The sequence below is a fragment of the Zoogloea sp. genome (genome assembly GCF_041904905.1).
Lineage (GTDB): Bacteria > Pseudomonadota > Gammaproteobacteria > Burkholderiales > Rhodocyclaceae > Zoogloea.
In genome coordinates this window covers 1-57,671 of record NZ_JAYRMI010000009.1, presented here as the reverse complement: position 1 = coordinate 57,671, position 57,671 = coordinate 1, and the positions used below count along the sequence as shown (strand labels likewise).

42 protein-coding genes and 1 pseudogene (1 of these 43 running past the window's edge) are annotated in these 57,671 nt (G+C 61.9%); 32 read left to right on the top strand and 11 right to left on the bottom strand.

Annotation, left to right across the window (positions count from 1 at the left end; genetic code table 11):
• The 4 genes in view from ACE3N6_RS04450 to ACE3N6_RS04435 are tightly spaced (at most 19 nt apart) and all read right to left on the bottom strand, a layout consistent with a single transcriptional unit that may run on beyond the window.
• Positions 1 to 982, bottom strand: partial view of an efflux RND transporter permease subunit gene (locus tag ACE3N6_RS04450; protein ID WP_374243974.1) — the start only. The gene continues 2,069 nt to the left of window position 1, outside the view; the window shows 982 of its 3,051 coding nt (coding positions 1–982); it begins with the start codon at positions 980 to 982; its stop codon lies off the left edge, out of view.
• A complete protein-coding gene (locus tag ACE3N6_RS04445; RefSeq protein WP_374243973.1) occupies positions 979 to 2,103 on the bottom strand; it encodes an efflux RND transporter periplasmic adaptor subunit in 1,125 nt (374 codons plus the stop codon). Before ACE3N6_RS04445 ends, ACE3N6_RS04450 begins: the two co-directional genes overlap by 4 nt.
• Before the next feature lie 19 nt (positions 2,104 to 2,122).
• Positions 2,123 to 3,385: a diaminopimelate decarboxylase gene (gene lysA / locus ACE3N6_RS04440; RefSeq protein ID WP_374243972.1), complete on the bottom strand. Its 1,263-nt coding sequence runs from the start codon at positions 3,383 to 3,385 to the stop codon at positions 2,123 to 2,125.
• Entirely contained in the window at positions 3,382 to 3,579 is a 198-nt protein-coding gene (locus tag ACE3N6_RS04435) for a lipoprotein (RefSeq protein ID WP_374243971.1), read from the bottom strand. The genes lysA and ACE3N6_RS04435 overlap by 4 nt, the downstream gene beginning before the upstream one ends.
• A gap of 48 nt (positions 3,580 to 3,627) precedes the next feature.
• On the opposite strand from ACE3N6_RS04435, the gene cyaY reads away from it, so the two are divergent.
• Positions 3,628 to 3,948 (top strand): iron donor protein CyaY, encoded by a 321-nt coding sequence (gene cyaY / locus ACE3N6_RS04430; RefSeq protein WP_374243970.1) that lies wholly within the window; start codon positions 3,628 to 3,630, stop codon positions 3,946 to 3,948.
• Here the strand turns inward: cyaY and ACE3N6_RS04425 are convergent.
• A complete protein-coding gene (locus ACE3N6_RS04425; protein ID WP_374243969.1) occupies positions 3,932 to 6,280 on the bottom strand; it encodes a penicillin-binding protein 1A in 2,349 nt (782 codons plus the stop codon). The genes cyaY and ACE3N6_RS04425 overlap by 17 nt on opposite strands.
• 174 nt (positions 6,281 to 6,454) lie before the next feature.
• Here ACE3N6_RS04425 and ACE3N6_RS04420 point away from each other — a divergent pair, with 174 nt between their 5' ends.
• The 11 genes from ACE3N6_RS04420 (at position 6,455) to ACE3N6_RS04370 (ending at position 22,741) form a co-directional block, all read left to right on the top strand.
• The gene (locus ACE3N6_RS04420) at positions 6,455 to 7,531 is read left to right on the top strand and encodes a pilus assembly protein PilM (protein WP_374243968.1); all 1,077 of its coding nucleotides are present in this window, start codon (positions 6,455 to 6,457) and stop codon (positions 7,529 to 7,531) included.
• Positions 7,528 to 8,133 carry a PilN domain-containing protein gene (locus ACE3N6_RS04415; RefSeq protein ID WP_374243967.1) on the top strand — a complete coding sequence of 202 codons (606 nt, stop codon included), beginning with the start codon at positions 7,528 to 7,530 and terminating at the stop codon, positions 8,131 to 8,133. The genes ACE3N6_RS04420 and ACE3N6_RS04415 overlap by 4 nt, the downstream gene beginning before the upstream one ends.
• Positions 8,133 to 8,807 (top strand): type 4a pilus biogenesis protein PilO, encoded by a 675-nt coding sequence (locus ACE3N6_RS04410; RefSeq protein WP_374243965.1) that lies wholly within the window; start codon positions 8,133 to 8,135, stop codon positions 8,805 to 8,807. Before ACE3N6_RS04415 ends, ACE3N6_RS04410 begins: the two co-directional genes overlap by 1 nt.
• On the top strand, positions 8,804 to 9,337 hold the full coding sequence (locus tag ACE3N6_RS04405; RefSeq protein ID WP_374243964.1) for a pilus assembly protein PilP: 534 nt from the start codon (positions 8,804 to 8,806) through the stop codon (positions 9,335 to 9,337). Before ACE3N6_RS04410 ends, ACE3N6_RS04405 begins: the two co-directional genes overlap by 4 nt.
• A complete protein-coding gene (gene pilQ / locus ACE3N6_RS04400; protein WP_374243963.1) occupies positions 9,334 to 11,514 on the top strand; it encodes a type IV pilus secretin PilQ in 2,181 nt (726 codons plus the stop codon). Before ACE3N6_RS04405 ends, pilQ begins: the two co-directional genes overlap by 4 nt.
• A gap of 71 nt (positions 11,515 to 11,585) precedes the next feature.
• Positions 11,586 to 13,547, top strand: coding sequence for an Ig-like domain-containing protein (locus ACE3N6_RS04395; protein ID WP_374243962.1), 1,962 nt, complete (start codon positions 11,586 to 11,588; stop codon positions 13,545 to 13,547).
• A 71-nt stretch (positions 13,548 to 13,618) separates the two neighbouring features.
• The gene (locus ACE3N6_RS04390) at positions 13,619 to 14,152 is read left to right on the top strand and encodes a shikimate kinase (RefSeq protein WP_374243961.1); all 534 of its coding nucleotides are present in this window, start codon (positions 13,619 to 13,621) and stop codon (positions 14,150 to 14,152) included.
• Positions 14,140 to 15,219, top strand: a complete 1,080-nt coding sequence (gene aroB / locus ACE3N6_RS04385) for a 3-dehydroquinate synthase (RefSeq protein ID WP_374243960.1) — start codon at positions 14,140 to 14,142, stop codon at positions 15,217 to 15,219. The genes ACE3N6_RS04390 and aroB overlap by 13 nt, the downstream gene beginning before the upstream one ends.
• Positions 15,220 to 15,238: 19 nt before the next feature.
• A complete protein-coding gene (locus tag ACE3N6_RS04380; RefSeq protein ID WP_374243959.1) occupies positions 15,239 to 16,360 on the top strand; it encodes a deoxyguanosinetriphosphate triphosphohydrolase in 1,122 nt (373 codons plus the stop codon).
• Between the two features lie 236 nt (positions 16,361 to 16,596).
• Positions 16,597 to 21,273: a glutamate synthase-related protein gene (locus ACE3N6_RS04375; protein ID WP_374243958.1), complete on the top strand. Its 4,677-nt coding sequence runs from the start codon at positions 16,597 to 16,599 to the stop codon at positions 21,271 to 21,273.
• Between the two features lies 1 nt (position 21,274).
• A complete protein-coding gene (locus tag ACE3N6_RS04370; RefSeq protein ID WP_374243957.1) occupies positions 21,275 to 22,741 on the top strand; it encodes a glutamate synthase subunit beta in 1,467 nt (488 codons plus the stop codon).
• Between the two features lie 90 nt (positions 22,742 to 22,831).
• On the opposite strand, the gene ACE3N6_RS04365 is transcribed toward ACE3N6_RS04370, so the two are convergent.
• Positions 22,832 to 24,031 carry an acetate/propionate family kinase gene (locus ACE3N6_RS04365; RefSeq protein ID WP_374243956.1) on the bottom strand — a complete coding sequence of 400 codons (1,200 nt, stop codon included), beginning with the start codon at positions 24,029 to 24,031 and terminating at the stop codon, positions 22,832 to 22,834.
• Entirely contained in the window at positions 24,028 to 25,440 is a 1,413-nt protein-coding gene (locus ACE3N6_RS04360; RefSeq protein ID WP_374243955.1) for a bifunctional enoyl-CoA hydratase/phosphate acetyltransferase, read from the bottom strand. The genes ACE3N6_RS04365 and ACE3N6_RS04360 overlap by 4 nt, the downstream gene beginning before the upstream one ends.
• Before the next feature lie 205 nt (positions 25,441 to 25,645).
• On the opposite strand from ACE3N6_RS04360, the gene glmU reads away from it, so the two are divergent.
• From glmU to ACE3N6_RS04325, 7 genes are all read left to right on the top strand, one after another.
• Positions 25,646 to 27,007 (top strand): bifunctional UDP-N-acetylglucosamine diphosphorylase/glucosamine-1-phosphate N-acetyltransferase GlmU, encoded by a 1,362-nt coding sequence (gene glmU / locus ACE3N6_RS04355; RefSeq protein ID WP_374243954.1) that lies wholly within the window; start codon positions 25,646 to 25,648, stop codon positions 27,005 to 27,007.
• A 57-nt stretch (positions 27,008 to 27,064) separates the two neighbouring features.
• On the top strand, positions 27,065 to 28,903 hold the full coding sequence (glmS, locus tag ACE3N6_RS04350; protein ID WP_374243953.1) for a glutamine--fructose-6-phosphate transaminase (isomerizing): 1,839 nt from the start codon (positions 27,065 to 27,067) through the stop codon (positions 28,901 to 28,903).
• 138 nt (positions 28,904 to 29,041) lie between these two features.
• Entirely contained in the window at positions 29,042 to 29,878 is an 837-nt protein-coding gene (locus tag ACE3N6_RS04345; protein ID WP_374243952.1) for a TnsA endonuclease N-terminal domain-containing protein, read from the top strand.
• A 1-nt stretch (position 29,879) separates the two neighbouring features.
• Positions 29,880 to 32,024, top strand: coding sequence for a Mu transposase C-terminal domain-containing protein (locus ACE3N6_RS04340; RefSeq protein WP_374243951.1), 2,145 nt, complete (start codon positions 29,880 to 29,882; stop codon positions 32,022 to 32,024).
• Entirely contained in the window at positions 32,014 to 33,645 is a 1,632-nt protein-coding gene (locus ACE3N6_RS04335) for an ATP-binding protein (RefSeq protein ID WP_374243950.1), read from the top strand. The genes ACE3N6_RS04340 and ACE3N6_RS04335 overlap by 11 nt, the downstream gene beginning before the upstream one ends.
• Positions 33,646 to 33,657: 12 nt before the next feature.
• Entirely contained in the window at positions 33,658 to 35,478 is a 1,821-nt protein-coding gene (locus tag ACE3N6_RS04330) for a TnsD family Tn7-like transposition protein (RefSeq protein WP_374243949.1), read from the top strand.
• Positions 35,475 to 37,175, top strand: a complete 1,701-nt coding sequence (locus ACE3N6_RS04325; RefSeq protein ID WP_374243948.1) for a hypothetical protein — start codon at positions 35,475 to 35,477, stop codon at positions 37,173 to 37,175. Before ACE3N6_RS04330 ends, ACE3N6_RS04325 begins: the two co-directional genes overlap by 4 nt.
• A 158-nt stretch (positions 37,176 to 37,333) precedes the next feature.
• Here the strand turns inward: ACE3N6_RS04325 and ACE3N6_RS04320 are convergent, their stop codons facing one another.
• A complete protein-coding gene (locus ACE3N6_RS04320; protein ID WP_374243947.1) occupies positions 37,334 to 38,779 on the bottom strand; it encodes a heavy metal sensor histidine kinase in 1,446 nt (481 codons plus the stop codon).
• Positions 38,770 to 39,453 carry a heavy metal response regulator transcription factor gene (locus tag ACE3N6_RS04315; protein WP_374243946.1) on the bottom strand — a complete coding sequence of 228 codons (684 nt, stop codon included), beginning with the start codon at positions 39,451 to 39,453 and terminating at the stop codon, positions 38,770 to 38,772. Before ACE3N6_RS04315 ends, ACE3N6_RS04320 begins: the two co-directional genes overlap by 10 nt.
• Positions 39,454 to 39,943: 490 nt before the next feature.
• Here ACE3N6_RS04315 and ACE3N6_RS04310 point away from each other — a divergent pair, with 490 nt between their 5' ends.
• The 11 genes and pseudogenes from ACE3N6_RS04310 to ACE3N6_RS04260 form a co-directional block, all read left to right on the top strand.
• Complete coding sequence (locus ACE3N6_RS04310) at positions 39,944 to 41,386, top strand: TolC family protein (RefSeq protein ID WP_374243945.1); 1,443 nt, start codon at positions 39,944 to 39,946, stop codon at positions 41,384 to 41,386.
• 16 nt (positions 41,387 to 41,402) lie between these two features.
• Positions 41,403 to 42,824 (top strand): multicopper oxidase family protein, encoded by a 1,422-nt coding sequence (locus tag ACE3N6_RS04305; RefSeq protein WP_374243944.1) that lies wholly within the window; start codon positions 41,403 to 41,405, stop codon positions 42,822 to 42,824.
• A gap of 37 nt (positions 42,825 to 42,861) precedes the next feature.
• Positions 42,862 to 43,518 (top strand): cytochrome c, encoded by a 657-nt coding sequence (locus tag ACE3N6_RS04300; RefSeq protein ID WP_374243943.1) that lies wholly within the window; start codon positions 42,862 to 42,864, stop codon positions 43,516 to 43,518.
• Between the two features lie 108 nt (positions 43,519 to 43,626).
• A complete protein-coding gene (locus ACE3N6_RS04295) occupies positions 43,627 to 44,058 on the top strand; it encodes a DUF411 domain-containing protein (protein ID WP_374243942.1) in 432 nt (143 codons plus the stop codon).
• Between the two features lie 15 nt (positions 44,059 to 44,073).
• Positions 44,074 to 44,427 carry a copper-binding protein gene (locus ACE3N6_RS04290; RefSeq protein WP_374243941.1) on the top strand — a complete coding sequence of 118 codons (354 nt, stop codon included), beginning with the start codon at positions 44,074 to 44,076 and terminating at the stop codon, positions 44,425 to 44,427.
• A 262-nt stretch (positions 44,428 to 44,689) separates the two neighbouring features.
• Positions 44,690 to 45,967, top strand: a complete 1,278-nt coding sequence (locus ACE3N6_RS04285) for a TolC family protein (protein WP_334170135.1) — start codon at positions 44,690 to 44,692, stop codon at positions 45,965 to 45,967.
• Positions 45,964 to 47,583, top strand: coding sequence for an efflux RND transporter periplasmic adaptor subunit (locus ACE3N6_RS04280; RefSeq protein WP_374243940.1), 1,620 nt, complete (start codon positions 45,964 to 45,966; stop codon positions 47,581 to 47,583). Before ACE3N6_RS04285 ends, ACE3N6_RS04280 begins: the two co-directional genes overlap by 4 nt.
• Before the next feature lie 13 nt (positions 47,584 to 47,596).
• Positions 47,597 to 50,731: an efflux RND transporter permease subunit gene (locus tag ACE3N6_RS04275; RefSeq protein ID WP_374243939.1), complete on the top strand. Its 3,135-nt coding sequence runs from the start codon at positions 47,597 to 47,599 to the stop codon at positions 50,729 to 50,731.
• 2 nt (positions 50,732 to 50,733) lie between these two features.
• Positions 50,734 to 51,114, top strand: coding sequence for a cytochrome c (locus tag ACE3N6_RS04270; protein ID WP_374243938.1), 381 nt, complete (start codon positions 50,734 to 50,736; stop codon positions 51,112 to 51,114).
• A 157-nt stretch (positions 51,115 to 51,271) separates the two neighbouring features.
• Positions 51,272 to 52,381, top strand: a complete 1,110-nt coding sequence (locus ACE3N6_RS04265) for a glycosyltransferase family 4 protein (RefSeq protein WP_374243937.1) — start codon at positions 51,272 to 51,274, stop codon at positions 52,379 to 52,381.
• 287 nt (positions 52,382 to 52,668) lie between these two features.
• Positions 52,669 to 52,740: pseudogene (locus tag ACE3N6_RS04260) on the top strand (hypothetical protein); the annotation flags it as partial.
• Between the two features lie 989 nt (positions 52,741 to 53,729).
• Here ACE3N6_RS04260 and ACE3N6_RS04255 read toward each other — a convergent pair.
• Both ACE3N6_RS04255 and ACE3N6_RS04250 read right to left on the bottom strand, forming a co-directional pair.
• Positions 53,730 to 56,072, bottom strand: a complete 2,343-nt coding sequence (locus tag ACE3N6_RS04255; protein ID WP_374243936.1) for a class I SAM-dependent DNA methyltransferase — start codon at positions 56,070 to 56,072, stop codon at positions 53,730 to 53,732.
• Between the two features lie 3 nt (positions 56,073 to 56,075).
• Entirely contained in the window at positions 56,076 to 56,513 is a 438-nt protein-coding gene (locus tag ACE3N6_RS04250; RefSeq protein ID WP_374243935.1) for a hypothetical protein, read from the bottom strand.
• 325 nt (positions 56,514 to 56,838) lie between these two features.
• On the opposite strand from ACE3N6_RS04250, the gene ACE3N6_RS04245 reads away from it, so the two are divergent.
• Positions 56,839 to 57,189, top strand: coding sequence for a hypothetical protein (locus tag ACE3N6_RS04245; protein WP_299888778.1), 351 nt, complete (start codon positions 56,839 to 56,841; stop codon positions 57,187 to 57,189).
• Between the two features lie 55 nt (positions 57,190 to 57,244).
• Positions 57,245 to 57,535: a hypothetical protein gene (locus tag ACE3N6_RS04240; RefSeq protein ID WP_299888781.1), complete on the top strand. Its 291-nt coding sequence runs from the start codon at positions 57,245 to 57,247 to the stop codon at positions 57,533 to 57,535.
• Positions 57,536 to 57,671: the final 136 nt, after the last annotated feature.

Sequence of the window (57,671 nt, the reverse complement as noted above, 5' to 3'; positions counted from 1 at the left end):
CGAGGATGAACACCGCGTCGTTGGAGACGACCGAGAGCGTCATGCCCGGCGGCAGGGCGGGGCGCAGGTCGCGGTCGAGGCGCTCCTGGATGCGCTCGGTGATCGCCACGGTGTTGGCGTTGGCGATCTTCACCATGCCCAGGCCCACCGTGGTCTTGCCGTTGAAGCGGGCCAGCTGGCGGTTGTCGGTGAGGCCGTCCTCGATCTGGGCGATGTCGCCCAGGCGCACCGGCGCCTTCTCGCGCCAGGCCACCACGAGTTCCTTGAGCTGCTCCACCTGGTGGAATTCCAGATCGAGCTTGACCAGGCTCTCGGTGGTCTTGCCCACCACGAAGCCGCCGGCCAGCTGCACGTGCTCCTTGGCGAAGGCGTCGGTGATGTCCTGGGCGGTGACCTTGTGGGCGGCCATCCGGTCGGGCAGCAGATTGACCCGGATGGTGCGGTCGCGCCGCCCGCCGATACGTACTTCGCCCACGCCGTCGATGGTCTCGAGGCGCTTCTTGAGGGTGTTGATGGCGTACTGGTTGAGCTGCTGCTGGGTGCGGTCGCCCTGGAGCGCCAGCCACATCACCGGCTGGGCGTTGGTCTCCACCTTGGCCACCACCGGCGGGTCTACATCCTTGGGCAGCCGGCGTAGCACCTGATTGACCTTGGACTGGACCTCGTTGAAGGCCACGTCCACCTTCTTCTCCAGCGAGAAGGTGATGTTGACGGTGGATACGCCCGGCGACGAGGTGGACTGCACGTGCTCGATGCCCGGCACGCTGTTCACGGCAGACTCGATGACGTTGGTGATGCTCGAATCGACGATGTCGGGGTTGGCGCCCTTCAGGGTGGTGGTGATCGAGATGACCGGGAATTCGATGTAGGGGTAGCGGTCCATCCCCACCCGCTGGTAGCCGATGATGCCGACGAGCACCAGCACGGCGCTCATCATCCACGCCAGCACGTGGCGTTTGACGGACAGCTCGGGCAGGGTCATGGCTTGGCGGCGGGTGCGGCTGCGGGCTGGGCGGCGGGGGGCGTCTTGACGCTGACGGCGGCGCCGTCGGTGAGGAAGCCGGCGCCGTCCTCGACGATGGTCTCACCGCTGGCCAGGCCCTTGACGATCTCGACCCGGCCGCCCTGCTTCACGCCGGTCTCCACCACCCGCTGGCGGGCCTTGCCGTCGGCGATCACGTACACCACCTTGCCGGCCGGGCGCAGCACGACGCTCTGCTCGGGCACCACCACCGCGGCGGGTTTCTGGCCGGTGACGATGGCGGCATTGACGGTGCCGCCCGAGAGCATGGAGCCGTCGTTGTCGAGGCGCACCTGCACGTCGATGGCGCGGGACAGATCGTTGATGGTGGGCTTCACGTCCTCGACGACGCCGGTGACCACCTTGCCCGGCCGATGGGGCAGGGCGAGGCGCACCGTCTGGCCGGGGCGGATGCGCCCGGCGGCGGATTCGGGAAAGGGCAGGTGGGCGCGCAGCACCCGGTTGGAGACCAGCTTGAAGAGCGGATCGCCCACCTTCACGTAGTCGCCCGGCGACACGATCTGGGTTTCGACGATGCCATCCACCGGCGCCACCACCTTGGTGCGGGCCAGGTTGCTGCGGCTGGTGCCGCTGCGGGCGCGGGCGGTGGCCAGCTGGGCGCGCAGGGCGTCGCGCTGGGCGAGGGCGTCGTCGGCGCCGTTGCGGGAGATGAAGCCCTTGGCGACGAGGTTCTGCTGGCGTTCGGCGAAGCGTTCGGCCTGGGCGACGAGGGATTCGAGGCGGGTGATCTCGGCCGCGTCGGTCTGGCCCTGGATCTGGAAGTCGGTGGGGTCCAGCTCGGCGAGGCGCTGGCCCTTTGTGACGCGGTCGCCGCCGTGGGCGATCACCGCGGTGACGCGCCCGGCCACTTCGGCGCCGATCTTGGGGTCGATCAGCGCCTCCAGGGTGCCCAGGGTCTCTTCGGTCACGTCGAGCGGCACGCTGGCGGCCTTGAAGGCGGTGACCGGGGTGGCCGGCGGGGCGGGCTTGGCGGCGGTTCCTTCCGGCTTGCCGCCGCAGCCGGCGAGTCCGATGGCAAGGAGCAGGGCGAGGCGGGAGGCGGTGCGCTGGGTGGGTGACATCGGACGGGCGGCGGTGGGGTCAGGGCAGCGGGCGTTCGCCCTTCAGCAGGTGCTCGAGGGTCTCGCGCTCGCGGATGACGTGGACCTCGCTGCCATCCACCAGCACCTCGGCGGCGCGCGGGCGGGTGTTGTAGTTGGAGCTCATGGTCATGCCGTAGGCGCCGGCGGAGAGGATCGCCAGCAGGTCGCCGGTTTCGACCGCCAGGTCGCGGTCGTGGCCCAGGAAGTCGCCGCTCTCGCAGATCGGGCCGACCACTTCGTAGCGGGTGGCGGGCAGGTTGCGCGGGGCGACGGCGACGATCTCGTGGTAGGCGTCGTACAGCGCCGGGCGGGCGAGGTCGTTCATCGCGGCGTCGATGATGGCGAAGTTCTTCTCGACGCCGGGCTTGAGGTACTCGATGCGGGTGAGCAGCAGGCCGGCGTTGCCCACCAGGGAGCGGCCGGGCTCGAAGCACAGGGCCTCGTCGCGGCCCTCGAAGCGGGCCAGCAGCGGGGCGAGGTATTCGGTGGGGGTGGGCGGCTCTTCGTCGCGGTAGCGGATGCCGAGGCCGCCGCCCAGGTCGATGTGGTCGAGCTTGATGCCCTCGCTGGCGAGCTGGTCGACGAGGCCCAGGATCTTGTCGGCGGCTTCGGCCATCGGCGCCGGGTCGAGGAGCTGGGAGCCGATGTGGCAGTCGATGCCGGAGATCTCGATGTTCGGAAGCTTGCTGGCCTTGCGGTACAGGTCGAGTGCTTCGGTGAAGGCCACGCCGAACTTGTTGCTGCGCAGGCCGGTCGAGATGTAGGGGTGGGTGTTGGGGTTCACGTCCGGATTGACGCGGAAGGCGATCGGCGCGCGCTTGCCCATGCTGGCGGCCACTTCGGCGAGGCGGTCGAGTTCGGAGGCGGATTCGACGTTGAAGCAGCCGATGCCCGATTCGAGCGCGTAGCGCATCTCGTCGCGGGTCTTGCCGACGCCCGAGAAGATCACCTTGCCGGCGTCGCCGCCAGCGGCCAGCACGCGGGCGAGTTCGCCCCCCGAGACGATGTCGAAGCCGGCGCCCAGCCTGGCGAACACCGACAGGATGCCGAGGCTGGAGTTGGCCTTGACCGCGTAGCAGACGAGCGACTTGCGCAGGCCGAGGGCGCGCTGGTAGGCCTCGTAGGCCTGGGTCAGGGCGGCGCGGGAATAGACGTAGGTGGGGGTGCCGAACCGGGCGGCGATGTCTGCGAGGGCGACCCCTTCGAGGGTCAGGCCGGTGGGGCCGGCTGTGAGCGTCGGCACGGGCAGGGCGAGCGTCATTGGGCTAAATCCTGGGAGGCGGGTTTGTTATGATCGGCGCCCGGCGCCGGCGTGGCGGCCGGGGCGGGAGCGGGCTTGGGTGCAGGTTTGGCGGCCGGCTTGGGGGGCTGCGGGAGGTATAGCGGCCCCTTGATGCCGCATCCGCCCAGCACGAGCAGGCCGCAGGCCGCGGCGGCAATGGCGATGATTCGCATGGATTCCGCGCAAAAAACGGAAATGTTAACAGATCGAGGGAGACGGCGATGGACGAAGCAGATTTCAACGCACTGGCCGATGCGGAGCTGGGCCGGCTGGAGGCGCTGCTGGATGGGTGCGACCTGGATTTCGACTATGAACTCAAGCCCGGCGGGATCGTCGAGCTGGAGTTCGAGAACGGCAGCAAGATCATCGTCAATCGCCACACGGCGGCGCGGGAGATCTGGCTGGCGGCCAAATCCGGCGGGTTCCACTTCCGCCCCGATGGCGGGCGCTGGCTGGGGACGCGGGACGGCGCCGATTTCTATGCGGTGCTGTCCCGCTGCATGTCCGAGCAGGCCGGCGAGCCGGTCAGCCTGAAGGGCTAGCCGCCGGCGCGGCCTCCGGCGCCTTGGGCGGCGGGGGCGGCGCTTCGTCGGCGGGGGTCGGGCTGGCCGGCTCCTGGGGCACCTCCGGCGGCGCGGCCGGCAGGTTCTCTTTGTAGATCATCTCTTCGGTGGTGCTGCCGGCTGGCTGCACGCGGATCAGGCCGGCCGGCGGGGTCGGGAAGCTCTCCGGCACGCCGTCGAGGGCCTTTCTCATGTAGTTGATCCACATGGGCAGGGCGGCGGCGCCGCCGGTTTCGCCGCTGCCGAGCTTCTTCGGCTGGTCGAAGCCGATCCACGCCACGGCCACCACCGTGGGCTGGTAGCCGCAGAACCAGGCGTCCACGTATTCGTTGGTGGTGCCGGTCTTGCCCGCCAGGTCGCCGCGCTTGAGCACCAGGGCCTTGGTGGCGGTGCCGCGGCGCACCACGTCCTTCATGATCGAATCCATCAGGTAGGCGTTGCGCTCGTCGATGGCGCGTTCGGCGGTCTCGCCGGCCACCGGCGGGTCGACCCGCGCCAGCACGTTGCCGGCTTCGTCGCGGATCTCCTTCACCAGGTAGGGCTCGATCCGGTAGCCGCCGTTGGCGAACACCGAGTAGCCGCGCAGCATCTGCCACGGGGTGACCGAGCCGGCGCCCAGGGCCATGGTGAGGTAGGGCGGGTGGCGTTCGGCGTCGAAGCCGAACTTGGTGATGTAGTCCTGGGCGTAGCGGGGGCCGACCGACTTGAGCAGGCGGATCGACACCATGTTCTTGGAGCGGGCCAGCGCGGTGCGGATGGTGATCGGGCCGTCGTAGCGGCCGTCGTAGTTCTTCGGTTCCCACGCCTGGCTGCCGGTCTCGCCCGCCGGGAAGGACAGCGGGGAGTCGTCCACCACGCTGTTGGGGCCGTAGCCCTTCTCGAAGGCCGCCGAGTAGATGAAGGGCTTGAAGCTGGAGCCGGGCTGGCGCCAGGCCTGGGTGACGTGGTTGAACTTGTTGCGGTTGAAGTCGAAACCGCCGGCCAGCGCGCGGATGGCGCCGGTGCGGGGATCGGCCGCGGCGAGGGCGCCCTCGACTTCGGGCAGCTGGGTGATCTCCCAGTGGTTGTCGATTCGCGTGATGCGGATCACGGCGCCGGGGCGGATACGCTTGTTGGGCGGCGCCTTGTCCCCGAGCATGGCGGATGCGAAGCGCAGGCCCTCGCCGCCGATCTTGATGGATTCGCCATACCGGTAGGCCGTGACGGAGCCGCCGCCGGCCTTGGTGACGATCGCCGCGAGCATGTCGTCGTAGTCGGGCGTCTCGGCGAGCAGTTCGTCCAGGGTCTCGGTCTGCTCGGGGTTCATCCGGGCCGGATCGACGTAGGCTTCGGCGCCCCGGTAGCCGTGACGGCGGTCGTAATCCATGATGCCCCGCCGCAGTGCGTGGTAGGCGGCGTCCTGTTCGGCCTTGTTGATGGTGGTGATGACCTTGATGCCGCGGGTGTAGGCCTCCTCGCGGTACTGCTCGAAAGCGATCTGGCGGGCCATCTCGGCCACGTAGTCGGCGCTGCCGCCGAAGTCGGAGGTGCTGGCGACGGCGCCGTTGCCGTTGCCCGTGGCGACCTTCAGCGGGGTGTCGATGGCCTGCTGCTGTTCGGTCGGGGTGATGAAGCCCAGCTCGGTCATCCGGCGCAGCACGTACTGCTGGCGCAGCGCGGCGCGCTTGGGGTTGACGATCGGGTTGTAGGCCGACGGTGCCTTGGGCAGGCCGGCGAGCATCGCGGCTTCGGCCACCGAAAGCTCGCGCAGGGGCTTGCCGAAGTAGGTCTGGGACGCCACCGCAAAGCCGTAGGCGCGGCGGCCCAGGAAGATCTGGTTGATGTAGACCTCGAGGATCTGGTCCTTGCTGAGGTTCTGCTCGATCTTGAAGGCCAGGAGGATCTCGTAGAGCTTGCGGGAGATTGTCTTCTCGCGGGTCAGGAAGAAGTTGCGCGCCACCTGCATGGTGATCGTGGAAGCGCCCTGGCGCTTGCCGCCGGTGGCGAGGTTGGCGCCCGCGGCGCGCAGGATGCCGAGGAAGTCGACGCCGGAGTGCTGGTAGAAGCGGTCGTCTTCGGCGGCGAGGATGGCATGCTTGAGGACCGGCGGCACATCCTGGATGCGGATGAAGGCGCGGCGCTCTTCGCCGTACTCGCCGATCAGCACGCCGTCGGCGGTATAGACCCGCAGCGGGATCTTGGGGTGGTAGTCGGTCAGGGCCTCGAGGGATGGCAGCGTGGGCCAGGCAAAGGCGACCGCGAGCGCGACGACTGCGATGCCGACCGCGACGAGGCCGAGCAGGACGGCAAGAGGGTAGAGAACCCAACGCATGGCGGAAAAGGGGAGCAGGTAAAGTGCCGCATTATACGAGCAGCCACCGCTGCCCGCCCGTTCGGCGGTAGCCGTGTTTTACAGGGACTTGCTTTACACCTGTCATGGTTGTTGCTAGGATTTCATGTAGATTGTTGTTATTGCGCCTAACATAAAGAATTTTCAGGATTTTTTGTGATCGACCTATCCTTTCTCAGTCCCAGGACGCGTCCCTTGATCGGTGTCGACATCTCGTCGTCGTCGGTCAAGATGGTCGAGCTGTCGGCTGTCTCCGGGGGCGGGTACCGGGTCGAGCGCTATGCGATCGAAGCCCTGCCCCGCGAAGCCGTGTCCGATGGCAATGTGGCCAACCTCGACGCCGTCGCCGAAGCGATCCGGCGTGGCTGGCGCCGGCTGGGCACCACCACCAAGTTCGTCGCGCTGGCGCTGCCCGCGTCGGCGGTCATCACCAAGAAGATCATCCTGCCCGCCGGGCTGCGCGATCAGGAGCTTGAGGTCCAGGTCGAATCCGAGGCCAACCAGTACATCCCCTTCGCCCTCGACGAGGTGAACCTCGACTTCCAGGTCATTGGCCCCGCGGCCTCCGGCGCCGAGGAGGACGAGGTGCTGATCGCCGCTTCGCGCAAGGAGAAGGTCGAAGACCGGGTGGCCGCCGCCGAAGCTGCCGGTCTCAAGGCGCTGGTGATGGACGTCGAATCCTACGCCGCCCTGTCGGCCTTCGAACTCGTCCAGGCCCAGCTGCCGGGCGGGGGAGAGGACAAGATCATCGCCCTGGTCGATGCCGGGGCCAACGTGATGAACGTGTCGGTGCTGCGCAACGGCGTCCAGATCTACGCCCGGGAGCAGGCCTTCGGCGGCTTCCTGCTCACCCAGGACATCATGCGCCACTTCGGCATGTCCCTCGAAGAGGCCGAAAGCACCAAGCGCACCGGCTCCCTGCCCGAGAACTACGAATCCGAGTTGCTGAGGCCCTTCATGGACGCCCTGGCGCTTGAGGTTTCGCGGGCCCTGCAGTTCTTCTTCACCTCCACCCAGTTCAATCAGGTGGATCACATCGTGCTGGCCGGCGGCTGCGCCGTCATCCCCGGCCTGGCCGACACCGTCGCGGGCCGGACCCAGGTCGAGACCCAGGTTGCCAACCCGTTTGCGAACATGAGCCTGAGTTCCAAGATTCGCCCAAAAAATCTGGCGGCCGATGCGCCGGCCCTGCTGGTGGCCTGCGGACTGGCGCTGCGGAGGTTTGATTCGTGATCCGCATCAACCTGCTCCCCCATCGGGAGGAAAAGCGCAAGGCCCGGCGCCAGCAGTTCTGGCTGTTTGGCGCGGTGGCGGCGCTGTCCGGTCTGGCCGTGTGGTTTGTCGGCCATACGATCATCGCCGGCTACGTGGACGGTCAGGAGACAAAGAACGTCTTCCTGAAGGAAAGCATCGCCGAACTCGACAAGGAGATCTCCGAGATCAAGGGCCTGCGCGAGCAGGCCGAGGCGCTGCTGTCGCGCAAGCAGGTGATCGAATCCCTGCAGACCAACCGCACCGAGACCGTCCAGATCTTCAACGAGCTGGCCGCCCAGATGCCGGAAGGCGTGTATCTGAAGGGGCTCAAGCAGAGCGGGTCGCGGATCAACCTGTCGGGGTATGCCCAGTCGAACGCGCGGGTTTCCAACCTGATGCGCAACCTGGAGGCCGCCCCCAATCTCGAGCGGGCCGATCTCGTCGAGGTCAAGGCCGCCACGCTCAACAACCGTCGGGTGAGCGAGTTCAGCCTGAATGTCTCCATCGAACGCCCGAAGACCGAAGAGCCGATCGGCAAGCTGAAGGGAAAGACGCCCGTGATCGCAGGGGGTAAGCCGTAATGGCGCTCAGGATACCAATCGAGCAGCTCCGGAGCCTGGATTTCCAGAGCCTGGCACGGGATTTCAAGGGGCTGGACCCCAACGATCCGGGCCAGTGGCCGCTGCTGCCGCGCATCACCTTCCTGCTGGCGGTCTTCTTTGCCATCGTACTGGGTGGCTGGTGGCTCGACTGGAGCGACCAGTGGTCGCAGCTCGAAAGCAAGCGCGAGGAGGAAACCCGCCTCAAGCAGGAGTGGAAGGAAAAGAAGGAGCAGGCCGTCAATCTGCCCGAGTACAAGCGGCAGTTGAGCGAGATCGACCGGCAGTTCGGTGCGCTGCTCAAGCAGCTGCCCAACCGCTCCGAGATGGAGGCCCTGCTGGCCGACATCAACCAGGCGGGGCTGGGGCGCGGCTTGCAGTTCGAGCTGTTCAAGCCGGGCTCCGAGGTCATGAAGGATTTTTACGCCGAGTTGCCCATCGCGGTGCGCGTCATCGGCAATTACCACGATCTCGGTGAGTTCGTGAGCGACGTGGCCCAGATGCCGCGGATCGTCACCCTCAACGACATCGCCATCGAGACCCAGAAGGACGGCGTGCTGAAGTTCGATGCGACGGCGGTCACCTATCGTTACCTGGACGATGAGGAAGTGGCCAAGCTGCGCAAGGAAAAGGCCAAGGAAAAGGCGACGAAATGAAGATCGTCCGATTGACCGCGCTGCTGCCGCTGGCTGCGGCGCTCGTGTTGTCCGGCTGCAGCGACGAGCAGGACGACCTGCGCGCCTGGATGGATGAGAACTCCAAGGGGCTCAAGCCGAATCTCAAACCGCTTCCGCCGATCCAGCAGGTCGTGCCGGTGGCTTACGAGGGGGCGAGCAAGGTCGACCCCTTCCGGGTGGCCAAGCTGGAGCCCGACAAGAAAGGGGGGCAGTTCGCCCCCGACGCCAACCGCCGCCGCGAGCCGCTGGAATCCTACCCCCTGGAGTCGCTGAAGATGGTCGGCGTGCTCATGAAGCGCGGTCAGGCTCACGCCATCGTCGTGGCGGACAAGACCCTGCACCAGGTCCGGGTTGGCAACTATCTCGGGCAGAACTACGGGCAGATCACCGCCATCACGGAGACGGAGGTCACATTGAAGGAACTCGTCGAAGACGCGAGCGGTGAATGGACGGAACGCATCAGTACGCTGCAACTGCAAGAGCAGGCGCCTCAGGAGTCGAAGAAATGAAAACGGGACGTTGTGGCGTCAAGCTTGGCGCGTGGATCATCGCAGCATGTTTTGGCGGGCTGACCCCGCTCGCGCCGGCGCTGGCGCAGACGCCGCCGGGCGCCGAGGCGCGGGCGGCCAATCGCATCGAGAACATCGTCGCCGCCGAGCAGGGGGGCAACGTCATGCTGAAGCTCACCCTCGCCCAGCCCTTGGCTGGGGTGCCGGCGAGTTTCAGCGTGGCCAACCCGGCTCGGGTCGCCTTCGATTTTCCCGACACCGCCAACGGCCTGGGGCGTAACAGCCAGGCGCTCAACGCGGGCGATCTGCGCAGTGTCAATATCGTGCAGGTGGGCGACCGCACCCGCCTCGTGCTGAACCTCGCCCGCGTCTCCCCCTACGACGTCCGGATCGAAGGCAAGGAGGTGCTCATCACCCTCTCGTCCGCCCAGATGAAGGAAGCCACCGGGCTGGGGGCGGTGCCGTCGTCGCAGTTTGCCGCACCGTCGGCGCTGGCCATGGGCGAGCGCCACGCGATCCGCGACATCAACTTCCGCCGCGGCAAGGAGGGCGAGGGCCGTCTGGTGGTGGATCTGTCCGACCCGAACGCCGGTATCGACATCCGCCAGCAGGGCACCAGCCTGATCGTCGATTTCCTCAAGACCGACGTGCCCGAGCAGCTGCGCCGCAAGCTCGACGTGGTGGATTTCGGCACCCCGGTTTCTACCGTCCTCACCCAGGCCCAGGGCGGCAACGTGCGCATGACCATCACCCCCAAGGGGCTGTGGGAGCACAACGCCTACCAGAGCGACAACCAGTTCGTCCTGGAGGTGAAGCCCGTCCGCGAAGACCCCAACAAGCTCACCCAGGGCTCCGCCAAGGGCCGCTTCGGCGGCGAGAAGCTGTCGCTCAACTTCCAGAACATCGACGTGCGCTCGGTGCTGCAGGTGATCGCCGACTTCACGAACTTCAACATCATCACCAGCGATTCGGTGCAGGGCAACCTCACCCTGCGGCTGAAGGACGTGCCGTGGGATCAGGCCCTCGACATCATCCTGCAGGCCCGCGGGCTCGACATGCGCAAGAACGGCAACGTGATCTGGATCGCGCCGCGGGACGAACTCGCCGCCCGCGAAAAGCTCGATCTCGAAGCCAAGGCCCAGATCGGCGATCTGGAGCCCCTGCGCACCGAGAGCTTCCAGATCAACTACCACAAGGCCAAGTCGGTTGCCGAGTTCCTGAAGAGCAAGGATCAGACCGTGCTGTCCAAGCGTGGCAGCGTGGTGCCGGACGAGCGCAGCAACAAGATCTTCGTGAACGACATCCCGTCGCGCCTCGAGGAGATGCGGCGCCTGATCGCCGAGATCGACGTCGAAGTGCGTCAGGTGCTCATCGAAGCGCAGATCGTGGAAGCGACCGACACCTTCTCGCGCAACCTGGGCGTGCGCCTGGGCTTTGGCGGCAAGACCGGCGGTCTGGTGGGCACCACCACCGACGGCGTGCAGGTGTATCGCAACACCTTCAATACCGGCAACCTGTCCAACACCGGTTACCAGGCCGGGCAGATCCTCACGGTGCCCAACTTCAGCGATTCGCTGGGCGTCAACCTGCCCGCCTCGACGATCAACAACAAGCAGGCCGGCGCCTTCTCGCTGGCGCTGTGGAACAGCGCGGCAACCCGTTACATCGACCTGGAAGTCTCCGCCCTCGAGGCCGACGGTCGCGGCAAGGTGGTGTCCCGGCCGCGGGTGATGACCGCCGACAAGGCCGAAGCGATCATCGAGCAGGGTACCGAAATCCCGTACAACTCCGCCACCAGCTCCGGCGCCACCAGCGTGTCGTTCCGCAAGGCGAATCTGGCGCTCAGGGTCAAGCCGCAGGTCACCCCGGATGGCAAGATCATGATGACGCTTGAGGTCAACAAGGACTCGCCCAATTACAATGTGGCGCTGACCTCCGGCGTGCCGATCGACACCAAGCACGTGAAGACGGAGGTCGTCGTAGAAAACGGCGGTACGATAGTCATCGGGGGCATCTATACCCAGGATGTCTCCAATGCCACGACGAAGATCCCGCTCCTTGGCGACCTGCCGGTGCTCGGCTACCTGTTCCGCAGCAACGAGCGCAAGGACAACAAGACCGAACTGCTTGTCTTCATCACGCCGCGTATCATCAACGACCAGCTTGGTCTGCGTTGAAACTGTTTTGAATGGAAAAACCTATGCGTAATCTGAGAACTGCCGGCTGGATGTCCCGGAGCCGGATCGCGGTGGCCCTGGCTGCCGCGCTGGCCTTGGCCGGGTGTGGGGGCGGCGGCGGCGGTTCGTCGACGAATTGCATGCCTTATCAGACCTCCACCTCCTGCACCAGCGGCGGCGGCACCACCACCACTCCCACCCAGACCGCCACCCAGCTTTCATTGACTGTGGACTCTCCTGCCATTCTGACGAATGGCAGTGCAACCGTGTCTGTTTCGGCAACACTAAAAGACGACAAAAATGCAGTCGTGCCAGGGGCGACAGTAAGCTTTAGAGCGGATTCAGGCACGATTTCTGCTTATTCTGCAGTGACTGATTCGAGTGGCGTTGCGTCTATTACCTTTAATTCAAACGCTGAAAAAGCTAATCGACTTGTAACTCTTACCGCGAGTTCCGGCAGTCTTAGTCAATCGACCGTAGTACAAGTTCGTGGAACCCGGATTGGTTTTGGTGGAGACACTACGGCGATTGTAGGAAGAGTTGCATCGATGACGGTGACGCTAGTTGATGGAGCGAACAAGGCGATTGCGTATCAAACTGTTGCTTTGACCTCCAAGCTGGGAAATATCCTGCCTCCGTCTGTGACAACGGACGCGAATGGGCAGGCTGTAATTTCCTATAATCCCACGGTTGCAGGGACGGACACAATTACTGCATCGGCGTTAGGAGCGACTTTAACTCAGGATGTGGTTATCTCTTCTGTAGTTGATTTCGTTTTCACGTCGCCCTCTGCGGACTCTTCTGTTAATGTAAATCAATGTATGCCGGTTTCAGTAGCTCTGTCTGGACAGGCTGCGACTGGGGTGATGTTCACGGTGTCTCGTGGACAGGTTTACGCTAATAGTGCGTGTTCCTCTGGAAGTGATTCTCAAGTCGTGCCGTTCTCCGGTTCGTCAGCTACTGCATATATCTTGTCACCTAACGCGGGTGCGGCTACGGTTTATGCGCAGCTAACTGGGAGTACGTCGGTTGCTAAGACCTCGTTGTCTGTCAAGTTTGTTGCCACTGTGCCAAGTACGGTTGTTGTTCAGGCCGATCCGTCCGTTATCACCGTTGGTGGCTCCTCAAGTGTGACCGCGATTGTTCGGGACGCGAACAGCAACCCTGTCGCTGGGCGCCAGGTGGTTTTTTCCGCTCCAGATGGAGGTGGTACGCCGACTCCGAATACGGCTGTGACAAACGATTCGGGGATTGCAACTGCGACATTTAATGCGGATGCCTCGGCTAGCGGCAAGGATTCCGTGCGTGTCATGGCATCAGTCCCCGGTGCAACGCCAGCGGTTAGCCCGGCGGTAACGACCCTGACAGTAGCAGGGTCAGCGGTGAGTATTGTGATCGGCACAGATAATCAAGTCGTGGCATTGGATGATCCTCCGCGCTATAGAAAAGTTTATGGGGTGATGGTCTCAGATTCAGCGAGCGGTCCCATTAAGAATCAGACAGTGACTATCTCTCTTCGTGGTATTTATTTTAGAAAGGGGTGCTTCTTGAGTCCGAATGCGGGGACCGGATCTACGTGCACATATACGGCTACTTCATCTTCTTCCAGTGGAACTGGGTCTACGCGTTGGGTGGAGTACTACCCGCCAACCCAATCGATTTGCCCATCTGAGGATGCCAATAACAACGGTGTTGTTGAAACTGGCGAGATCGGTGATGCCGATGGCGATGGGCTCTTGGAGCCGGACGGCGTTGCTATAGTGCGCTCTCCGACATCGTCTGGCGGGTTGAGCGCGACAGTTACGACGGATGCTAGCGGTGTAGCTGCTTTTTATGTTGAGTACTTGCGTGAGTACGCTAATTGGGCGGCTGTTGAGTTGAAGGCAACTGCTGCTGTGGCGGGTAAAAATAGCGTAGGTATTCGTAATTTCTGGCTTGCTGTGCCCGCATCTGAACTGTTGGATAAGGATGTCTCCCCTTCGTTCCAGTATTCCCCGTTCGGGGTTCAGTCGGGATGTTCGAGCCCGTATTGATTGGATAGTCTTGGCTTGACAAAAAGCTGGCCTATGTGAGGCCAGCTTTTCGCTTTTCGGAAAGTTTTTCCGTGAATTCAGATAACAAGCGCTGCATCGTTCTTGTCGGAATGCCGGGGTCGGGGAAGACCACGGTCGGTCGGGAACTCGCCAAGCGGCTTGGGTGGCGTTTCGTCGATTGCGATCACGAACTTGAAGCCCGCACCGGGGTCAAGATTCCGACGATCTTCGAGATCGAGGGCGAGGATGGCTTCCGGCGTCGGGAGACCCAGACCCTCGAAGCGCTTACCGAAGAGACCGATCTGGTGCTGGCGACCGGCGGCGGCGCAGTGACGCGGGCCGAGAACCGGGCGCTGCTCGCCGAGCGGGGTGTGGTGATCTACCTCAATGTCACCCCTCACGTGCTGTGGGAGCGCACCCGTCACGACCGCACCCGGCCGCTCCTGCAGGTGCCCGATCCGAAAGGGCGGCTTCAGGAGCTCTACGTCGCGCGGGATCCGCTCTACCGCGAGGTGGCGGATGTCGTCGTCGAAGGCGGCCGCGGAACGCCCCACGCGATGGTGCGGACGATTGAAAAGGAACTGCACGCCCTATGCGTACTCTGAACGTCGAACTCGCCGAACGCAGCTACCCCATCCGGATCGGCGCCCGCCTCCTTGAGCAGCCGGGCCTCATCAAGCCCTACCTGAAAACCCGCCGTGTGGCCGTGGTCACCAACGACGTGGTTGGGCCGCTCTACCTCGATGCCTTCGTCGCCGGGCTGGAGGCGGAGGGCCTCAGCGTCACCCGCATCGTCCTGCCCGACGGCGAGGCCCACAAGGATTGGCCCACCCTCAACCTGATCTTCGACGGTCTGCTGGCCGCGCGCTGCGACCGCAGCACCACGCTGATCGCGCTGGGGGGCGGCGTGGTCGGCGACATGGTCGGGTTTGCCGCCGCCACCTACCAGCGCGGGGTGCCCTTCATCCAGGTGCCCACCACCTTGCTGTCCCAGGTCGATTCCTCGGTGGGCGGCAAGACGGCGATCAACCATCCCCTCGGCAAGAACATGATCGGCGCCTTCTACCAGCCCCGGCTGGTGATCGCCGACACCGCCGCCCTCGACACCCTGCCGGATCGGGAGCTGAAAGCTGGGCTGGCGGAGGTCATCAAGTACGGCCTCATCCGCGATCTGCCCTTCCTCGACTGGATCGAGACCAACCTCGGCCGCCTCCTCGCCCGCGACCAGGACGCCCTGGCCGAAGCCGTCGAGCGCTCGTGCCACAACAAGGCCGAGGTGGTGGTGGCCGACGAGACCGAGCAGGGCGAGCGTGCCACGCTCAATCTGGGTCACACCTTCGGGCACGCCATCGAGACCGGCCTGGGCTACGGCGAGTGGCTGCACGGCGAGGCGGTGGCGGCTGGCGCCGTGATGGCGGCCGACCTGTCCCGCCGGATGGGCTGGCTCTCCGACGCCGACGTCGAGCGCGTCCGCGCCATCCACGCCCGCGCCGGCCTGCCGGTGAAGGGCGCGCCGCTGGGCGCCGACCGCTACCTTGAGCTGATGGCCCACGACAAGAAGGTGTCGGATGGCACGCTGCGTCTCGTGCTGCTCCGCCAGATCGGCAAGGCGGTGATTACCGCCGAGGCGCCGGTCGAGGCCATCCGCGCCACCATCGAGGCCTGCTGCTGAAGTGCCGGGCCGGGAAATCATGACCGATCTCGCGCCCTACGCCGTCACCGAAGCCAACTCCCGCGGGCGCCAGCTGCCCGAGCCGCCGCCCCTCGCCCGGGGCGAATTCCAGCGCGACCGGGATCGCATCGTCCACAGCACGGCCTTCCGCCGGCTCGAATACAAGACCCAGGTCTTCGTGAACCACGAGGGCGATCTGTTCCGCACCCGCCTCACCCACAGCATCGAGGTCGCCCAGATCACCCGCTCGATCGCCCGGGCGCTGCGCCTCAACGAGGATCTGGCCGAGGCCGTTGCCCTGTCCCACGATCTGGGCCACACGCCCTTCGGCCACGCCGGCCAGGAGGCGCTCAACGGCTGCATGAAGGATTTTGGCGGCTTCGAGCACAACCTGCAGTCCCTGCGCACCGTCGATCTGCTCGAAGAGAGCTACGCTGAGTTCAACGGCCTCAACCTGCTCCACGAAACCCGGGAAGGCATCCTCAAGCACTGCTCGCCCAAGAACGCCGAGCTGCTGGGCGACATTGGCCGGCGCTTTATCGAGGGGCGCCAGCCGTCCCTCGAAGCCCAGCTCGCCAACCTCGCCGACGAGATCGCCTACAACAACCACGACGTGGACGACGGTCTGCGCTCGGGGCTCATCAGCCTCGAACAGCTCGACGCGGTGCCGATCTTTGCCCGCAACCGGCGCGCCGTCGAAGCCGCCTACCCCAGCCTGGCCGGCCGCCGGCTCATCCACGAGACCATCCGGCGGATGATCAACCTGATGGCCGTGGACCTCATCGAGCAGACCCGCCGCAACATCGCCACCGCGGCGGTGTCCAGCCTCGACGACGTGCGCAGCGCACCGCGGCTGGTGGCCTACAGCGCCGAACTGCTGCCCGAACTGCGCATCCTCAAGACCTTCCTCCGCGACAACCTCTACCACCACTACCAGGTGCTGCGCATGACCGACAAGGCCCGGCGCATCATCCACGACCTCTTCGGCGCCTTCATGAACGACCCGCGCCTGCTGCCGCCCCAGTACCAGCAGATGGCCCGGGCCGACAAGCCGCGGGCCATCGCCGACTACATCGCCGGCATGACCGACCGCTATGCCATGAAGGAACATCGGCGCCTGTTTGCCGTCGGCGAAATCTGATCGCGCCGCGCCAGCCTTGCGGCAGCGCAAAAAATCCTTGAAGGACGGGCACCTGCAGCGGTATATTCGACCCTCGCCCAATGTGTTTGAACGGTCTCCTCGTCGGGATCACGCGTAGCCGGCCGGCCATGCTTTGCCGGCTTTTTCACGGTTCGGACGGGGCGTTTTCCGCAGTTTGAAGGTCCGGCGTTACAGCAACGCGAACGCCGGTGTGTGTTGTGTCGAGGAAAAACAAGATGGATCTTCCCCTGGAGCAGGGTCTGTACGACCCCGCCAACGAACATGACGCCTGTGGTGTCGGCTTCATCGCACATATCAAGGGCAACAAAACTCACGACATCGTTCTGCAGGGCCTCGAAATCCTGAAGAACCTGGATCACCGGGGTGCCGTCGGTGCCGATCCGCTGCAGGGCGACGGCGCCGGTATCCTCATCCAGATTCCGGACACCCTGTTCCGCGAAGAGATGGCCAAGCAGGGCGTGACCCTCCCGCCCGCCGGCGACTACGGTGTCGGCATGGTCTTCCTGCCGAAGGAGCACGCCTCCCGCCTCGCCTGCGAGGAAGAGATCGAGCGCGCCGCCCGCGCCGAAGGCCAGGTCGTCCTCGGCTGGCGCGACGTACCCACCGATCCGGCCATGCCCATGTCGCCCACCGTCAAGGCCAAGGAGCCGGTGATCCGTCAGGTCTTCATCGGCCGCGGCCCCGACGTCATGGTCACCGACGCCCTCGAGCGCAAGCTGTACGTGATCCGTCGCCGCGCCGCCAACGCCATCGCCGCGCTCAAGCTGAAGCACTCCAAGGAGTTCTACACCCCGTCGATGTCCGCCCGGACCATCAACTACAAGGGTCTCCTCCTCGCCGATCAGGTTGGTCAGTACTACTTCGACCTGCAGGACCCGCGTTGCGTGTCCGCGCTGTCGCTCGTCCACCAGCGCTTCTCGACCAACACCTTCCCGACCTGGCATCTGGCCCACCCGTTCCGTTACATCGCCCACAACGGCGAAATCAACACGGTTCGTGGCAACTACAACTGGATGCGTGCCCGTGAGAAGGGCACCCACTCGCCGCTGCTGGGTGAAGACCTGCAGAAGCTGTGGCCGCTGATCTACCCGGGTCAGTCCGACTCCGCCGCCTTCGACAACGCCCTCGAACTGCTGGTGATGAGCGGCTACTCCCTGGCCCACGCGATGATGATGATGATTCCCGAAGCCTGGGAATCCCACACGCTGATGGACCAGAAGCGTCGCGCCTTCTACGAATACCACGCCGCCATGATGGAGCCGTGGGACGGCCCCGCCGCCGTGGCCTTCACCGATGGCCGCCAGATCGGCGCCACCCTCGACCGTAACGGCCTGCGCCCCGCCCGCTACCTCGTCACCGACGACGACTACGTGGTCATGGCGTCCGAATCCGGCGTGCTGCCGATCCCCGACGAGAAGATCGTCAAGAAGTGGCGTCTGCAGCCGGGCAAGATGTTCCTGATCGACATGGAGCAGGGCCGCATCATCGACGACAAGGAACTCAAGGAGTCCCTCGCCGCCGCCAAGCCCTACCAGGAATGGCTGTCCCGCATCAACATCAAGCTCGACACCTGTGCCGAGCCCGAAGCCGATGCGGTCCCGACCTTCTCCGCCTCCCTGCTGGATCGCCAGCAGGCCTTCGGCTACACCCAGGAAGACATCAAGTTCATCCTCGAGCCGATGGCCAAGAGCGGTGAGGAAGCCGCCGGCTCGATGGGTAACGACAGCCCGCTGGCCGTCCTGTCCTCGCGCAACAAGCCGATCTACAACTACTTCCGTCAGCTCTTCGCCCAGGTGACCAACCCGCCGATCGACCCGATCCGCGAACAGCTGGTCATGTCGCTGGTGTCCTTCGTCGGCCCGCGTCCGAACCTGCTCGGCATCAACGAGATCAACCCGCCGTACCGCCTGGAAGTCACCCAGCCGGTGCTCACCTTCGCCGACATGGCGAAGCTGCGCGGCATCGCCGGCTACACCGGGAACAAGTTCCGCTCCGCCGAACTCGACATCTGCTACCCGCTCGCCTGGGGCAAGCAGGGCGTCGAAGCGCGCCTGGCCTCCCTGTGCGCCGAAGCCGAGAACGCGGTGCTCAACGGCTCCAACATCCTGATCGTCTCCGACCGCAAGGTCGATGCCGACAACGTCGCGATCCCGGCGCTGCTCGCCACTTCGGCGATCCACCAGCACCTGGTCACCCAGGGCCTGCGCACCCGCACCGGCCTGGTGGTCGAGACCGGCTCCGCCCGCGAGACCCACCACTTCGCGGTGCTGGCCGGCTACGGCGCCGAGGCGGTGCATCCGTACCTGGCCCTCGAAACCCTGGCCCAGATCGCCAAGGGCGACGCCGAACTCACCGAGAAGTACACCAAGCACTTCATCAAGGGTGTCGGCAAGGGCCTGATGAAGGTCATGTCCAAGATGGGCATCTCCACCTTCATGTCCTACACCGGCGCGCAGATCTTCGAAGCCATCGGCCTCCAGAAGTCGCTGGTCGAGAAGTACTTCACCGGCACCTCGTCGCAGGTTGAAGGCATCAGCGTGTTCGAGGTGATGGAAGAGGCGATCCGCCTGCACCAGCAGGCCTTCAGCGCCGACCCGGTGCTCGCCAACGCCCTCGACGCCGGTGGCGAATACGCCTTCCGTGTCCGCGGCGAAGAGCACATGTGGACCCCGGACGCCATCGCCAAGCTCCAGCACTCCACCCGCTCCGGCAAGTACGACACGTACAAGGAGTACGCCAAGATCATCAACGACCAGAGCAAGCGCCACATGACCCTGCGCGGCCTGTTCGACCTCAAGCCCGCCGGCGCCCCGGTGCCGCTGGAAGAGGTCGAGTCCGCCAAGGAGATCGTCAAGCGTTTCGCCACTGGCGCGATGTCCCTCGGCTCGATCTCCACCGAAGCTCACACCACCCTCGCCGTGGCGATGAACCGCATCGGCGGCAAGTCGAACACCGGTGAAGGCGGCGAAGATCCGAAGCGCTTCTTCCCGATCGCCAAGGACACCACCCTGTCCGAAGTCATCGGTGCCAGCCGCGTCGAGCGCGACATCGAACTGAAGGCCGGCGACAGCCTACGTTCGTCGATCAAGCAGGTGGCTTCCGGCCGCTTCGGCGTGACCACCGAATACCTGGTCAACGCCGACCAGATCCAGATCAAGATGGCCCAGGGCGCCAAGCCCGGCGAAGGCGGTCAGCTGCCTGGCCACAAGGTCTCCGAGTACATCGGCTTCCTGCGCCACTCGGTGCCGGGCGTCGGCCTGATCTCGCCCCCGCCGCACCACGACATCTACTCCATCGAGGATCTGGCCCAGCTGATCCACGACCTGAAGAACACCAACCCGATCGCCGACATCTCGGTGAAGCTGGTGTCCGAAGTGGGCGTCGGCACGGTTGCCGCCGGTGTCGCCAAGGCCAAGGCCGACCACGTGGTGATCGCCGGTCACGATGGCGGTACCGGTGCCTCGCCCCTGTCCTCGATCAAGTACGCCGGTTCGCCGTGGGAGCTGGGCCTCGCCGAAACCCAGCAGACCCTGGTCCTCAACCGTCTGCGCAGCCGCATCCGCGTGCAGGTCGATGGTCAGATCAAGACCGGTCGCGACGTGGTCATCGGCGCCCTGCTGGGTGCGGATGAGTTCGGCTTCGCCACCGCGCCGCTGGTTGTCGAAGGCTGCATCATGATGCGCAAGTGCCACCTCAACACCTGTCCGGTGGGCGTGGCCACGCAGGATCCCACCCTCCGCAAGCGCTTCTCCGGCCAGCCGGAGCACGTGGTGAACTACTTCTTCTTCGTCGCCGAAGAAGTCCGCGAGCTGATGGCCCAGCTGGGCATCCGCAAGTTCGAAGACCTCATCGGCCGCGCCGACCTCCTCGACATGCGTGCCGGCATCGAGCACTGGAAGGCCAGCGGCCTGGATTACAGCCGCATCTTCCACCTGCCGAACGTGCCCGCCGACGTGCCGCGCATCCACACCGAAACCCAGGACCACAACCTGGCCAAGGCGCTGGACAACCAGCTCATCGAACTGGCCAAGCCGGCCCTCGAGAACGGCGAGAAGGTCAACATCGAACTGCCGGTGCGCAACATCAACCGCACCGTCGGCGCGATGCTGTCGGGCAAGTTTGCCGCCAAGTACGGCCACGCCGGCCTGCCGGACGACACCGTCCATATCCGCCTGAACGGCACCGCCGGCCAGAGCTTCGGCGCCTTCCTGTCCCGCGGCCTGACCCTCGAACTGGTGGGCGAAGGCAACGACTACGTCGGCAAGGGCCTCTCCGGTGGCCGCATCGTCGTCCGCCCGGCGGCCGGCTTCAAGTGCGACACCCCGTCCAACATCATCATCGGCAACACCGTGCTGTACGGTGCCACCGAAGGCGAAGCCTACTTCGCCGGCGTTGGTGGCGAGCGTTTCGCGGTGCGCAACTCCGGTGCCACCACGGTCGTCGAAGGCGTGGGCGACCACGGCTGCGAATACATGACCGGCGGCACGGTGGTGGTGCTCGGCATGACCGGCCGCAACTTCGCCGCGGGCATGTCCGGTGGCGTCGCCTACGTGTTCGACGAAGACGGCACTTTCGAGTCCCGCTGCAACATGGCCCAGGTGGCCCTGGAGCCGGTCGAGGAAGAGTTCGCCGCCCGCAAGGGTTCCGAAGCCGGCGACGACCTCGAAGGCCACGGCCGGGTCGACGTGCGTCACCTGGGCATGGCCGACGAGGCCCTGCTGAAGATGCTCGTCGAGCGTCACGCCACCTACACCGGCAGCGAACGCGCCAAGGCCATCCTGGCCGACTGGGCCAACGCCCGCTGCAAGTTCGTCAAGGTGATGCCGCACGAATACCGTCGCGCGCTGGCCGAAATGGCCGCGCAACAACAGAAAGAACTGGAGGCCGCGTAACATGGGCAAGCCAACTGGGTTCCTCGAATTTGAGCGCCTCTCCGAGGCCTACGCGCCGGTCGAGGAGCGTCTCAAGAACTACAAGGAATTCGTCGTCACCCTGACCGACGAAGAAGCGAGCAAGCAGGGCGCGCGCTGCATGGACTGCGGCATCCCGTTCTGCAACAACGGCTGTCCGGTGAACAACATCATTCCCGACTGGAACGATCTGGTTTACCGCGGCAACTGGAAGGAAGCGATCGAGGTTCTGCACTCGACCAACAACTTCCCGGACTTCACCGGCCGCATCTGTCCGGCGCCCTGTGAAGCCGCCTGCACGCTGAACATCAACACCGAAGCCGTGGGCATCAAGTCGATCGAGCACGCGATCATCGACAAGGCCTGGGAAAACGGCTGGGTCAAGCCCCAGCCGGCCGCCGTCAAGACCGGCAAGAAGGTTGCGGTCGTCGGTTCCGGCCCTGCCGGCCTGGCCGCTGCCCAGCAACTCGCCCGCGTCGGCCACGACGTGACCGTGTTCGAGAAGAGCAGCCGCATCGGCGGCCTGCTCGGTTTCGGCATCCCCGACTTCAAGCTCGACAAGTCGGTCATCGACCGCCGCGTCGAGCAGATGCAGGCCGAAGGCGTGGTCTTCAAGACCAAGGTGCTGGTTGGCGACAAGAACCTGCCCGCCGGCATCAACAACGACGCCACCGAAGTGGTCTCCGCCGAGGCGCTCAAGGCCGAGTTCGACGCCGTGATCCTGGCCGCCGGCTCCGAAGTGCCGCGCGACCTGCCGGTCCCGGGCCGTGAGCTGAAGGGCATCTACGCCGCGCTGGAGTTCCTGATTCCGCAGAACAAGGAAGTCCAGCAGGGCATCGCCAACCCGATCAACGTCAAGGGCAAGCACGTCGTCGTGATCGGCGGCGGCGACACGGGCTCCGACTGCGTGGGCACCTCCAACCGCCACGGCGCGGCTTCCGTGACCCAGTTCGAGCTGATGCCGATGCCGCCGGAAACCGAGAACCGCGCGCTGACCTGGCCGTACTGGCCGTACAAGCTGCGCACCTCGTCCTCCCACGACGAAGGCTGTACCCGCGATTTCGCCGTGGCGACCAAGGGTTTCGTGGATGACGGCAAGGGCAACGTCAAGGCCCTGAAGGCCGTCCGCCTCGACTGGAAGGATGGCAAGATGGCCGAAGTGGCCGGCTCCGAGTTCGAGCTGCCCTGCGACGCCGCCTTCCTGGCGATGGGCTTCACCAACCCGGTGGGCTCGCTGCTCGACGCCTTCGGGGTCGAGAAGGACGCCCGCGCCAACGCCAAGGCGACCACCGACGGCGAAGGCTGCTACCGCACCAACGTCGACAAGGTCTTTGCCGCCGGCGACGTGCGCCGTGGCCAGTCCCTGGTGGTGTGGGCGATCCGCGAAGGCCGTCAGGCTGCCCGCGAGGTCGACGCCTTCCTGATGGGTTCGTCCGTCCTGCCGCGCTGATCCGCCGATCTTCGCAGCCAGCAAAAAGCCCGGGGTGACCCGGGCTTTTTGTTTTGCCGCCCCGGACGATGACCGGGGCGGGCAAGGGCCTCAGCCCAGCCCGAGGAGATTGACGGCGTGGTGGCCGATCATCCATTCCTCGTTGGTGGGCACCACCAGCACCTCCACCTTGCTGTCCTTGGTGTGGATGCGCGTGGCGTGGCGCTGGTTGGCGGCCGGGTAGAGGCGCAGCCCGGTCCACTCCAGCCAGTCGGCGATGCGGGCGCGGATCGGCGCGGCGTGCTCGCCGATGCCGCCGGTGAACACCAGCGCCTCAAGGCCGCCGGCCGCCATCGAGAGCTGGCCGATCATGCAGGCGGCGCGGTAGCAGAACAGCTCGATGGCGTCCTTGGCGGCGTCTTCGTCGGATTCGAGCAGCGCCCGCATGTCCTGGCTCAGGCCCGACACGCCCAGCAGGCCGGATTGCTTGTAGACCAGGTTGGACAGCGCCTTGGCGTCCATGCCCTTCTGCTCGATCAGGTGGAGGATCACGCCGGGGTCGAGGCTGCCGGTGCGGGTGCCCATCATCAGGCCGTCGACGGCGGTGAAGCCCATCGAGGTGTCGCGGGAGAGCCCGTCGCGTAGCGCGCACATGCTGGCGCCGTTGCCCAGGTGGGCGACGATGATAGCGCCGCGGGCCTTCTCTTCGCCGAGGAGGTCGGGCAGCTGACGCGATACATATTCATACGAAAGCCCATGAAAACCGTATCGCTTGACCCCCTCGTTGAACAGCGCGCGGGGCAGCGGGAAGCGTTCGGCCACCGGCAGGCGGGTGCGGTGGAAGGCGGTGTCGAAGCAGCCCACCTGGCGCACGTCCGGCATCAGCCCGAAGAGGGACTTGATGGCCCGCAGGTTGTGGGGCTGGTGCAGCGGCGCGAGGGGAATCAGGGTTTCGAGTTCGGCGACGACCTCCGGCGTGAGCACCACCGGGGCGCCGTAGTGGTCGCCGCCGTGCACGATGCGGTGGCCGGCGGCGACGATCTCGACGCCCGGGCTGTGGCGGTTGATCCACTCGAAGATGAACTCCAGCGCCAGCCGGTGCTGGCCGTTCTGGTCGGTGCCCGCGGGCACGCTGAGGGCCTCGGTGAAGCGCTCGCCGGAGCTGGTGTCCTTGGCGGTCATCAGGGGTTCGGCGCCGATGCCTTCGACCTGCCCCGACAGACGCGGCAGGTCGGCCAGCTTCGGGGTCATCGGGAAGAGGGCGAACTTCAGGCTCGACGAGCCGGCGTTGAGAATGAGGACGGCTTTCACAGGCGGACTCCCTGGCGACGTTTGTGGGCCATCAGCTGGGCGATGGCGCAGGATGCGGTACGGGTTTCGGCGGTATCGGCGCGGCTGGTGAGCACGATGGGCACCCGCGTGCCGAGCACCACGCCGGCCATCAGGGCGTCGGCGAGGTATTCGAGCTGCTTGGCGACCATGTTGCCGGATTCGAGATCGGGCACCACCAGGATGTCGGCCTGGCCAGCGACCGCGGAGCGGATGCCCTTGGTCTTGGCGGCGACGAGGGACACCGCGTTGTCGAAGGCCAGCGGGCCGTCGAGCAGGCCGCCCTTGATCTGGCCGCGGTCGGCCATCTTGCACAGGGCGGCGGCGTCGAGGGTGGAGCGGATCTTGACGTTGACGGTCTCGACCGCCGAGAGGATGGCCACCTTGGGCTCGGGCACGCCCATCATGATCGCCAGCTCGATGGCGTTCTGGATGATGTGGACCTTGTCCTCCAGGGTGGGCTCGATGTTGATCGCCGCGTCGGTGATGAGCAGCGGGTGCGGGTAGGTGGGCACGTCGGCCATGAAGACGTGGGAGATGCGGCGCGAGGTGCGCAGGCCGGTTTCCTTGGCGACCACCTCGCTCATCAGTTCGTCGGTGTGCAGCGAGCCCTTCATCAGGGCGTCCACCTCGCCGTTGCGGGCCATGCGCACCGCGGTTTCGGCCGAGGCGTGGCTGTGGGGCACGTCGACGATGCGCACGCCGTGCAGATCGATGCCCTCGCGCTCGGCCACTTCGCGGATCTTGCTCTCCGGGCCCACCAGCACCGGGATGACGAGCCCGGCGTCGCGGGCCTGGATCGGGCCGCGCAGGGATTCGGTGTCGCAGGGGTGGGCCACCGCGATGGGGATCGGCTCCATGCCCTTGGTCATCTCGAGCACGTGCAGGTAGCGCTGCTGGCGGTCGGAGATGGTGATCTCGGGCAGCGCCATGCGCGGGCGCTTGATCTTCTCGGTGGGGGCCATCACCTCGGCGGTGCCGTCGATGACCTTCAGCCCGTCCTGGTTGACGCACAGGCACTCGAGGATCAGGTGGTGGTTGTGCTCGAAACGCTGGATGCAGGTGATGGTGACGGTGAGGGTGTCGCCAATGGTGATCGGGCGCCAGAACTTGAGGGTCTGGCCCACGTACACGGTGCCGGGGCCGGGGAATTCGGTGCCGAGGATCGACGAGATCAGCACGCTGCCCCACATCGAGTGGCCGACCACCTCCCGGAACTGGCTGGAACGGGCAAACTCCGGATCTACGTGGGTGGGGTTCACATCGCCGGACATCACCGCGAAAAGGTGGATATCTTCGGGCAACAGGGTGCGGACGAGCTGGGCGGAGTCGCCGATGGCGATTTCGTCGAAGGTGCGGTTCTGGATGAAATCGCGAGCTTGAGTAGTCATGATGTTTCCTGAATTATTGCCTTGCAGCACGCCGATTCTACGGAAAGACTTGAAACTAACTTTAGCATTAGATCAAATCATTGTTGCGTTGCATCACGGCTCCGGCGGCAACTCGTCCCGATTCGAGAACTGCGCCGCAAATTTCATAAAATCTCCCATGCTAGAATCCGCCCGAGCCAAATTCAAACCGCATTGAAGGAAGTCCATGGAAGTGATCGTTCTCGCCGCCGGGCAGGGCAAGCGCATGCGCTCGGTGTTGCCGAAGGTGCTGCAGCCCCTCGCGGCAAAGCCCATGCTGGGTCATGTGCTCGACACCGCCCGCGTTCTCGAGGCCCGTCGTATCGTGGTGGTGTATGGCCACGGCGGAGAGGTGGTGCGTGAAGCCCTCGATGCGCCCGATCTCGCCTGGGCCCGGCAGGACCCGCCCCAGGGCACCGGCCACGCGGTGCAGCAGGCCATGCCGCTGGTGGAAGATGGCGACATCGCCCTGATCCTCTACGGCGACGTGCCGCTCATCGGCGTGCCCACCCTGCAGCGCCTGATGGCCGCCGCCAGCGATCGCCAGCTCGCGCTGCTCACCGTCAATATGGACGACCCCACCGGCTACGGCCGCATCATCCGCGACGCCGGCAAGGTCACCTGCATCGTCGAGGAGAAGGACGCGACCCCCGCGCAGCGCCAGGTGCAGGAGGTGAACACCGGCATCCTCGCCGCCCCGGTCGAGCGCCTGCGCGGCTGGCTCGCCAACCTCAAGAACGACAACGCCCAAGGCGAGTACTACCTCACCGACATCATCGCGATGGCGGTGGCCGACGGCCTGGAGGTGGTCACCACCCAGCCCGACGCCTTCGAGGAAACCCTTGGCGTCAACAACAAGACCCAGCTCGCCGAACTCGAGCGCATCCACCAGCGCAACATCGCCCGCCGCCTCACCGACGCCGGCGTCACCGTGATCGACCCGGCCCGCCTCGACGTGCGCGGCGAGCTGATCTGCGGCCGCGACGTGGAGATCGACGTGAACTGCATCTTCGAAGGCCGGGTCGAGCTGGCCGACGGCGTGCGCGTGGGTGCCAACTGCGTGATCCGCAACGCCACCATCGGCGCCGGCACCAAGATCGCTCCCTTCTCCCACGTGGAAGACACCACGATGGGCGCCGCCTGCGCCATCGGCCCCTACGCCCGCACCCGCCCCGGCACCGTGCTGGGCGACGATGTCCACCTGGGCAACTTCGTCGAAGTGAAGAACAGCGTGATCGCCAACCACTCCAAGGCCAACCACCTGGCCTACGTGGGCGACGCCGACATCGGCCAGCGGGTCAATGTGGGCGCCGGCACCATCACCTGCAACTACGACGGCGCCAACAAGTTCCGCACCGTCATCGAGGACGACGTCTTCATCGGCTCCGACACCCAGCTCGTTGCCCCGGTGCGCGTGGGCAAGGGGGCCACCCTCGGTGCCGGCACCACCCTCGTCAAGGACGCCCCGGCCGGCGAGCTTACCGTCTCGCGGGCCCGCCAGGCCTCCATCCCCGGCTGGAAGCGCCCGGTCAAGATCAAGAAAGCCTGATTCCCTCATCTTCCGGCCCGGCCCTGGCGGTCGGGCCTTTTCGAAAGGTTTCCGCTCATGTGTGGCATCGTCACCGCCATTGCCCGTCGCAACATCGTTCCCGTGCTGCTCGAAGGGCTGCGCAAGCTTGAATACCGGGGCTACGACTCCGCCGGCCTCGCCGTCCTCAAGACCGAAGGCCAGCCCGAACTCATGCGCCTGCGCGCCGTTGGCCGCGTGGCCGAGCTGACCGCCCAGGCCGACGCCACCGGCCTCTCCGCCGGCATCGGCATCGCCCACACCCGCTGGGCCACTCACGGCGTGCCCTCCGAGCGCAACGCCCACCCCCACATCTCCGGCGGCCTCGCGGTGGTCCACAACGGCATCATCGAGAACTTCGAGGAGTTGCGTGCCGGCCTGCAGGCCAAGGGCTACGTGTTCACCTCCGAGACCGACACCGAGGCCATCGCCCACCTGCTCCACGACAAGCTCAAGGCCACGCCCGACCTCTTCGACGCTGTGCGCGCCACCATCGCCGAACTCATCGGCGCCTACGCCATCGGCGTGGTGAGCGAAGCCGACAGCGGCCGCGTGATCGTCGCCCGCAAGGGCTCGCCCCTGCTCCTGGGCATCGGCGAAGACGGCCACTACGCCGCCTCCGACACCGCCGCGCTGCTGCAGGTCACCCGCAAGGTGGTGTACCTCGAAGACGGCGACGTGGCCGAGCTGACCCTCGACGGCTTCCGCGTCACCCTGCAGGACGGCACCCCGGTCGATCGCCCGGTGAACATCTCCAGCCTGTCGGCCGACGCCGTCGAGCTGGGCAAGTACCGCCACTACATGCAGAAGGAAATCTTCGAGCAGCCCCAAGCCCTGGCCAACACCCTCGAGATGATCGCCGGCGGCGGTGGCATCTCCCCGCAGCTCTTCGGCGCCGACGCCGTAGGCGTCTTCGGCGCCACCCGTCGCGTGCTCATCCTCGCCTGCGGCACCAGCTACCACGCCGGCCTCGTCGCCCGCTACTGGATCGAAGCCATCGCCAAGCTGCCCTGCTCGGTCGAGATTGCCAGCGAATACCGCTACCGCGAATCCGTGCCCGACCCCGAAACCCTGGTGGTCGTGATCTCCCAGTCCGGCGAAACCGCCGACACCCTGGCCGCCCTCAAGTTTGCCAAGAGCCTGGGCATGACCAAGACCCTGGCCATCTGCAACGTGCCCGAGTCCGCCATCGTCCGCGAGACCGCCCTGCGCTTCGTCACCCGCGCGGGCCCCGAGATCGGCGTCGCCTCCACCAAGGCCTTCACCACCCAGCTCGCCGCCCTGGCGCTGCTCACCCTGGCCCTGGCCAAGGTCAACGGCCGCCTCTCCGAGGCCGACGAGGCCGCCCACCTCACCAATCTGCGTCACCTGCCGGTGGCCGTGGGCAAGGTGGTCGAACTCGAACCCGCCATCGAAGCCTGGGCCCAGCGCTTTGCGGGCAAGCACCACGCCCTGTTCCTGGGCCGTGGCGAGCACTACCCCATCGCCCTCGAAGGCGCCCTCAAGCTCAAGGAAATCTCCTACATCCACGCCGAAGCCTACCCCGCCGGCGAACTCAAGCACGGCCCGCTGGCCCTGGTGGACAAGGAAATGCCGGTCATCTCGGTGGCCCCCAACGACAACCTGCTCGAAAAGCTCAAGTCCAACCTGCAGGAAGTCAAAGCCCGCGGTGGCGAACTCTACGTGTTTGCCGACGCTGGCTCCGAGATCCCCGAATCCGAAGGCGTGCACATCCTGCACCTTCCGGAACACTACGGCATGCTCTCCCCCATCCTCCACGTCATCCCGCTGCAGCTCCTCAGCTACCACGCCGCCCTGGTCAAGGGCACCGACGTGGACAAGCCGCGCAACCTCGCCAAATCGGTGACCGTGGAATGACCGGGCCGGCCTGCGGCCGACGCTGTTAGAAAATAATAAAGATGTGAACTAGACAATAAAGATGTGATGTAAATAATAAAGTTGTAATTTAGCCCCCAGTGACTAAGATGAAGCCATCTAGTTACTGGGGGCTTTTTCATGGCCAAGCGCCGCTATAGCTTCGATGAAGCCACGCTTGCGCGATTCCTGAAGGAAGGGCGGGGCCAAGGTGCGGGCGGGAGCTACAAGCCCTGGCTAACTATCCAGGATGTTCCGTCACAGGGCCGAACAGCACGGCCCACAGGCTGGAAAACTGGCAGGCTGCACCATCTTCTCTCCGACATCGAAACGGCACTCTTCTACCTACTCGACTGGGAAGATCACGTCCTGGACATTCGGGAGCAATTTCCCCTCGATCGCGAGAAAACGCGGCAGATCGCATCCGAGATGGGGGTTGCCCATCCGTCTGACGTTAAGACCAAAGTGGACATCGTGATGACCACTGACTTCTTGGTCGATATCCAGACCGCTCAAGGACGGAGAACGCTGGCTATCCCGGTTAAGAAAAGTGATGACCTCGACGATGCTCGGACGATCGAGAAGTTGGAAATCGACCGCCGGTATTGGCAAGGTGAAGCTGATTGGATCATCGTTACCGAGCGGGACATGAACAAAGATCGTGTTGGCAATATCCGCTGGGTTCATGAGATGCATACCCTTGAAGGGCTAGAGGTACCTTACCCGGGGTTCTGGCAGGATCGGTGCCGCGCTCTGCTTGGCTGCATGGAGACATGTGCCGAGATGACGATCAAACAGTTTCTCCGTTGGCTGGAGAGCACCCAGGGGTTTGGTTCTGGGGAGGGGCTTACCGTGATCCGTCACTTGATCGCAACCAAGATACTGCTGATCGACATGGATCGTCCGTTCGATACCTCGGCGGTCCTTGCCCAGGCGCTAACGCGCAAAGGCGGTGGCGAAGTAAGGCGGAGGGCGTGAAATGCTGCTCAGGAACGATTTGTTGCACTACGAAGAGGGCGAAGGGCGTACCGTTAGAGTCCTCTGGTTTAGTCCCGACAGCGCAGGTGCAGCGATCATCGACGTGTGTGAGGAAAAGGCGCTACCCATCATCGTGCGGCTGGACGGGCTAATCGAGGATGTGCGAGAGAAGCGGGCACGTCTGTTGAATCCCGATCCTTATCTCGTGCTCGCGATCGAAGCTTCCATCCCTCCGAGCCACAAGACCATTCGGGACGACGCTTGGTCCATTATCAAGAATCTTGTTGATAAAGAACCTGAAATATACAAAAGGGATGAGCGAGGTAAAATCTTAAAGGCCGCGATAGCCGAGCACAAGATCACACTCAACACGGTATACCGCTATCTTCGTCGTTATTGGCAGCGGGGCCAAACGCCGAACGCCTTGCTGCCTGACTACGCGAATTCCGGAGGGCGGGGCAAGGAGCGCCACAGCACTGGTAAGAAGCGCGGACGGCCGCGCCTCTATGGTGGTCAGAAGGGCATCAATGTCACGCCCGATATCCGAAGGGTTTTCCGGGTTGCCGTTGACAGGTACTACGCGCAAGTCGGCAGTAAGTTTACGCTGAAGGGTGCGTATGACGAAATGATTCGGACGTTTTTCTGTGAAAAGCGAATCGATCCCGAGTCAAACGATGTCATTCACGTCCCCCAAGACGCCTACGCTCAAGATGGTTTGCCTACGGATACCCAATTTCGCTATTGGTTTGGGAGAGATCAGGACATCATGGACGTCAAGCGGCGCCGGGTTGGGCCCAGGTCCTACGATAAAGATATGCGCGGTCTGCTTTCCACCTCTGCAGTGGAGACATGGGGGCCGGGAGCCAGATATCAGATCGACGCAACCTTAGCCGATGTATATCTAGTATCCCGCCTGAAGCGGGACCGTATCATCGGGCGCCCTGTCCTTTACATCGTCATCGATGTCTTCAGCCGGATGATCGTTGGAATCTATGTCGGGCTGGAAGGCCCCTCTTGGGTGGGCGCGATGATGGCATTGGCTAACACTGCTGCAGACAAGGTCAACTATTGTCGGCAGTTTGGGCGGGAGATCGAACTGGAGGATTGGCCCTGCCATCACCTGCCAGCCGCGCTGTTGGGTGACCGTGGGGAGATTGAGGGGCGTTACATTGAGACGTTGGCGAATAACTACCGTGTCAGTATCGAAAACACCGCTCCCTATCGTGCAGATTGGAAAGGAATCGTCGAGCAACGGTTCCGCCTTTTGCCGGCCAAATTCAAGCCTTATGTCCCCGGCTATATCCAATGCGATTTCCGAGAGCGGGGCGGGAAGGACTACCGTCTTGATGCCGTATTGGATCTCCACCAGTTTACGCGCATCGTCATCGACTGCGTTCTTCATTACAACAATCATCATGAGATCAAAGGCTATGATAAGGGACCTGGCATGGCGGCCGATGATGTCCCGGCCGTCCCCATCGAGTTATGGAACTGGGGTGTTGCTCAAAAAAGCGGCCAATTGCGCTCTTATCCTGAAGATCGCGTCCGTTTTAGTTTGCTTCCGGTAGGTTCTGCGAGCGTCACTGGCCACGGGATTTATTTCGACGGATGCTTCTACACTTGCGCCGAGGCGGTCGAGCAGCGTTGGTTTGACCAAGCCAGGCAACGTGGGCGTTGGCGTGTGTTAATCAGTTATGATCCGCGCTGCCTAGACGATATCTATCTTCATGCCCCGGACTCAGAGCAAGGGTTTATTGTGTGTGCCATGACGGAGCGGAGTCGGGTAGACCGAGGCATGTCATCCTGGGAGATCGGGCAGAGGCGATTCTTCGAGAAGGATCAAGCCGCCGACCGTGCCCCAAATCAGCAATTCAAGCAGGCTGATCTTGCCGCGAAGATTGAAAGCACCGTCAGCGAAGCAATTGCTACGCAGCCTTTAGCGACGGCCAGTGACCGTGCCAGAACGAAAGATATCCGTTCCAACCGGGCGGAAGAAAAGTTGGCGAATCGGCAGACTGAGGTATTCCGTCTAGGTGATCGCACGCCGCCGCCGAAGGTTGCGGATGTTATTCCTCTGTGGCCGAAGTCCGACTATTCTGAACCTAGCATTACCGAGATATTGGGGAGCCTAGACGATGACCAATAGTGACGCGCAGCTAGCTGTATTGCCGGAGTATCAGGACAATCCATTCATCACGGCACTGCCGCCGTTGTGGTCGACGAAGGAAACCTACGATCGATTGCTGTTGCAGCCACTCTTCGACCCCAAGGAGCGGCAGTTTCCCGATCATGTGCGGCCGCATTGCATCATGCGGTTGTTCCGATATTTTGATCCCCTTGAGCAGCACCTGACCCTCGCCAGTCGATTTGGCATGCTTCTGCGGCAAGGGTACATCGGTCGGAATCCTGCGCAGGGAGACTACCAGCGCCACTTGCAAAACAGCGTTGCGCGCATGGAGACAGGTAACCTAGCAACGCGGCGATTCGCTGTGCCCAATAGTGCTGCCAGTTTTGCGTTACTTGGAGACTCAGGGATCGGTAAGTCGACAGCCATTGAGCGCACGCTAGCCCAGTATCCGCAAGTTATTTACCACGATAAACCTTTCAGTTTGCACCAACTAACTTGGCTGAAGGTGGAGTGCCCTCAAAAGGGTGGTCCCATTCAGTTGTGCATAAATTTCTTCGCCGAACTTGATCGTGTGCTGGGCACGAACTATCTGGACAAATACGGATCTTCCACTCGCACTGTCGGCCTGGCCATGCAGCGCATGGCGCACCTCGCAAGCATCCATGCTCTGGGGGTTCTGGTTGTCGACGAGATTCAGCATCTGCTGCGCACGCATGGAATGGATGCTGAGGACATCCTGAATTTTCTCGTTACCTTGGTCAACACTATTAGTGTGCCAGTGATCGCTATTGGAACAAATAATGCCGTCAGCCTGCTTCAGGGAAAGTTTCGACAGGCGAGGCGGGCAAGCGGAATCGGCTCCATGATCTGGGAGCGGATGCCGAACAATGAGACATGGCAGCATTTCGTCGACCGGTTATGGAGGTATCAGTGGACGCGTGAATTTACGCCGCTAGATCAGGACTTACGCGACGAGCTCTACGTTGCGTCCCAAGGGATCATTGATGTGGTCGTCAAGTTATTCATGTTGTCGCAGATGAAGGCTATCAGATTGCGGAAGGTCCGTAATCTCTCTGAGACCTTGACCCCTTCACTGCTTCGGCAAGTCGTTAAGGATGACTTTAAGCTGATCGAACCCATGATCGATGCGTGTAGGAGGAACGACACCGCAGCGCTTAGCGCATTTGATGATCTGTTGCCTTTCCGAGAGCATGTGATTCAAATTTTTGGCGATGCGGTCACGAATAATGACCTTAGTAAGGAGGCTCCTCCAGCCTTGCCGGCAACAGATGTGCAAAACGGTGCGCAAGGGACTAGCGACGTACTTGGATCGGTTCGTGCGGCAATGGGCGCATTGGGTTTGGCACCTGACGTTGTCGAAGTGATGCTCCGCGACGCCCTAGCGGCAGATCCCACGTTGGATGCGCTACAGCTAGTCGCAGTCATCGGTGGAAAGCTGAAGGCCCCGGTAGAAACACCTAAGCCAAGGCGAACAAAGAAGATTCAGAAGGCGGAGCAGGCCGAGTGGCCTCTTGGTGATTTGAGGAGAATTGTCAGCGAAGGCAAGCCGCAAGGTCTGACGGCATACGATGCCCTGAAGGCATCGGGTGCCGTCGGGGCTCTGCCTGAAGCTGCGTGAGGATTGCTCTGCATGCTTGTCTATTTCCCTGAGCCCTATCGCGACGAGTTGCTCTACAGTCTTCTGGCAAGATACCATCGACATGTTGGTTCGAGCAGCCCCAAGCAGACGCTGGATGATCTATTTGGTTGCCGCGGGGTGATCGCAAGGCTGGATCTACAGGGGAGTCTTGGTCTCTTATCCACACATCTACCTCCTAGATGGGGAATGAGTCCCGAGCGACTGGCTGTGGACTACACGCTGTTTCCGTACTATCTGGCATTTCAGCCGGCGGATGTCCGGAAACGGGTGCTGCGTGCTTTGATTGGTGGCTCCCTTGCTGGGCTACATCTGCTTCTGGGCCTTGCCACGGCAGCGTCTCGTGTCAGGCAATTGCGATTCTGCCCAGAATGCGTCCTTGAGATGGAGCGCACGCATGGTGAGCCTTATTGGCGACGGACGCATCAGTTGCCGGGGGTGCTGCTGTGCCCGGATCACGGCGTCATCTTGAGGTCGAGTGCTATCCCTTCTGCACTTGGAAATCGTCATGCCTTCATTGCGGCAACCAGCGCGAATTGTGACTGTGGCAGGGAGGTCACACCGACGTCCTTGGAGAACGATGAGACCTTGCTTTCGGTAGCACGAGCTTGCCGGCAAGCGCTGGAGTTCATGCCGCAAGCGCGAAATCGTGAGAAATGGGCAGCCTGGTATCGGAGCGGCTTGATCAGGGCTGGTCTTTCGTCATCCTCCGGCAGGGTTAAACAGAATGAGCTGGAAGAGAGGTTTCGGGACCATTTTGGTGTGGCTTTGCAGCCGTTACTCGCCGATGTTGGGTTGGCTGACATGAGTTGGCTTGTCGTGCTCACACAGCGGCCTAGCCGGGCACTACATCCCTTGCTGAACATATTACTGCAGGAATTCTTAAAGGGTTTGGCGAGTGACGAACCCTTTGGAGTTGGCCCCTGGCCCTGTCTCAACCCGTTGAGCGGTCATCAGGGCGAACTTCTAGTCGAGCGGGTGGTTACCCACCGCAATCGTGGCCGCATCGTGGGCGTGTTCGAATGCGCTTGTGGTTACGCCTATGCTCGTAATGTTGATAATTCGTCTGGCACCCTAAGCCGTCCCCGCCCTTTGCGTTTTGGGGCCGAGTTCGATCGGCTGATTCGACAATTAGTTGATGATCGAATCGGTATTCGTCAGGCGGCACGGCGGCTGCATGTGGACCCTCGTACGGTCCGGCTACGTGCCGCAAAACTGAATCTGAATGCGATTTGGGCCCCGGCAAATGTATCGATTCCCGTGGTCTGTGATTCGGGAGGGTACCGCAAGGCGTGGCTGGATCTGCAGCAGAACCACCCCAATTTGGGTCGCAAAGCTTTGTCCGAGTTAGAGCCGGCGCTGTTCATGTGGCTGTATCGCCATGACAAAGAATGGCTGGTGACAAATCAGCCCGCGGCAAAAGTCTCCCGCCGAGTTCGAGTCGTCAGCCCTTGGGCGAGTCTTGACCTTGAATGGATGCAGCGTGTCACAGATCTGGCCGAAAAAATCCGTCACGAACTCCCTCCTCGCAAAGTAACTTTGGCGGAAATTTGCCGTAGGACTGCAGATCCTACTTGGCTTTCGAGCCATCTTCGTCGTCTTCCCAACACAGCGGCCTTGCTCAGTCGCTTACGAGATACGACCGCGAGCTTCCAGAGCCGCCGCGTTGCTTGGGCTGCCCATGAGCTTGCAAATGCCGGTCAATCCTTAGCTGTGTGGCGGATACAGCGCAAAGCTGGTTTGTCGCGGCAAGTGACGATGGAGGTCGAGGCAGCCCTTGAGCTCGCCGTTTTGCCAGGAGCGCCTCTGTTATGAGGCATCTGACAGTCAGTGCCTTCCGCGAAGTGGACGAGCCGCTTGAAATTCATTGGCTTGTTGGTTTGGAGCAGGGCGCGGATGGAAGTTGGCTCTTGAGGGTGGTCACCCGTGGTTTGCGATCCGGACGGGTGAGAATGTGGCCATTGCCCATTGGACTATTTCCATTTATTTCTCTAGGACTGCGCTTTGAAGATGGATTGTTGTTGGATACGCAGTCGAATGGAGTAATTCATCCTGTATTAATTTCTAACTTGGCAAATGGGGTGGAAGTGACTTCCGCCGACATTCCTACTGGCTTATATCCGTTCTTTGGGCATCAGGGTGGAGTGCAGAGGGTTATTCGATACGAGATCGACGGTGAGAGGATCTTCGTTCCGACGATGGAGCTAGTACGTTACCTACTGTTGCATAACAAGACGTTGGCCAACGCGGTTATGGTTCCGGGGCAGCTGATGACTTTATACCAATTCGAGCCCCTTGGTATCTACGAAGAACTGACGCTCAGATTTACCTCCGACATGCCTAGGCGGTCACTTTCCAAGAGCTTTGCTTTGGAATTCGCTTGGCTTGCGATTCACCCCGAAGGTCGTCGGACATGGGATAGCGTTTATACGAAATCCGCTGGGCAGCAGTATGTTAGTTTGGATTTGCCGGACGTTCCTGAGTCAAAACTGGCGTTTCGTGGGGTCAGGCAGGGTGCAGATTGGCTGGTGCTAGAGATCATCCATCTCACCGGGCGCTCGTCTCCATGCTTGCGATTACGCTATGGCCACCCCAGTTTTCGGAGACCTAGTGACACAGTTCCAATTACTCCCGAAGGTGGGGCCAGAAAGCCAAAAGTGTGTCAACAGGAGTCTGACGTGGAAATTTCAACGGCTGAAGAGGGTACTCGGGTGGCGGCAGGTCAGCTGGCCATTGAGGTAGGGACAAAGTCTCGAGAATTCACGATCAAAGTGCCAATAAAGAAAATTTGGCGCGAGACGGGGAGATCGCGACATAGCGTCAACGGCAAATCTCCGACCGAAGACAACGTGGTAACTGGGGGGGCAGTGACGAACAGACCTCTATTTAAAGGCGGGGTCAGCCGAGAAAGCCGAGGCGCGCGCATTCCTCCCCTCGAATTCCGTACGCTGGAGTCCTGCCCGTGGGATCTTGCAGGCGATCTCCAAGCATTGGCGGAGACCATCGAAATGATGGCGGGTTTAATAAGCGACACAGAGATATCCATGTCTTTGTGCCGGCTGAAGCCGGGCCGCGCATTCTCAACGATCGGTCGTCGCCCGCGTTGCTGTTTGGTTACCCTCATCAATGTTACAGGCAAGCCACCGGTGGTGTTGGTCGATGTGGATCGGGGTGGAGAATGGGCGCTCTCTACAATGGTACTTTCGTTTTTGGAACCGGCGCCCTTCTCCGATATTGATATGCACGTGAAGACAGTCCTGGATACCATGGTCGACAACGGTGGGCATTGGGATTCTTGTGCTGACAGTGCCCTGCGCGAAGTTTGCGTGTGCCGTCGATTACCGAAAATATTGCCAAAGCGGGATGGCAAGGAGGATAGCCGTTATCGTACGACTTGGGCCTACCGACTGGCTATCAAACTTGGCTTACCGTTTTCTGGTGCGGACAAGAAATTGTTGCATAACTCTTATTCAGGCGCCGTAGCCCCAACCCCAGACGGATTTCAGGGGTAAGCAACCGTCACCGAAACGCCAAAAATATGTGATGGTATTCGGAATTGCGCAGCGCACATGCACCTCTGGAGCCTGTAGTTTCACTCTCAAGCGGCCAGTCGCACCCCCAATAGCTTGAAGCGTAATATGTTCGTCTCGACCAGGCTAAGTTGATAAAGTTAATCAGTGCCGTGAGGCGTGACTATCGACGCCGGCATCCACATCTCGAAAATGTTGCTTCCTTCCCCCGCCCGTCCCTCAATGTCGCCTCCGTGAGATCGCAGGATTGAGCGAGTGATGGCAAGGCCCAGCCCGGCGCCATCCCCTGTGTGGCGACGGGATGCATCCACGCGGTAGAAGCGGTCGAAGAGACGTGACAGGTGTTCCGACGGGATGGGCTCCCCAGTGTTTTCGATAGCGAGGTGGATTGTCTCGGCGTCTCCACTGTCTCGTACGACGCTCACCGTCACGACAATGCGCCCACCAAACGGGGTATAGCGAAGCGCGTTGGATAGCAGGTTACCGATGGCCCGTCGGAGCATCAGCCTGTCTCCGGTCACCTGTCCTGAGCCCTCAAGCCGTAGTGTGACGCTGTTTTCTTCGGCCAGGGCACCATAGAAATCGAACAGGGCCGTGACTTCGTCCGCCAGATCAAAGGTTTCCTGACCCGGCACGATGAGGCCGTTTTCCGACTTGGCGAGGAACAGCATGTCCGAAATCATCCGCGACAGACGATCGAACTCCTCGCAGTTAGACTCCAGCACTTCCCGGTACTCGGTGGAGCTACGAGTCTTGGAAAGGGCAACCTGGGTTTGCGTCATCAGGTTGCTGACCGGGGTCCGGAGTTCGTGGGCCAGATCAGACGAAAAGTCTGAAAGTCGCTTGAACGACTCCTCCAGCCGGGCCAGCATGTCGTTGAGGGATTCAGCCAGCTCAGCCAGTTCGACGGGAACGGTGTCCACAGGCAAACGCTGGTCGAGATGCTGGGCGCTGACTTCCGTGGCTCTGCGTTTCATCTCGCGAAGTGGTTCCAGTCCTCGACGGGCGGCAAACCAACCGAGTAGTCCAGTCGCCAGTGTGCCCCCAATGACGACACTCCAAAGTGTCTTCATGAATGAATCCATGAAGCTGTTGTGATGGGAAATATCCGTCGCCACGGCGACTACGGCAGGCGACCAAGCCTGCACCCCGGTTGGTGCTTGAGCCACGATGCCCCGGAACGACAACCGATCATCGACCTGCCACACGTAAGGGCGCTTAGCCTCAGGTGTCTTGACCCGATCCATTAAAGGTTGGGGGAAGGGCGCGTCGTGGGTGGCGAACAGAGTTTGACCGTCCGGTCCTTTTACGGCCACGATCAGGCCATGGTGGCCGATCAAGGCGTCATCCATTTGCTGCGGAATTGCCGCTAGGTCCTTTGGCGAATTCACCTTGGCCAAGGCGTGGCGAATCAGCTCAAGTTTGCCGCTCAGGGCCTCCATGTCCTGCTCTTCGAAGTGGTCTTCGACGGACTTGGCCACAATCAAACCCAGTATCAGCAACACCACGGTCGATGCAGCCGCGAACAGCAGGGTCAGGCGGAAGGTCAGGGACTTGCGGCGGCTCCCTGGGCGAACTACTCGCACTCTTGTTCCTCCAGAACATAGCCCATGCCACGCACAGTGCGAATCAGCTTGGGTTCGAAGCCGTCGTCGATCTTGGCCCGCAGGCGGCGCACTGCCACCTCGATCACATTGGTGTCGCTGTCGAAGTTCATGTCCCACACCTGGGAGGCGATCAGGGAGCGCGGCAGCACTTCGCCACGCCGCCGTAGCAGGAGTTCAAGGAGGGCAAATTCCTTCGCGGTGAGATCGATTCGCTTGCCGGCTCGTGTGACACGCCTGCGCAGGAGGTCCAGCTCTAGGTCTGCCGCATGTAAAGCATCAACTTCTTTGTTTTTGGTGCCCCGGCGCAAGAGCGTTCGAACGCGAGCCAGCAACTCAGAGAAGGCGAAGGGTTTGACCAAATAGTCGTCGGCTCCCAGTTCGAGCCCTTTGACCCGGTCATCCACGCTGTCCTTGGCGGTCAGAAACAAGACAGGCATCTCCTTGCCGGCCTTGCGCAAGGCCTGCAGGACGCGCCAACCATCGAGGCCCGGTAGCATCACGTCGAGCACGATGAGGTCGTAAGCTTCGGTCATCCCGAAGTGCAGCCCGTCCATGCCGTCACGTACCAGATCCACATTGAAGCCCGCTTCAACCAGCCCTTGCTTGAGGTAGTCCCCTGTTTTGGGCTCATCCTCGACGATCAGTATTTTCATTGTCTTCCTCGCAGCATTCTCTATGTGGCAGCGTTAGTTTGGCGCAAGTCGCTTCCACTCTTCCCAAGATTACAAAGATGTAATTCCCGGGTCAGTCTCCTGTCGGTTTTTGCGCCCCAAACTGCTCGCCATGGGAACACCAGATTCCCGATGCCCCTCTTTGACCCCACGGAGACGACCGATGCGATCAATTCTGCTCGGGCTGCTGGCACTGGCCTTGACGAAAAGCGTCCTGGCTGCTGAGCCGCCCACCCTGGAGCCTGCCTTCAGGACGTCCCCCAATGCGCCCTCCTTGTCCGATTATCGTGCCTGGTCGGAAGTCCCCGTTGGCTCATGGCGAGCTGCTAACGAAGGTGTCCAGCGATCAGGCGGCACGCATACGGGCCATTCGGCACCTGCCAACACCGATGGGGCTTTGCAGAAGGAAAGCGGAGCGACGCCGCCGGCCTCAGCGAGGCCTCCTGCTGACCATCACCATTAGGAGTCTGCCATGCGCTCAACCCTATCTGCACGACACTCCCGCTCCATCAAGGGGCTGACCGCCCTGGTGCTTGGAACGCTGGTCCTGAGCGGCTGTGCCAGTTTCTCCTCGGACGGAGGTTTCGACACCGTGCGTGAAACGACCCGCACCCGCATCGGAGCAGACGCCCAGTGGGTCAGGAGCGACGAAGCCCGCAAGGAGATCGATGCCCGCGTGAGCGAGCTGCTGGCCAAGCCTCTGGCTGCTGAAGATGCTGTTCAGGTCGCCATTTACAACAACCGGGGACTTCGCGCCGCATTCTACGATCTTGGGATCAGCGAAGCCGAGATGGTCCAGGCCGGGCGCCTGCCGAACCCTCATTTTTCGATGCTTCGCACCAGTCGTGCCGAGAATGGGGTACGTGAATTCAAGATCGAACAGGTGCTGACCTTCAACCTGTTTGCGCTGATCACCATGCCGCTTGCCGTGGAGGTCGAGAAACGCAACTTCGCCCAGATCCAGCGCATGACGGCGCTGGAGGTGGCGAGGCTGGCCTCGGAAACGCGCAAGGCCTACTTTGGAGCCATCGCGGCCGAAGAGTCGGTCCGTTACCTCCGGAAAGTCAGGCAGGCCGCGGAAGCCGGCGCGGGCCTGGCCCGCAAGATGGCGGAAGCCGGTAACGTCAACCGACTGCAGCAGGCGCGCGAGCAAGGTTTTTATGCGTCCGCAGCCCTCGACCTGGCTCGGGCCGAGCAGGCCAGCATTGTGGCGCGGGAGCGCCTGACCAAGCTGTTGGGCCTGCCATCCCCCCAGGCGATTCGGCTCCCTGAGCGCCTGCCCGATCTGCCCAAGTTGCCCGACGAGCTGCCGGCAGTCGAGCAAACGGCACTGGATCAGCGCCTCGATCTCCAGGCGGTCCGTCTCGAAACCGAGGCGCTGGCCAAGAACCTTGGCCTCACCCAGGCCACGCGCTTCATCAACGTGCTGGAGTTCGGGCCGGCGCGTGTCCTGGAGGGCACGCGGGATAGCGGCTACAAACGCGGCTACGAAGTGAGTTTCGAACTCCCGCTCTTCGACTTTGGCGGCAGTAAGGTGGCCAAGGCGGAAGCCATCTATGGCCAGGCCGTTGAACGTGCGGCGGAAGCCGCCATCAACGCCCGTTCGGAAGTCCGCGAAGCCTATTCGGCGTATCGCAACAGCTTCGACATTGCAAAGCATTATCGGGACGAAATCGTGCCGCTCAACAAGCGGATCGCCGAAGAGAACCTGCTGCGCTACAACGGTATGCTGATCGGGGTCTTCGATCTGCTTGCCGATGCCCGCTCCCAGATCAGCAGCGTGAACAGCTACATCGAGTCCCTGCGTGACTACTGGATTGCCCAGAGTGATCTACAGATGGCCCTGATCGGCAAGCCTTCCCTCGCCGCCGCCGCGCGCACTTCCCCGGCCAGCACCGGCCGCCCGGATCACTGAACCGAAAGGACACCCGATGACATCCCGTCGCGCATTCATCCAAAGCCTGGGCCTGACCGGCGGCGCCGTGGCCGCGGCCTCGGTCAGTCCCGTCGCCATGGCGGCACTACCTGAACTCATAATGAAGGAGGATCCGAACACGGCGCCTCCGCATCTCCCACGAGGCAACACAGGCGCGGGGCGACCCTATAACCCGGTGGTCACTCTCAACGGCTGGACGCTGCCGTGGCGCATGAACAAGGGTGTCAAGGAGTTTCATCTCGTGGCCGAGCCCGTCGTCCGGGAGATCGCTCCCGGCATGAATGCCCACCTGTGGGGTTACAACGGACAAAGTCCCGGCCCGACGATTGAAGTGGTTGAAGGCGACCGGGTCCGCATCTTCGTCACCAACCGCTTGCCCGAACACACCACCATTCATTGGCACGGGCAACGCCTGCCTAGCGGAATGGATGGTGTCGGCGGACTCAACCAACCTCAGATCCCCCCCGGCAAGACCTTCGTCTACGAGTTCGTGGCACGCCGGCCCGGTACCTTCATGTATCACCCCCACGCCGATGAGATGACCCAGATGGCGATGGGCATGATGGGCTTCTGGGTCACCCATCCGAAGGACAAGCATCCGCTCATCGACGAGGTGGACCGGGACTTCTGCTTCCTCCTCAACGCCTACGACATCGATCCCGGCAGTTACACGCCGAAGGTGAACACGATGCTCGATTTCAACCTGTGGACCTTCAACAGCCGGGCCTTTCCGGGCATCGACTCCCTCAATGTGCGCCAGAACGACCGGGTACGTATCCGCGTCGGCAACCTGACGATGACGAATCATCCGATTCACCTGCACGGCCACGAATTCACGGTCACAGGCACCGATGGTGGCCCGACACCCAAGGGGTCGCGCTGGCCGGAAGTGACGACCGACATCGCCGTCGGGCAGATGCGTCAGGTCGAGTTCATCGCGAACGAAGCCGGTGACTGGGCTTTCCATTGCCACAAGAGCCACCACACGATGAATGCGATGGGCCACGACGTGCCGACGATGATCGGGGTCGATCACCGGGAGGCCGCCAAGCAGATCACCGATCTCATTCCCGACTACATGGTGATGGGCGAGCGTGGAATGGCCGATATGGGTGAAATGGAAATGCCGCTGCCGGACAACACCCTTCCGATGATGACGGGCCAAGGCCCCTATGGCGCGGTAGAGATGGGCGGCATGTTCACGGTCCTGAAAGTCCGTGCCGAGCAGAAGGTCGGCGATTACTCCGACCCCGGCTGGTACAAGCAACCTCCCGGCACTCGCGCCTATGAATGGACTGGGCCCGCCGCTGAGCCGCCGCGCGCAAGAACCCAGGGGGGACAATCCATGCCGGCAACGGGCAAGCCCGCAGCAACGGAAGTGCAGGTCCGAAAGCCTGGCCCGCACTCCGGTCACTGAGCTCCAGTCACGATAACAAGCACTGAGGAACCCCATCATGAACAAGACTCTGATCACCCTGGCGGTTCTGGCTGCCCTGGGTGCGGCTTCAGGGGCCGTCCTTCTTTACTCCGGCGCCATCAACGTCGCCGCCGACGAGCCTCATCACCCGCTGACCTATCGTTTGCTCGAGTTCGCTCGTGAGCGCTCCATTGCAGTACGCGCAAGTGAGATCCAGCCGCCTGCTGATCTGACAAATCCGGAACGAGTCCGCCGGGGCTCGGGTAACTACGATGCAATGTGTGTGGGATGTCACTTGTCCCCGGAAGCAGAGGACGCGGAGATCCGGAAAGGGCTTTATCCGACGCCCCCAAAGCTGACCATCAAGCCCGAAGCTGCGCTCGATCCCGAATTGGCCCAGGCCCGTCAGTTCTGGATCATCAAGCACGGGATCAAGGCCTCAGGCATGCCTGCCTGGTCGAAGGGCGGGATGGAGGATGAAGCGATCTGGGATCTGGTCGCTTTTCTTCAGAAGCTGCCCGGGCAAACTGCGGCGGACTACACGGCGCTTGTTGCATCCAGCGAAGGACACAGCCATGGCGGGCTTGATGCCCATGATGCTCATGGCGACCATACCAAGGATGAACCCGTCTCTCCCGCCGTAGTAGAGAAGAAGGGGCACACGCATCCGCCCGGCTTCAAGCACACGCACTGAGGGCTGTAGCGCCTTTGCCTGAAGATTACAAAAATGTAATTTTCAGGACAGCTTCCCGTCGGTGTGCGCTTGCCAGAATGAGCCATCCCAATCACCAAAGGAATCGTCATGAAACTGCAGACGCTGATCTTGTCGTCCGTGCTGGGCCTGATGGCGGGCACCGTCCTGGCCGGAGCCCCGGTCGATGTGTACAAGAGCCCGTATTGCGGTTGCTGCGGTAAGTGGGTGGAACACATGCGTGCCCAGGGCTTCGACGTGAAGACGCATGACGTGGAAGACGTTCCGGGACAGCGCAAGAAGCTCGGCATGCCCGAAGCGTACGGGTCGTGCCACACGGCCAAGGTCGGCGGCTACCTTATCGAGGGGCATGTACCGGCAGCGGATGTCCAGCGCCTGCTGAAAGAGAAGCCCAAGGCCGTTGGCTTGGCCGTTCCCTCTATGCCGCCGGGCTCCCCCGGCATGGAAAGTGCGAAGCCGATGCCCTACGAAACGTTACTCGTCAAAGCGGATGGTTCGACCAACGTGTTTGCCCATCACTGATATCCGATATCTCTCATGAAGGAAATTTCCATGAAAACTCCGTTCATCGTCCTTGCCACAGTGCTGGGCACCGTATTTTCCATTCCCGCCATCGCTGCCAACGAGCATGCGGATCACACCGCCATGCACGGCGAAAAAAGCGGTGTTTCTGCCCAGATGACCGATGGTGTCGTCAAAAAGGTCGACAAGTCTGCCAGCAAGCTCACTCTGTCCCATGGCCCGCTGCCCAACGGCATGCCGGCAATGACCATGGTGTTCCGCGTCAAGGATCCGGCCTGGCTGGATCAGGTGAAGGCCGGCGACAAGGTCCGCTTCATGGCGGATCAGATCAACGGTGCGATGACCGTGGTGCATCTGGAACGCAACTAAGTTACTCGTGTTGCCGTGCATCGGGTCGACATATCGATTCTCAATCATGAGCAATTGACAGCGGTGCTCATGATTGGTGGTGCCGCCGGACTTATGTTGGGCGTGCTCGTGCTCTGGCTACTCAGAAAGCGGCCCGTCCCAAAGTCGACGAGAGTCGTCAAGGTGCAGTCGCGTGAGCGCAAGGGGCGACGTAAGAAGTGACGGCTTTCTGGTGCAGTGGCTTTGATTGCCAGAGTTTGACAATATTCAGGGAGTCTCATCAATGAAGATGCGTACGAAACCGCGCGTAAGTTGGTTGTACGCCATGCTGCTGGGGGCATTCAGTCTGGCTGCGCAGGCACAGGACGTGCCACTTGGCGCCAACGTTGAATCGCTGCTGGACTTCGCCCGCAGCCGCAATCCTGAATACGCCTCAATGCGCTACGAGGCCGAAGCCGCCGCCGAGCGGGTCACTCCGGCCGGCGCCTTGCCCGACCCGAAGTTGCGTACTGAGTTGCGCGACATCACCCGGATGGGTGAGCAGAACCCGACGCTGGCGCCGGCCCGCGTCGGCAGCACGCGGTACCTGCTGATGCAGGACGTGCCCTGGCTAGGGAAGCGGGATCTCAAGCGGGAAATCGCCGAACTCGATGCCCGTGGCGCCGAAGGTCGTGCCAGTGGAACCTGGGCGGAACTGGCGGCCCGGATCAAGACAGCCTATTCCCAGCTCCAGTACGTCCATCGCAATGAACAGCTGACCCGCGAGATCCTCGATCTGATGACACGCCTGGAAAAGATCGCCCAAGTGCGCTACGCAGGTGGCTTGGCGGCTCAGCAGGACGTGATTCGGGCACAGGTGGAGCAGACCGGCATGAAGAGCGAGCTGGTTGCCCTCGAGAATGAACGCCGGCAGCTCCAGGCAAGGCTGAATGCCCTCCTTGCAAGGCCCAGCGCGTCCCCCCTGGCTGCGCCAGAGCGCCTGCGAACGCTCCCGGCCCCGGCCCAACTCGACCCGCTGGCCCTTGAGGAGCGTGTGCGGACAAAGAACCCGCAGCTCTTTGCCGAGGAGGCACGCATCCGTTCGGCCGAAAAGAATCGCGAACTGACTTACAAGAACCGCTATCCGGACTTCACGCTGGGCGTTTCGCCAATCCAGTACCAGGGTTCCGTGAAGGAATGGGAGTTGATGGTCGAGCTGAACCTGCCCTTGCAGCAGGGCTCACGCCGTGCCCAGGAGCGGGAGTCGGAAGCCATGTTGTCAGCCGCGAAAGCCCGTCGCGACGCCACCGCCAACCAGGTTTTGGGTGAACTGGCCGAGAACCTGTCCGGCTTCGAGGCGGCCCGCAGAACCGAGACCCTCGCTGCAACCAGCTTGTTGCCGCAATCCGAACTGACTTTCAAGGCGGCGTTGGCCGGTTATGAGACCGGCAAAGTCGATTTCGCCACCTTGCTCGACGCCCAGCGGCAGATCCGTCAGGCCCGTCAAAACCGTATCAAGGCTCAGGCCGACGCGCAGATGCGCCTTGCAGAAATCGAACGAATCCTCGGAGAAGATCTATGAAAACAGGCGCAGGTATTGCGATCGGCCTGTCGGTCGCCCTGGCTGCCAGTGGCGGCTACTGGCTGGGGCAGCGGCCGACAGCAAGTCATGAACCTGCCGCCAGTCAGGTTGCAGCCCCTTCGGTAGAAGGTGCAAAGAAGGAACGCAAGCTGCTGTACTACCGCAACCCGATGGGCCTGCCGGACACCTCGCCGACGCCCAAGAAGGACCCGATGGGGATGGACTACATCCCGGTCTACGAAGGGGAGGCTGACGACGAGCCTGCAGCCGCCAACTCGATCAAGATCAGTACCGAGAAAGTGCAAAAGCTTGGCGTGCGAACCGAGGCGGCGGAACTGCGTACCCTCGACAAGCAGGTGCGCGCCGCTGGCCGCATCGAGATTGATGAACGGCGCAGCTTTGCCATCTCCCCGAAGTTCGAGGGCTACGTGGAACGCCTGCACGTGAACGTCACTGGGCAGCCGGTCGCCCAGGGCCAGCCGCTGTTCGAGGTGTACAGCCCGGAACTGGTCTCTGCCCAGCGTGAATACACCATTGCCGCCCAGGGTGTCGAAGCACTGAAGGACGCCGGCAGCGAGGCGCGGAGCAGCATGCAGCAACTCGCCGAATCCAGCCTCTTGCGCCTGCGCAATTGGGACATCTCCGACGAGCAGATCCGCGCACTCGCCAAATCGGGCTCCACCAAACGCACGCTAACCTTCCGCTCGCCGGTGGCTGGCGTCGTCACCGAGAAGAAAGCCCTGCAGGGCATGCGCTTCATGCCGGGCGATACCTTGTACCAAGTTGCCGACCTGTCATCGGTATGGGTTGTGGCCGACGTGTTCGAACAGGACATTGCTCAAGTGCGTACGGGGGCCATCGCAAAGGTGCGCATCAATGCCTACCCGGACAAGGTTTTCGAAGGCCGCGTGACCTATGTCTATCCGACCCTCAATCCCGAAACGCGGACGGTGCCGGTGCGGGTCGAACTGGCCAATCCGGGCCAGCTCCTCAAGCCCGCGATGTTTGCTCAGGTCGATGTGCCCGTGGAGCGCAAGGGACAGGTCGTCACTGTTCCTACCTCGGCGGTGATCGACAGTGGTACCCGACAGATCGTCCTCATCGCGCATGGCGAAGGTCGCTTCGAGCCGCGGGACGTGAAGCTGGGTGGGCGTAGTGAAAGCCACATTGAAGTGATGGATGGCGTCAAGGCCGGCGAAAAGGTCGTCGTCGCCGCCAACTTCCTGATCGATGCGGAAAGCAACCTGAAAGCCGCGGTCGGCGGCTTTGGGCATTCGGGCCATGGCGGCGCGCCGAAATCCGGAAATGACGGCGAGAAGCCTGCGGCGGCGCCCCAGGCCGCCGGGCACCGTGCTGAAGGCACGGTGGACAGCGTCGATGCCAGGGACGGGACGGTCAGCCTGAGTCACGGCCCGGTCGCCAGCCTCAAGTGGCCGGCGATGACCATGGAGTTTAAGCTTGCCAATCCATCGCTGCTGCAGGCCTTGAAGCCGGGAGCCAGGGTGGATGTCGAGTTCGTCGAGCGCCAGCCAGGGGAATGGGTTATCACCTCGGTGGCCCCTGCCGGCAAAGCCGCCACGGCGGTGCCAGCTGCCAACCCTCACGCAGGCCACTGACACAGGATCCATCATGCTGGCCAAAATCATCGACTGGTCGGGCCGAAACCGCTTCCTGGTTCTGCTTGCCACGCTTTTCATTCTCGCCACCGGGGTGTTTGCGGTGCTGCGCACGCCCATCGACGCGCTGCCCGACCTCTCCGACGTGCAGGTCATCGTCTACACCGAATACCCCGGCCAGGCGCCACAGGTGGTCGAGGACCAAGTCACTTATCCGCTCACCACGGCGATGCTGTCGGTGCCCAAGTCGAAGGTGGTGCGCGGCTTCTCCTTCTTCGGCGCGTCTTTCGTTTACATCATTTTTGAAGACGGCACCGACATCTACTGGGCCCGCTCGCGGGTGCTGGAATATCTCAACTTCGCCGCCGGGCGCATGCCCAAGGGCATCACGCCGCAGATCGGGCCGGACGCCACCGGCGTCGGCTGGGTATACCAGTACGCGCTGATCGCCAAGGACAAGACCCTCGCCGAGCTGCGCACGATCCAGGACTGGTATCTGCGCTACCAGCTGGCCAAGGCCCACGGTGTTGCCGAAGTGGCTTCCATCGGCGGCTTCGTTCAGACCTATCAGGTCACCGTCGATCCGGTGAAGTTGCGCGCCTACGGCATTCCGCTGATGAAAGTTGCCCAGGTGATCCGCGACTCGAACCGAGACGTGGGCGGCCGCGTAGTGGAAATGGCCGAAACCGAGTACATGGTGCGCGGCAAGGGCTATCTGCGTGGTAGGGAGGACATCGAACGGCTGGTGGTGAAGGCCGACAAGGGAACGCCGGTGCTGATCCGCGACATCGCCCGGGTCGAGCTGGCACCGGATGAACGCCGTGGCCTCACCGAACTGAACGGCGAAGGCGAAGTCGTGGCTGGCATCGCAATGGCCCGCTACGGCCAGAACGCACTGGAGGTCATCCACAACCTGAAGGACAAGATCGCCGAGATCGGCCCGGGCCTGCCGGAAGGCGTGACGGTGCAGACGGTCTATGACCGCTCCGAGCTGATCCACCGGGCCATCGAAACCCTCAAGGGCACGCTGATCGAAGAATCGATCATCGTGGCGCTGGTCTGCGTGGTCTTCCTCCTGCATGTACGCAGCGCGCTGGTGGCGATCCTGATGTTGCCGGTGGGTGTCCTGATGGCCTTCATCGCCATGCGTCTGTTGGGCATGAACTCCAACCTGATGAGCCTGGGTGGCATCGCCATCGCCATCGGCGCAATGATCGACGCGGCCATCGTGATGATCGAGAACGCCCACAAGCACCTGGAGCGATTGCCGGAGGGCCACTCCACGGCCGAACGTTTCGAAGCCATGCTGGGCGCCTGCAAGGAAGTGGGCCCGGCGCTGTTCTTCTCGCTCCTGATCATCACCGTCTCCTTCCTGCCGGTGTTCACGCTGGAAGCCCAGGAAGGCCGGCTGTTCTCGCCGCTGGCCTACACCAAGACCTTCTCGATGGCCGGTGCGGCGATTCTGTCGGTGACCCTGGTGCCGGTGCTGATGCTGCTGTTCATCCGCGGCAAGATCATGCCGGAGGCGAAGAACCCAGTGAACCGGGTACTGATCTGGGTGTATCGGCCGATCATTGCCGCGGTCATGCGCTGGAAGAAGATGACCATCGTCCTCGCGGTGATTGTCCTGGCCGTGTCGGTCTATCCGGCGTCCCGTCTGGGCTCCGAGTTCATGCCGACCTTGAACGAAGGCACTTTGCTCTACATGCCGGCCTCGCTGCCGGGCATGTCGATCACCAAGGCCGCCGAGCTGATGCAGACCCAGGACAAGATCATCAAGAGCTTCCCGGAAGTCGAATCAGTCTTCGGCAAGGCCGGCCGCGCCAACACCGCCACCGACCCAGCGCCCACCGAGATGTTCGAAACGGTCATCAACCTCAAGCCGCAATCCGAATGGCGGCCGGGCATGACGACCGACAAGCTGATCTCAGAAATGGACAAGGCCCTGCAGTTCCCCGGCGTCGCCAATGCCTGGACGATGCCGATCAAGGCCCGCACCGACATGCTGTCCACCGGCATCCGTACGCCCATCGGCATCAAGGTCTTCGGCAAGGATCTCGGTGAAATGGAGAAGCTGGCCAAGGAGATCGAGGCCGTCGTCAAGACCGTACCTGGCACTACCAGTGCATTTGCCGAGCGCATTACCGGTGGCTTCTACCTCAACATCGAGCCCGACCGGGAGCAGTTGGCCCGCTACGGCCTGGCCGTCGGTGACCTGCAGGACGTTATCGGAAGCGCGCTGGGTGGCGAGATGGTCACCACGACTGTCGAGGGCCGCGAGCGTTTCGGCGTGACGGTGCGCTACCCGCGCGAGCTGCGTTCCGACCCGCAGCAGATCGCCCGCGAAGTGCTCGTACCGACCATGGGCGGCACGATGGTGCCGCTAGGGCAGCTGGCGAAGGTCTCGGTTGCGAAAGGCACGCCGGGCATCCGTACGGAAAACGCCTTGTTGTCGGCGTATATCTTCGTGGATATCCGTGACCGGGACATCGGCGGTTACGTGGCGGATGCGAAGAAGGCTGTCGCCGAGCAGATCAAGTTCCCACCGGGCTACTACGTCACCTGGAGCGGCCAGTTCGAGTTCATGGAGCGTGCCATCGAGAAGATGAAGATCGTCATCCCGATCACCTTGCTGACCATCTTCCTGCTCCTCTATCTCAACTTCCGGCGCATCACAGAAACGCTGATCGTCATGCTGTCGGTGCCCTTCGCGCTGGTCGGCGGGGTGTGGCTGATGTGGCTGCTCGGCTACAACCTGTCGGTGGCCGTGGCGGTGGGGTTCATCGCGCTGGCCGGCGTGGCAGCAGAAACCGGCGTCGTGATGCTGATCTACCTCGATCATGCTTGGGAAGCCGTGAAGACCACATGCCGCACTGCCGGCCGTGCCCCCAACGTCGGCGACCTCTATGAGGCGGTTATGGAAGGTGCTGTCGAGCGCGTGCGCCCGAAGATGATGACCGTCGTCGCCATCATGGCCGGCCTCTTGCCGATCATGTGGGGGACGGGCACCGGCTCCGAGGTGATGAGCCGCATCGCGGCACCGATGGTTGGCGGAATGATCTCCTCGACGGTGCTGACCCTGGCGGTGATCCCGGCGATCTATGCTCTGGTGAAGCAGTGGCGGCTGAGTAGAGGAATTGAGAAATAGGTATGAGTTACACAAAGAATCTCGTTTTAGTTGTTATGGCAACGAGCAGCATCTCGGTGAGTGGACAGGGATGGGAAATTCCAAAACAAAGCCCTGGACTTAAACCAGACGTACAAGCCGGGAAGTCACTTTTCAATAACCACTGTGCTGTTTGCCATGGATCGGATCTGAAGGGGACTGCGAAGGGGCCTCCGTTCCTTCATCGCATCTACCTTTCATCCCATCACTCTGATATGGCTTTTCAGATTGCAGCAAAGAATGGCGTTCGTTCCCACCATTGGAAATTTGGGGACATGCCTCCGATCCCCCTCGTTACGCCAGACAGCGTGGCACACATAATCTCCTACATTCGTCGCGAGCAGCAGAAGGCTGCTATCGAATAAGTAAGAGTAAAATTACGATTGAACGTGAAAAATACAGGAGGAACTTCCTGTCTTAATGATGTCTGAAATGTAATTCGAGCCTCACCTGATTGTCAGTCAGAGGGTCTCAAACTGATAGCTCCGCGCTGCATGCGGAAACAGCAGAGAGACAATTAAAATGACGATCAGAACTTTACACTTGGAAACGGGCCGGCATCTCTTTGGTGGGGCAATGCAAACCAAGCATCTTGTCCATGGCTTAGAGGAGCGTGGAGTGCCTGCCCTCCTTGTCTGTCCTGACGACGGTGAGCTTTATCGTGCGGCGACAGGAGAGGGACTTGATGTTCAAGGCGTGCGTTATGGAGGTGATCACGACCTAAGGTTGCTCCTGACACTGGGCAGGATCATCCGCTCGGCAAAACCCGATATCGTACATTTGCACAGCCGCCGAGGCGCAGACATCTTGGGCGCCTTGGCCGCAAAGTGGGTTGGGCATCCAAATGTAATCATAACTCGGCGTGTGGACAATCCTATCTCAGCAGGGATGCTAAACGGCCTCTGCATTGGAAAAATCCCGAAGGCAATAGTATGCGTCTCCGATGGGATTTCAAGTGTAATGAAAGAGGCTGGCTTTCCTTCTGAAAAAATAGAAGTGATTCATAGCGCGGTTGATGCAAGCGCATATAACTCGACCTTGAGTAAATGGGAAGCCCGGAAGGTCCTGGATGTTTTGCCGGCATCTCCGTTGTTGTGTGTAATCGGGCAACTTATTCCGAGAAAAGGGCACCATATCCTGCTGGATGGACTTCCTTCGTTAAAAAATAAATTCAAAGACATCCGTGTCCTGATTGTAGGGAGCGGCCCCCATCGCTCTAGGCTTGAAGCTCAGGTTCGTAAGCTTGATCTTGGAGGATGTGTGCAATTCATGGGTTTTCGTTCTGACATCTCCACAATTCTCCGTGCCAGTGACATGTTAGTCCATCCAGCACTTCGAGAAGGGTTTGCCAATGTCGGTCTTCAGGCGATGGCAAGCGGAATCCCTGTTGTCACTACGAGTGTAGGTGGAATGCCAGAGATGGTTCAGCACGAAATAACGGGTCTTGTTGTCCCCCCTGGAGATTCAAAGTCGCTAGCGCAGGCGATAGAGGAGTTGCTCTCCAACCCAGGAAGGTGTTCCATGATGGGACGTCTGGGGCAGGATATTGTCCGGGAGCGCTTTTCTGTTGAAAAAATGGTCGATTCAAACCTTGCGCTATACCAAAAGATTTTGGCCTCGCATCATTCTTGATTCAGACCGCAGGAGATAAGTGCAGATTTTGTTGTTAACCTAACGCAAAGATAGGGGGTATTGATGAAGAAAATCGCAATCGCCATGACTGCGGCTATGCTGCTTCTTTTGGGGGGATGCGCCAGCGCTGGATTTGATCCTGATGACAGCGGAGGGCACACCCATTCGGGACATTCGCACTAAACTACTCAACAGGAGGCGCGAGCGGTGCAGCCAGTGGCTTTTTTTCGAGCACAACGAACAGGAAAGCGCGGATATGCTGGGGGTTCGGACTGGCTGACGAGAAAGTGCCAGTGGTCGTCGAAGGAAGTGGCGCGATCAATGAGTGGAGGCTGACCGGTGAGCCGCTGCCGGTCAGCAAGCGGGCGTCGGACCAGTTGATCGGCGCAACGATGAACACCTCAGGTAGCCTGGTCTGTCCGTTCGGAGAAGCTACAGCGCCCTCGGTGTCCCGCTTGCAGCTGGCGTCCTCTATCCAGCGTATGGGTTGGCTCTTTCCATTATCCCGCTGTCCTGGCAATGGGCTTTTCGTCAGCAAGTGTGGTGGGTAATGCTCTGCGCCTCAGGAAGGCAGAAACAGACACACAGAGCTCTTGAATTTTCAAGCTGAGCCTGCGCCGGCGTGACCCTGCAGCCATTCGTGTGGTGAAGGACTACACACCGCTCACTTGATCACGAATGTACCCGGCGCACCCTGCCATCCATCGTATTAAGGCGCTTTCGTCGGCAATGGGCGTGGAATGATGCGGGGCTTCACGCTCCCAGCCTGCGGCCATCGCAAAGTGAAATTTCTTGAGATCCAGACTGGATTCTGGATTAGCCGGTTCCGGAGCCAACCAAGGGGCCGGCTTGGCTGCTGGTATCCAGGGGGCCTGATCACCGGGCTGATTCAGTGGAGAAGTGTCATCATCGCCCTTGTCAATGTTCCAGTGAGGTTGGGCATGGAGACGTGCCGCCTCCCGAGGATCCCACTCGGCTCTGAAACGTAACGCAGACGCGTTCGGTGCTGGTCCGGTATAGAGCTTTAGACTGACATGAGTCAGGTAATGCACTCCTGCATCCCAACTGTAGTCAACCGCAACTTCCAAGAAGACCCCATCCTGCCCCTTGGGCTCTCTGATGACCAACAATGGCATGCGACCATCTTCATCACGGGTTATCAATGGTCTGCATGCGATTCGCAGGCTCGGTCCCCGTGGGGTTGAGATTTGATGTGCATAAGGGGTCTGAACCCCCAACTGATTACCGACTGCAAGGGCCATCTGGCGCCCAAGGGTCTCTATCTTTGCGACAGGAAAACCCGGCAACGCGTTTGCTGATGCAAGCTTTTGTCTGTCACGGCGTCGTTTCATGCTTTTGCAGTCGCAGAGATGGAAAACAAATCCTCGGTCAGTCGGTCTCTGAGCTCCTTGCTGTAGGATTCCCCATGACTGATAGCCACCCCGATTAGAGCGAGTGCATCGATTTGGTCACTTAGTGCTTCATTTTGGAGGTCCACGAATGGCATTTTGCTCATGTAGCGCGCAGAAAGATTGAACTGACCACCTGCCAGATTGTTCGATATCGCGGCAATCAGTCGCGATACGGTTGCCGAACTGAGTACCGCAATGGCCGCCAACCCCATTTTTTCGTTGATAACGGCGCTATCGCTGGGAATCCAGGCATATCCTTGGACAACCACATATTCTCCCGTGGCGTCCCAAGCGAACGATCCCGCATTTCCGAAGTAGGTTGACACGATCTTGGGCACGAATCGTTCATGCACGGCTCGCCTACGCGTCAAGTGCCACCAGGAGGTCTCATCGATGCCGGTACGACGTCGGAGTGCCGACTTGTTGGGCTCCAGATACTCACGCACATAATGGGGAAGCAGTTCGAACAGTTTCTCTTCAGAATCCAGTACGGGAATAGACGCCCCATAAGGATAGAAAACCCAGTGTCCATCGTGAATACGACCGTCACGAATGGACGCGTTGATGATTGCCTTTCGGAAGAATTTACGCTCTGTCCGTGGAAGCCGCTTGAGCTCGTCATCGTCCAGCACAAAGGCTTCGTTTAAACCGGTGATAGTCCCTTGATTGATCGAGTACAAAGAAGACAACCGGGGCAAAGGCTTGTACTGACGAAGTAGTTTCGTGGACGCAAGCGGACGTGGAGCCCAGCCCGACGTCCCTTCGCAGACTTCGGAGTAAATGCTGTAATCCCCATGATCAATCTCAATCAGGCCATCGCTGGGCACCCAGTCCAGACTGCGCAAGGTCCGTAGGGCGCGATCTGATGCGCCGCTGGTGTGGTCTGCCCAAACCATCAATGTTGGGCAGGGAGACTCATCGACTTTGGCTTGCCGACGCCCTACATAAAGCGAGGCATCAACGGTTGCTTGATCGAAAATCGATTGGTTTCCCAGACGCACGACCACTTGCTTGAACGCCAGGGCGTCAAGGCGTTCTCGCAAAGGTTCGGCTGACTTTCCATCGAGCAGGGAAGCGGGCAAGACGGCTCCCATCATGCCTTGCGGGGAGAGACTCTCGACACCTTTGGTCAAAAAGGCAAACGCGAGATCTGGCCGGGACTGGGCAAGTGTTCCCAAGGACTCCGTTAGCAGCTCTCTGGCCGATACCGAAAGCGAACGCCATGAAGCGTAAGGTGGGTTCATCAAGCAGATATCCACCTGCTGCGGCCAAGCCGTGTTGAGTGCGTCGCATTGTTGAATCTCTACCGTCACGCGCCCCTCCCAGCCTCGGGCTTCATGAGCGAGCGCAAAGCGTGCCATCAGGATAGCGGGCTGAGAGACATCAAATCCGACGACACGCAGGGAACCTCGATAGTTATGCAGCGACAACTGCCGGATGCTTTCACGGAGAAACTCACCACTGCCACATGCGGGGTCAATGAGCGTGAGTTGCGGTCGAGCCAGCAATTCCTGTGTCAGGCACTGCTCTACCAAGGTGCGCACCAGAGGTGTCGGCGTGAAATAGGCTCCACTGGAGCGCGAGGTCGATCCCAGCGAAATCAGTTCCCCCTCATCCAGTAAGCTCATCTGGGGGGAGAGCATGACCAGATTGTGTGCCTCCTGAAAGATACGCCCCATGGCGTGGCGCAACACCAGTGGCAGGCGCGGCCGCTTGTCCGTTCCTTTGGGGGACAGCAGATCGGCCAAAATGCGCTCACGCGTGGAGCTTCCGACACGAGACCAAGAGGCTTCGCAGCGTGCGTGGTCAGCCCAGTGCATGGAGTGCCCGGTCTCATCAGAAGCTTGCTGCAATGCAAAGAGAAAAGCCTCTAGGCCAGCAGAGCCGTCCGGCAAGTTTGATCGAATTCGGTTGTAAATGCCCAGGGCGTGCGCAACCACAGAAAGCTCTCGCGGCGCTCGCGCTGTCTCCAGGTAGTGTTGAAAAGCGCCGAGGTTGTTCACAACATCAGCGACGGAAGATCGCATGGGCTCAGACTGATCCCAACGCAGAACTTCGACACCCGAGGTGTCCACGCGAACGTAGTGATCCACGTCGGCAGACCAAGCCACCTCACGTTGCTCGCCCCGTGCGGTCTCCTCGCCTCTGATGTCCAGGCAGAAATTGCCCTTGGCGCCATTTAGCATGACGAAACGCTGCTCCGTCGCATCCTCGCGAAGGGGGACGGGGAGGTATCCCAGCGTTCGACGCCAATCACTGACTTGTAGTAACTCCATCATGGTTTATGCCTGTTTTTGTTTTGGTGGAGATCCAATGGCAGTAGGACCCAAGGCGAGCGACATTTGTGCAGCCTCGTCATCTCCGAGCGAATCCAGAATTCGGGCGCGCAATTCCCGCGCCAAGTCAGGCAAGGACAACTCGATCCGAACGCCTCCAGCTGATTTTTCAGATGCGTTGCCCGGGATGACAATCATGCGTGCCACATCAACATAAACGGTGTGATCAGCCCCACTCAGCAACATCACGGACGACTTGCAGGCCTCAAAAAGCTCTACCGCAATCGGTTCCAGCTTGCTGACATCCACGCCTAACTGTTCGACCAAGCGCTTGGTCACGAGCAGGACCAGCACCTCGGAAAAGGTGTAACAAGGTCCATAGCCGCGCCGTCCGGCTAATGCCGAGTAGGTACGCTTCCAGTAGCGTAAGGTCTGTTCATTCACACTCAGAACAGTCCGAACTTGGTGTGGGGATAGCTTCATGGTCAGATTAAACTGTTGTTGACAACAGTTTAATCTGACCATGAAGGACGTACAAGGTGTAAGACCCCCGTGTTTGATGGCTTGTTCACCTTTTTGGCGTCTGGCGCAAGATCACGTTCAGCGATAGCTGACGGCTAACCGTCTACCAGGTTTGCCGTTGCAGGGAATCAAGAGGGTCAAGCACACCTTTCTGACATTTCAAGGACATGGATGTAATGGTTGCGTCACCCCTTTGTCAGTCGCCAGATCGCACACTGAGTATGCGAACTCACAAGGAGGCAACATCATGAAACGCAATCTAGGCGTGACACTCGCTGGCGTAGCGCTGATTCTGACCTTGGGTGCTTGTTCATCAACGCCCCCCGTTGCAGAGATCCCGGAAGCCATTTCCAGTGCTTCGACTGCGGCTGATCACCAACGTATCGCCGACTACTTTGCAAAGAAGGCCGCCAGTTACGAGACCGAGTCCAAGCAGCACGAAAAAATGGCAGCCTCCTACTCTGGCCGCCCAAGAGGTGATGCGGGCTTGTGGGCGGCCCACTGCAGCAATCTGAAGACCAAACTCAAGGAAGCGGCCCAAGAGGCCCGGGCACTGGAAAAGGGGCATCGCGACCTGGCGGAAAGCCTTGGCAAGTAAGTCATTGCCGAACCGGCGCGAGTCTCGTGCGGTTCGGCTTGTACAGGGGAACATCATGCAAGAAGCGAACGAAGACCTGAGAGCGCGTCTTCAGGCCAATCTCGACCTTGCGGCCGGACTCTGCCGCTTGGGCTTCACGTACGGCGAGCAGGTGACGACATTGACCACCGAGACGATGCACAAGTGGGTGCATCAGGCTGACCACGACCCGAAAGCGCTGTTGCAGGGAGATGTTGCGGGTTTCACCGCGGCAAGTGGCCGGATTGCGGTGGATCACTGGTCGGCACTGCTTTCGTGCACGCTGGAATTTCAGAAGGCATTCCTGGCCGCACTTCCGAAGCGCTAGCGGCGCAGCGATCGTGTCCCGGTGCGTGGTGTAAGAAGCGTCAGCAGAAGCGGTCGGCGGGTCATCGTCTCCGGTTTGGCAGGAGAGCGAGTCAGGCTGCGACTGCAGACAGGCTGACGTTGGGATTGTCGCCAAC

Bases quoted from the DNA above. Each gene is read 5' to 3' on its own strand.
- ACE3N6_RS04445 (WP_374243973.1), bottom strand. From the start codon at position 2,103: ATGTCACCCACCCAGCGCACCGCCTCCCGCCTCGCCCTGCTCCTTGCC.
- lysA (WP_374243972.1), bottom strand. From the start codon at position 3,385: ATGACGCTCGCCCTGCCCGTGCCGACGCTCACAGCCGGCCCCACCGGC.
- ACE3N6_RS04435 (WP_374243971.1), bottom strand. From the start codon at position 3,579: ATGCGAATCATCGCCATTGCCGCCGCGGCCTGCGGCCTGCTCGTGCTG.
- cyaY (WP_374243970.1), top strand. From the start codon at position 3,628: ATGGACGAAGCAGATTTCAACGCACTGGCCGATGCGGAGCTGGGCCGG.
- ACE3N6_RS04425 (WP_374243969.1), bottom strand. From the start codon at position 6,280: ATGCGTTGGGTTCTCTACCCTCTTGCCGTCCTGCTCGGCCTCGTCGCG.
- ACE3N6_RS04410 (WP_374243965.1), top strand. From the start codon at position 8,133: ATGGCGCTCAGGATACCAATCGAGCAGCTCCGGAGCCTGGATTTCCAG.
- ACE3N6_RS04405 (WP_374243964.1), top strand. From the start codon at position 8,804: ATGAAGATCGTCCGATTGACCGCGCTGCTGCCGCTGGCTGCGGCGCTC.
- pilQ (WP_374243963.1), top strand. From the start codon at position 9,334: ATGAAAACGGGACGTTGTGGCGTCAAGCTTGGCGCGTGGATCATCGCA.
- aroB (WP_374243960.1), top strand. From the start codon at position 14,140: ATGCGTACTCTGAACGTCGAACTCGCCGAACGCAGCTACCCCATCCGG.
- ACE3N6_RS04380 (WP_374243959.1), top strand. From the start codon at position 15,239: ATGACCGATCTCGCGCCCTACGCCGTCACCGAAGCCAACTCCCGCGGG.
- ACE3N6_RS04375 (WP_374243958.1), top strand. From the start codon at position 16,597: ATGGATCTTCCCCTGGAGCAGGGTCTGTACGACCCCGCCAACGAACAT.
- ACE3N6_RS04370 (WP_374243957.1), top strand. From the start codon at position 21,275: ATGGGCAAGCCAACTGGGTTCCTCGAATTTGAGCGCCTCTCCGAGGCC.
- ACE3N6_RS04360 (WP_374243955.1), bottom strand. From the start codon at position 25,440: ATGACTACTCAAGCTCGCGATTTCATCCAGAACCGCACCTTCGACGAA.
- glmU (WP_374243954.1), top strand. From the start codon at position 25,646: ATGGAAGTGATCGTTCTCGCCGCCGGGCAGGGCAAGCGCATGCGCTCG.
- glmS (WP_374243953.1), top strand. From the start codon at position 27,065: ATGTGTGGCATCGTCACCGCCATTGCCCGTCGCAACATCGTTCCCGTG.
- ACE3N6_RS04345 (WP_374243952.1), top strand. From the start codon at position 29,042: ATGGCCAAGCGCCGCTATAGCTTCGATGAAGCCACGCTTGCGCGATTC.
- ACE3N6_RS04340 (WP_374243951.1), top strand. From the start codon at position 29,880: ATGCTGCTCAGGAACGATTTGTTGCACTACGAAGAGGGCGAAGGGCGT.
- ACE3N6_RS04335 (WP_374243950.1), top strand. From the start codon at position 32,014: ATGACCAATAGTGACGCGCAGCTAGCTGTATTGCCGGAGTATCAGGAC.
- ACE3N6_RS04330 (WP_374243949.1), top strand. From the start codon at position 33,658: ATGCTTGTCTATTTCCCTGAGCCCTATCGCGACGAGTTGCTCTACAGT.
- ACE3N6_RS04325 (WP_374243948.1), top strand. From the start codon at position 35,475: ATGAGGCATCTGACAGTCAGTGCCTTCCGCGAAGTGGACGAGCCGCTT.
- ACE3N6_RS04315 (WP_374243946.1), bottom strand. From the start codon at position 39,453: ATGAAAATACTGATCGTCGAGGATGAGCCCAAAACAGGGGACTACCTC.
- ACE3N6_RS04310 (WP_374243945.1), top strand. From the start codon at position 39,944: ATGCGCTCAACCCTATCTGCACGACACTCCCGCTCCATCAAGGGGCTG.
- ACE3N6_RS04305 (WP_374243944.1), top strand. From the start codon at position 41,403: ATGACATCCCGTCGCGCATTCATCCAAAGCCTGGGCCTGACCGGCGGC.
- ACE3N6_RS04300 (WP_374243943.1), top strand. From the start codon at position 42,862: ATGAACAAGACTCTGATCACCCTGGCGGTTCTGGCTGCCCTGGGTGCG.
- ACE3N6_RS04295 (WP_374243942.1), top strand. From the start codon at position 43,627: ATGAAACTGCAGACGCTGATCTTGTCGTCCGTGCTGGGCCTGATGGCG.
- ACE3N6_RS04290 (WP_374243941.1), top strand. From the start codon at position 44,074: ATGAAGGAAATTTCCATGAAAACTCCGTTCATCGTCCTTGCCACAGTG.
- ACE3N6_RS04285 (WP_334170135.1), top strand. From the start codon at position 44,690: ATGAAGATGCGTACGAAACCGCGCGTAAGTTGGTTGTACGCCATGCTG.
- ACE3N6_RS04280 (WP_374243940.1), top strand. From the start codon at position 45,964: ATGAAAACAGGCGCAGGTATTGCGATCGGCCTGTCGGTCGCCCTGGCT.
- ACE3N6_RS04275 (WP_374243939.1), top strand. From the start codon at position 47,597: ATGCTGGCCAAAATCATCGACTGGTCGGGCCGAAACCGCTTCCTGGTT.
- ACE3N6_RS04270 (WP_374243938.1), top strand. From the start codon at position 50,734: ATGAGTTACACAAAGAATCTCGTTTTAGTTGTTATGGCAACGAGCAGC.
- ACE3N6_RS04265 (WP_374243937.1), top strand. From the start codon at position 51,272: ATGACGATCAGAACTTTACACTTGGAAACGGGCCGGCATCTCTTTGGT.
- ACE3N6_RS04255 (WP_374243936.1), bottom strand. From the start codon at position 56,072: ATGATGGAGTTACTACAAGTCAGTGATTGGCGTCGAACGCTGGGATAC.
- ACE3N6_RS04245 (WP_299888778.1), top strand. From the start codon at position 56,839: ATGAAACGCAATCTAGGCGTGACACTCGCTGGCGTAGCGCTGATTCTG.
- ACE3N6_RS04240 (WP_299888781.1), top strand. From the start codon at position 57,245: ATGCAAGAAGCGAACGAAGACCTGAGAGCGCGTCTTCAGGCCAATCTC.